The 42,737-nt window shown below is 57.3% G+C and carries 39 protein-coding genes and 1 pseudogene (1 of these 40 running past the window's edge); 15 read left to right on the forward strand and 25 right to left on the reverse strand.

Translation table 11 applies throughout. From position 1 onward, the window contains the following. The 6 genes from addB to ABJH13_RS17455 all read right to left on the reverse strand — a co-directional run. Positions 1–1,863 carry the 5' portion of a double-strand break repair protein AddB gene (gene addB, locus ABJH13_RS17430; RefSeq protein WP_348407485.1) on the reverse strand. The gene continues 1,095 nt to the left of window position 1, outside the view, so the window shows 1,863 of its 2,958 coding nt (coding positions 1–1,863); the start codon lies at positions 1,861–1,863; its stop codon lies beyond the left edge, outside the window. Next, positions 1,856–2,548, reverse strand: coding sequence for a nucleotidyltransferase family protein (locus ABJH13_RS17435; protein ID WP_348407486.1), 693 nt, complete (start codon positions 2,546–2,548; stop codon positions 1,856–1,858). Before ABJH13_RS17435 ends, addB begins: the two co-directional genes overlap by 8 nt. Continuing rightward, positions 2,524–3,543, reverse strand: a complete 1,020-nt coding sequence (locus ABJH13_RS17440) for a phosphotransferase (protein ID WP_348407487.1) — start codon at positions 3,541–3,543, stop codon at positions 2,524–2,526. The genes ABJH13_RS17435 and ABJH13_RS17440 overlap by 25 nt, the downstream gene beginning before the upstream one ends. Next, positions 3,540–4,013: a tRNA (adenosine(37)-N6)-threonylcarbamoyltransferase complex ATPase subunit type 1 TsaE gene (gene tsaE, locus ABJH13_RS17445; protein WP_348407488.1), complete on the reverse strand. Its 474-nt coding sequence runs from the start codon at positions 4,011–4,013 to the stop codon at positions 3,540–3,542. Before tsaE ends, ABJH13_RS17440 begins: the two co-directional genes overlap by 4 nt. A 48-nt stretch (positions 4,014–4,061) precedes the next feature. After that, positions 4,062–5,612 carry a PAS-domain containing protein gene (locus ABJH13_RS17450; protein ID WP_348407489.1) on the reverse strand — a complete coding sequence of 517 codons (1,551 nt, stop codon included), beginning with the start codon at positions 5,610–5,612 and terminating at the stop codon, positions 4,062–4,064. Between the two features lie 82 nt (positions 5,613–5,694). Continuing rightward, a complete protein-coding gene (locus ABJH13_RS17455; RefSeq protein WP_348407490.1) occupies positions 5,695–7,083 on the reverse strand; it encodes an ActS/PrrB/RegB family redox-sensitive histidine kinase in 1,389 nt (462 codons plus the stop codon). A 101-nt stretch (positions 7,084–7,184) separates the two neighbouring features. Here ABJH13_RS17455 and ABJH13_RS17460 point away from each other — a divergent pair, with 101 nt between their 5' ends. Further along, positions 7,185–7,796, forward strand: coding sequence for an SCO family protein (locus ABJH13_RS17460; RefSeq protein WP_348407491.1), 612 nt, complete (start codon positions 7,185–7,187; stop codon positions 7,794–7,796). 90 nt (positions 7,797–7,886) lie between these two features. Next, positions 7,887–8,441, forward strand: coding sequence for an ActR/PrrA/RegA family redox response regulator transcription factor (locus ABJH13_RS17465; protein WP_348407492.1), 555 nt, complete (start codon positions 7,887–7,889; stop codon positions 8,439–8,441). Positions 8,442–8,479: 38 nt separating this feature from the next. Here the strand turns inward: ABJH13_RS17465 and ABJH13_RS17470 are convergent, their stop codons facing one another. Together ABJH13_RS17470 and ABJH13_RS17475 are read right to left on the reverse strand one after the other, a co-directional pair. Next, on the reverse strand, positions 8,480–8,965 hold the full coding sequence (locus ABJH13_RS17470) for a GNAT family N-acetyltransferase (RefSeq protein WP_348407493.1): 486 nt from the start codon (positions 8,963–8,965) through the stop codon (positions 8,480–8,482). Beyond that, positions 8,962–9,567 carry an HD family hydrolase gene (locus tag ABJH13_RS17475; RefSeq protein WP_348407494.1) on the reverse strand — a complete coding sequence of 202 codons (606 nt, stop codon included), beginning with the start codon at positions 9,565–9,567 and terminating at the stop codon, positions 8,962–8,964. The genes ABJH13_RS17470 and ABJH13_RS17475 overlap by 4 nt, the downstream gene beginning before the upstream one ends. A gap of 234 nt (positions 9,568–9,801) precedes the next feature. Here ABJH13_RS17475 and ahcY point away from each other — a divergent pair, with 234 nt between their 5' ends. The 3 genes from ahcY (at position 9,802) to ABJH13_RS17490 (ending at position 12,406) form a co-directional block, all read left to right on the forward strand. Next, positions 9,802–11,190, forward strand: a complete 1,389-nt coding sequence (gene ahcY, locus ABJH13_RS17480; protein WP_348407495.1) for an adenosylhomocysteinase — start codon at positions 9,802–9,804, stop codon at positions 11,188–11,190. A 3-nt stretch (positions 11,191–11,193) separates the two neighbouring features. Then, positions 11,194–11,943, forward strand: a complete 750-nt coding sequence (locus ABJH13_RS17485) for an extensin family protein (protein ID WP_348407496.1) — start codon at positions 11,194–11,196, stop codon at positions 11,941–11,943. Positions 11,944–12,064: 121 nt separating this feature from the next. Beyond that, entirely contained in the window at positions 12,065–12,406 is a 342-nt protein-coding gene (locus ABJH13_RS17490) for a DUF2853 family protein (RefSeq protein ID WP_348407497.1), read from the forward strand. A 328-nt stretch (positions 12,407–12,734) separates the two neighbouring features. Here ABJH13_RS17490 and ABJH13_RS17495 read toward each other — a convergent pair whose 3' ends face one another. The 3 genes from ABJH13_RS17495 to tsaD form a co-directional block, all read right to left on the reverse strand. Then, a complete protein-coding gene (locus ABJH13_RS17495; protein WP_348407498.1) occupies positions 12,735–13,157 on the reverse strand; it encodes an EVE domain-containing protein in 423 nt (140 codons plus the stop codon). Further along, positions 13,154–13,426, reverse strand: coding sequence for a YciI family protein (locus ABJH13_RS17500; RefSeq protein WP_348407499.1), 273 nt, complete (start codon positions 13,424–13,426; stop codon positions 13,154–13,156). The genes ABJH13_RS17495 and ABJH13_RS17500 overlap by 4 nt, the downstream gene beginning before the upstream one ends. A gap of 109 nt (positions 13,427–13,535) precedes the next feature. After that, complete coding sequence (gene tsaD / locus ABJH13_RS17505; protein WP_348407500.1) at positions 13,536–14,633, reverse strand: tRNA (adenosine(37)-N6)-threonylcarbamoyltransferase complex transferase subunit TsaD; 1,098 nt, start codon at positions 14,631–14,633, stop codon at positions 13,536–13,538. A 72-nt stretch (positions 14,634–14,705) separates the two neighbouring features. Here tsaD and ABJH13_RS17510 point away from each other — a divergent pair, with 72 nt between their 5' ends. From ABJH13_RS17510 to ABJH13_RS17530, 5 genes are all read left to right on the forward strand, one after another. Then, positions 14,706–15,416 carry a uroporphyrinogen-III synthase gene (locus tag ABJH13_RS17510; protein ID WP_348407501.1) on the forward strand — a complete coding sequence of 237 codons (711 nt, stop codon included), beginning with the start codon at positions 14,706–14,708 and terminating at the stop codon, positions 15,414–15,416. A 67-nt stretch (positions 15,417–15,483) separates the two neighbouring features. After that, complete coding sequence (locus tag ABJH13_RS17515; RefSeq protein WP_348407502.1) at positions 15,484–16,713, forward strand: hypothetical protein; 1,230 nt, start codon at positions 15,484–15,486, stop codon at positions 16,711–16,713. Between the two features lie 12 nt (positions 16,714–16,725). Next, entirely contained in the window at positions 16,726–18,207 is a 1,482-nt protein-coding gene (locus tag ABJH13_RS17520) for a heme biosynthesis HemY N-terminal domain-containing protein (protein WP_348407503.1), read from the forward strand. 58 nt (positions 18,208–18,265) lie between these two features. Beyond that, positions 18,266–20,512 carry a heavy metal translocating P-type ATPase gene (locus tag ABJH13_RS17525; protein ID WP_348407504.1) on the forward strand — a complete coding sequence of 749 codons (2,247 nt, stop codon included), beginning with the start codon at positions 18,266–18,268 and terminating at the stop codon, positions 20,510–20,512. Positions 20,513–20,587: 75 nt separating this feature from the next. Then, positions 20,588–21,388, forward strand: coding sequence for an enoyl-CoA hydratase (locus ABJH13_RS17530; protein ID WP_348407532.1), 801 nt, complete (start codon positions 20,588–20,590; stop codon positions 21,386–21,388). A gap of 20 nt (positions 21,389–21,408) precedes the next feature. Here ABJH13_RS17530 and gyrB read toward each other — a convergent pair whose 3' ends face one another. The 9 genes from gyrB to mutM all read right to left on the reverse strand — a co-directional run bounded on the left by gyrB (position 21,409) and on the right by mutM (position 31,585). Continuing rightward, complete coding sequence (gene gyrB, locus ABJH13_RS17535; RefSeq protein ID WP_348407505.1) at positions 21,409–23,823, reverse strand: DNA topoisomerase (ATP-hydrolyzing) subunit B; 2,415 nt, start codon at positions 23,821–23,823, stop codon at positions 21,409–21,411. A 78-nt stretch (positions 23,824–23,901) separates the two neighbouring features. After that, positions 23,902–24,522, reverse strand: a complete 621-nt coding sequence (locus ABJH13_RS17540) for a LysE family translocator (RefSeq protein ID WP_348407506.1) — start codon at positions 24,520–24,522, stop codon at positions 23,902–23,904. Beyond that, positions 24,519–25,622: a DNA replication/repair protein RecF gene (recF, locus tag ABJH13_RS17545; protein WP_348407507.1), complete on the reverse strand. Its 1,104-nt coding sequence runs from the start codon at positions 25,620–25,622 to the stop codon at positions 24,519–24,521. Before recF ends, ABJH13_RS17540 begins: the two co-directional genes overlap by 4 nt. Before the next feature lie 50 nt (positions 25,623–25,672). Beyond that, on the reverse strand, positions 25,673–26,791 hold the full coding sequence (gene dnaN / locus ABJH13_RS17550; protein WP_348407508.1) for a DNA polymerase III subunit beta: 1,119 nt from the start codon (positions 26,789–26,791) through the stop codon (positions 25,673–25,675). Positions 26,792–26,933: 142 nt separating this feature from the next. Continuing rightward, entirely contained in the window at positions 26,934–28,310 is a 1,377-nt protein-coding gene (gene dnaA, locus ABJH13_RS17555; protein WP_348407509.1) for a chromosomal replication initiator protein DnaA, read from the reverse strand. A gap of 536 nt (positions 28,311–28,846) precedes the next feature. Continuing rightward, the gene (gene rpsT, locus ABJH13_RS17560; RefSeq protein ID WP_348407510.1) at positions 28,847–29,110 is read right to left on the reverse strand and encodes a 30S ribosomal protein S20; all 264 of its coding nucleotides are present in this window, start codon (positions 29,108–29,110) and stop codon (positions 28,847–28,849) included. A 162-nt stretch (positions 29,111–29,272) separates the two neighbouring features. Then, a complete protein-coding gene (locus ABJH13_RS17565) occupies positions 29,273–29,860 on the reverse strand; it encodes a histidine phosphatase family protein (protein WP_348407511.1) in 588 nt (195 codons plus the stop codon). Positions 29,861–29,893: 33 nt separating this feature from the next. Beyond that, positions 29,894–30,670, reverse strand: a complete 777-nt coding sequence (locus ABJH13_RS17570) for an enoyl-CoA hydratase (protein WP_348407512.1) — start codon at positions 30,668–30,670, stop codon at positions 29,894–29,896. A 63-nt stretch (positions 30,671–30,733) separates the two neighbouring features. After that, entirely contained in the window at positions 30,734–31,585 is an 852-nt protein-coding gene (gene mutM / locus ABJH13_RS17575; RefSeq protein ID WP_348407513.1) for a bifunctional DNA-formamidopyrimidine glycosylase/DNA-(apurinic or apyrimidinic site) lyase, read from the reverse strand. 87 nt (positions 31,586–31,672) lie between these two features. On the opposite strand from mutM, the gene ubiE reads away from it, so the two are divergent. Next, positions 31,673–32,425 carry a bifunctional demethylmenaquinone methyltransferase/2-methoxy-6-polyprenyl-1,4-benzoquinol methylase UbiE gene (ubiE, locus tag ABJH13_RS17580; protein WP_348407514.1) on the forward strand — a complete coding sequence of 251 codons (753 nt, stop codon included), beginning with the start codon at positions 31,673–31,675 and terminating at the stop codon, positions 32,423–32,425. A 92-nt stretch (positions 32,426–32,517) separates the two neighbouring features. Further along, positions 32,518–34,062 carry a 2-polyprenylphenol 6-hydroxylase gene (ubiB, locus tag ABJH13_RS17585; RefSeq protein ID WP_348407515.1) on the forward strand — a complete coding sequence of 515 codons (1,545 nt, stop codon included), beginning with the start codon at positions 32,518–32,520 and terminating at the stop codon, positions 34,060–34,062. Between the two features lie 33 nt (positions 34,063–34,095). Here the strand turns inward: ubiB and ABJH13_RS17590 are convergent, their stop codons facing one another. After that, entirely contained in the window at positions 34,096–35,274 is a 1,179-nt protein-coding gene (locus ABJH13_RS17590; protein ID WP_348407516.1) for an acetyl-CoA C-acyltransferase family protein, read from the reverse strand. A 121-nt stretch (positions 35,275–35,395) separates the two neighbouring features. On the opposite strand from ABJH13_RS17590, the gene ABJH13_RS17595 reads away from it, so the two are divergent. The 3 genes from ABJH13_RS17595 (at position 35,396) to tdh (ending at position 38,316) form a co-directional block, all read left to right on the forward strand. After that, positions 35,396–35,959 (forward strand): XRE family transcriptional regulator, encoded by a 564-nt coding sequence (locus ABJH13_RS17595; RefSeq protein WP_348407533.1) that lies wholly within the window; start codon positions 35,396–35,398, stop codon positions 35,957–35,959. 94 nt (positions 35,960–36,053) lie between these two features. Next, the gene (locus tag ABJH13_RS17600) at positions 36,054–37,250 is read left to right on the forward strand and encodes a glycine C-acetyltransferase (protein WP_348407517.1); all 1,197 of its coding nucleotides are present in this window, start codon (positions 36,054–36,056) and stop codon (positions 37,248–37,250) included. A 25-nt stretch (positions 37,251–37,275) separates the two neighbouring features. Further along, positions 37,276–38,316, forward strand: a complete 1,041-nt coding sequence (gene tdh, locus ABJH13_RS17605) for an L-threonine 3-dehydrogenase (protein WP_348407518.1) — start codon at positions 37,276–37,278, stop codon at positions 38,314–38,316. A gap of 3 nt (positions 38,317–38,319) precedes the next feature. On the opposite strand, the gene ABJH13_RS17610 is transcribed toward tdh, so the two are convergent. The 4 genes and pseudogenes from ABJH13_RS17610 to ABJH13_RS17625 all read right to left on the reverse strand — a co-directional run. Then, on the reverse strand, positions 38,320–39,048 hold the full coding sequence (locus ABJH13_RS17610) for a metallophosphoesterase family protein (protein WP_348407519.1): 729 nt from the start codon (positions 39,046–39,048) through the stop codon (positions 38,320–38,322). A gap of 90 nt (positions 39,049–39,138) precedes the next feature. Then, on the reverse strand, positions 39,139–40,734 hold the full coding sequence (gene serA / locus ABJH13_RS17615) for a phosphoglycerate dehydrogenase (protein WP_348407520.1): 1,596 nt from the start codon (positions 40,732–40,734) through the stop codon (positions 39,139–39,141). 90 nt (positions 40,735–40,824) lie between these two features. Then, positions 40,825–41,964, reverse strand: a complete 1,140-nt coding sequence (locus ABJH13_RS17620) for a phosphoserine transaminase (RefSeq protein ID WP_348407521.1) — start codon at positions 41,962–41,964, stop codon at positions 40,825–40,827. 613 nt (positions 41,965–42,577) lie between these two features. After that, positions 42,578–42,737 (reverse strand): annotated as a pseudogene (locus ABJH13_RS17625) (IS3 family transposase); the annotation flags it as partial.

Raw genomic sequence — 42,737 nt, forward strand, 5'->3', positions numbered from 1 at the left:
TCCAATGCGCCGTTCGGGCAGCAAAAGTCCCGCCTGATGGCGCAGCGCGCGGTTCAACCACGGGTCTGGGGTTGGCGCTTCAGGCCATGTGCCATCGTTCAGACCCGCCAAGATCACCAAGTCGGCGCCTTGCACCCGTGCTTCGAGGGTGCCCCAAATCATGATGTCGGGGTGCGGGGCATCGCGGTCGCGCACCTCTTCGTTAGATAAAAGCGCGCCGACCAGATCGCCGTAGTCAGCCGCGCTCATATCAGTGCCAAACGGCGCCTGTTCCGCAAGGGATTGCATGACCTGCAGCGCCTTTTGACCCGCTTTTTTCTGCCACAACTCACCGGGGTCATCGCAGGCCGGACCTGCGGAGATATCCTCGGCGAGGGTGGTGTGCGCACTGACCCAATCCTTAAGAGGGCGCGGTTTTGTCGTGAGGTTTTGCGTGAACAACGTGCCGACCCAGTCCGCCCATTTCAACACGTCGGCCTGATCTTTTTCATTGGAAACAGCGCCCTGAAGCAAACCTGTCAAACCGTCGGCATCAGGATACGGCAGCCCCCGTTTGCGAATCCGGAGTTCCAGACGTTGGGTGTTCAATACGTGCGGCCCGCGCGCAGCCCCGCTATGGGTCAACGGGTGTTTGAGCAGGGTCAGAAGGGTTTCGGCGTCCAGACGGCGGGCAAAAAGCTGTGCAACATGGCGCAAAAATCGGCCGGGGGGCGACAAATGCAAGGGCGTTCCGGCGGAATCATCAGGCAGCAAATCCCATTGATCCAACGCGGCTGTGACCTGCCGGGTCAACACCCGGTCGGGCGTAATCAACGCCGCAGTTTCACCTGTTTCGGCGGCTTGTCGCAGGCGCAAGGCGATCGCCAGCGCCTCGTGCCGGGGGCTGGGCGCGTCCAACATGGTGATATTTGCGGTGGCCTGATCGATGTCTTGCAGTTTAGCGCCTTCGGTCAACCATGCGTCGGTCACCGGGGCAGGACGCAACGACAACGAAACCAGCGCATTGCGCGCCGGTGACGGCGCCGATTTGGTATGCCAAGGCGCGATATCACCCGAAGCCACGTCAATCTCTGACATGAGTTTTTGAAACCGATACTGCGGATGATCTTCCGATAGCAGTGCATCGCCCAATCTGGCCCAAACATGGGTCGGCATGTCAAAATCAAAGCCGGGTAAGACAAGCGCGCCTTGTGGCAACTGCGCCACGGCCTTCATCAACAACATTGTTGTGCCGCGCGACCCGGTAGATCCTGCGAGAATAACGGGATGTTCGGGTGGGTTTATGTCCCATTTTCGCGCCAATTCAGTCACTAACATACGCTGTCTGGCTTCTTGATCTGGGGCGGTGTCGCTTTGATCAAGGTAGCCTTGCGCGATCTGAATGAACCCCAGCGCACGCTGCCAGTGGCCGGATTGGTCGGTGACATCCAGCGCCGCAATTGTGCCGGCACTGACCCCTTCGCCCTGCATTTCGTCGATCAATCCGGCCAAACTGTCCGTCAGATCATAAAGAGAAGATTTTGGAGCGAGGTCTTTTTGTTGATCGATCAGCCGCGACACCAAAGTGATAAGATCCAAGCGCCGTCGCAGGGGGGAAATGGCCTGTGGCACGAGGATCGCGGGATCAAGCGGCTCAAGATCTGTGATGAGCCCGATTTGCGGCAAAAGCATCGCGGGGTGTTGGTCAAAAAGAGCCCGCAACCGTCGTTGCATGCGCCGCGTGTTGACCAGCAATTGCACCCGCGCCAGCGCTTCTGGGGGCTGGTCGGCCATGCGCGATACAAGCCCATCAACGAGCGCTTTGGGAAAATCTACCCCCGGTGCAACGCCAAATACATTCGGTTTAGAGCCGATTTCAAACATCCGGATCTGCCAAAAGCGCTTCGGCGATGGGGATCCCACCGGGATGGCCGACATCGCACCATTGCCCCGGATACTGCACACCAAAGATCCGGTCATCGGCGAGCAGAAGATCCCACAGCCGGTTCAACGAGAACGCCTTTTCTTGGATGTCTACCAGACGGTCAGTCTTTATGATTTGCGCACCACCGTACACCAGCCCGCCGTTGCGAACCAGATGCCCATTAGGGCCAATCTCGAAATCCCCATGCCCGGCGTAGGCATGGGTTTGATCCAGCGGAATGCATATCAACAGCGCGTCCATATCATCGGGCCGCCAGGCGTCGCGCAAGATATCCAATGGGCTTGGCCCCTTCCAGACGGCATCCGTGTTCAGGGTAAAAACCGGCCCGGCCCCCAGCATGGGCAATGCGTTGCGCAACCCGCCGCCGGTGTCCAAAATATCAGGGGTTTCCAAGATCGTGCGCACGTCGCGGCCAGCCAGATGCTGGTCGAGCGTTTCAGGCAAGTAGTGCAAGTTCGCCACAATATTTTGCGGCGCAATCTGACGGGTTTGATCAAGGGCGTGATCGATCAGCGGGCGACCCGCCACCGTGACCATCGGTTTTGGTCGGTCATGCGTTAACGGCCGCATACGCGACCCAAACCCAGCCGCGAACAGCATTACGGTTTCGGGTATGTCGCGCATTTCGATCTCAATATGTCCAGGTTTTCGGCGGTAGGTGGCGGCAGCGTGTCCGTGACCAACGTGGCAATTGGCGCCAATGCGGGGTGGCTGAGATTACTTTGGATGTGCCCCCAAACCCGCGGGATCAGGTCCACATAATGCGCCTTGCCATCACGTATGCAAAGGCGGGCAAACACCCCAAGGATCCGCAAGTTTCGTTGTGCACCCAGCAGCGCGTAGGCCGTATCAAATGTCTCGGCGCTGTGGCCGGATTGATCCAGAAAATACCTGATCATGTTTGGCGCGGTATCCGGCGCCAGATCGCGGCGGGCGTCCTGCATCACCGACACAAGATCATAGGCGGGGTGCCCCAACACCGCATCTTGGAAATCTAGCAAACCAACCTGCGCGGCGCCCTGTCGTTCGGGCAACCACAATAGGTTTTCCGCATGATAATCCCGTTGGATCAGAACCTTGGCGTGTGGATCAAGCGGTGCAAGAAGATCTGTGAACGCGGATAGGAACGTGGCCTTTGCCGTGGGGTTCGGGCCGCTCAGCGCGTCAAGGTACCACTCAAACGCCAGCGCCGAAAGCGGCCCCATCGTGGCGGAATCGTATTCGGGCAACGATGGCGGGGGCGCTTGATTAAGGTGCAGCAAAACATCAACAGCCCCTGTATAGAGCCTGTTTTCTAGATCTGGTTGGGTGTTCAGTACACGGGCGAACAGGCTGTCACCCAGATCTTCGAGCAACAAAAACCCGTTTTCTTCATCTCGTGCGAGAATTTGCGGTGCGCTCAGCCCAATGTTGCATAGGTAATCTGCGATCTGAACAAAGGGCCGGACATCCTCACCTTTTTGGGGTGGGGCGTCCATCAATACGGCGTGCCGCCCGTCTGGTTGGTTCAGCCGATCATACCGCCGGTTAGACGCATCCCCCGCCAGCGATGCGCGGGTCGCAGCGCCCCAACCCGCACCCTGAATAAAACGATGCATTGCGTCAGCGCGTGATGTCATTGTGTGAAACCCTGCGTCTTGCGGGCCCATTTTTCATGGGTCCATGTGGCTGTCAGATGGCGGCTATCGTCGGATGGGCCTTGGCTCAACGTCAGCGCAAGCGCATCCTGTGGTGTTAATACGTCCAGTCTGTCCGGCCATTCGATTAAGCAAATCGCGGTTTCAAACGCGTCTGGCAACCCCAGTTCGTCGAGCTCTGTATCGGTTGTGATGCGGTAAAGGTCTGTGTGCCACAGAGCACCCAACGTGGTGTCGTAGGTTTGCACCAACGTAAAGGTGGGCGATGGAACGTCTTCGGGGGAAACCAAGATTGATTGGATGAGGTGCCGTGCAAAATGGGTTTTGCCTGCGCCAACATCACCGGTCAGCAAAACGGTATCCCCCGGCGTCAGATTGGGGCCAAGGGTTGCGGCTACCTGTGCGGTGGCGTCACTGCTGTCGAGTGTAAGAGATATGCGATTTGCCGTCATGCCCCATGCTTACCGGGCCGGGGGGCGGCTGCAAGGGTGTTTTGGCTGTTAGGCGGGGCGCTTTACCGACGTGATCTCTTTGGCGGGCAGGTCGATGATGTCTTCGTGCATGAACCGGATGACGGTCGCGCCTGACGCAATTCGCGAAACGGTGCATGCCAAAGCCACGTCACCGTTCAATGTTGCGGGCATATCCCAGCTACTATGTTCGCCATAGCCGCGCACAAAGTCGGTCAATGCGGCCCACCGCGCGCCGGGTTTGCACTGATTTTTCCATTCCTGAACGGAATCGGCGATTGTGACATCGGCAAAGGAATTATCGGGGTCCAGCCCCCACAGTTCCCGGTAGGCAAGATTACAGAACGTCAAAACACCGGTTGATGAAAAGACGACAAGCGCCTCATCGAAGGTATCCATCAGGGATTGCCCAAGTTCCAATTCGGCACGGAAATTCCGCGTCAGTGAGACCTCGGCGCTGATGTCTTCGATCAAAAAAGCAATGGCGCCGTCGGGGTGTGGACGTCCGCGCACACGGTAGGTTTGGCCGGTCTCTAACGTCCATGTTTCCTGATACCGTCCGTCGGTGGCCGCTGCGATGACCTCCGATATCTCCTGACGCCAGGAATGATAGTTCTTTGGCTCGGGCATGCGGCGGTTTTCGCGCATCCGGTCGAAAAACGATAGCAACGTTGGCCGCCCGCTCAGGAAATCTGCGGGCAGATCCGTCAGGTCAATCAAGGCGGGGTTAAACAGCGCAAGCTGGCCGTTTCGGTCAAATATCGCCAACCCGATGGAAAGCTGCGCAAAGGTTTTCGCCAGCGTCTGGACAAAATTGCGCTGGGCGACCTCTGATTTGACAACGGCGTTGATGTCGACCGCATGAAATATGGTAATGTCACCGACGGTGACGGCATTCACATCATACCAATCTTTTTTGCCATCAATCGTGGATTTGGTCGATATCCGTTGCCGCCCAGTTTTTTCGTTCAGCGTACTGGCGACCTCAAACACCGGTTTTGTGGGTTGTGGCGCGCTGTTGTGCAGACGGTTGTACAGATCTTCATAGGCGGCATTGTGCCATGTGACTTTGCCCGCAGAATCGATCTGCCATACAGCATGCGGGGTCGTATCGCTGGCACGCCGCAAGTCTGCCAATTCACGGTGAAGCGCCCTAAGTTTCTGGGACTGTGCGGCGTTGATCATCCGGTCATCAGCCATGTGGATCTGGGTGAACTTACCGCGATTGGTCAGCGTAAGGGTTGCGGTATCTTCAGCATGCCGCGCTTGTATCATAAGGTCGCCCGGCTGGTTGACCAAAGGGTGTTCTGGCACACTGGGAAACCGGTTGATCATGCGTTCGCGCCAATCGGCCCAATCATCTTGGCCAGGGATCAGCCGGTAAAGCTGCTGTGCGGTATCAGAGGCATGGTGCAGGTTTTCATTTTCAAAGAGAAACGAAATGCCGTCGGCACGGATGTCGTTGGCCTTGCTGGGGGGCAGTGGTGACGCGCCTTGATCTGACCGTGCTATCCAAAACAGCGCCGCGCCGGTGCTTAGACCGGCTGCAGCCATGACTGCCGCGATGTCCCAGAAAGGCATATGCCGAACTATCCTTGTGTGAACGGAAAACAAACCTAATATCGGGTAAGGCTGGTTAACGCCGCGTTAACGCACGGGCATCTTATGCGATGATTTTCTGATTTTCGCCCAACGGTAGCCGCGATGTGCTTGTTTCTACGCCAATAAGCGCGCGTTCCCAGGTCACTTGTACAATCGCACCCAGATGGGTTTGCGTCGGGTTCACCGTTTCTGCCGGATCATGGCCATTGGCAAATCGCAATTCGGCACCTGACCGTTCCAGCAGCGTCTTGGCGATAAACAGCCCCAAACCCATGCCTTCGTACCCCGGCCTAAGGCGCCGCGTCGCGTTGTTGGCGCGGTTGCTCATGAACGGATCCCCAATGCGGCCCAACATATGGGTCGGAAACCCGCGACCATCGTCCATAATGCGCAATGTAATTTCTGTTTCGGTCCAGCCGACTTCGATCCAAACGCTTGTTTTTGCGAAATCTACGGCGTTTTGGATGAGGTTGCGCAGGCCGTGGATGATTTCGGGCTTTCGCAAGATCGTTGGTTGCTGTTGGGGGTCGGCAAGGTGCTGGAATTCAATCGATTTGCCGCGATCCAGATGTGGATCGGCGGCTTCCTCAATCACCGTCATCAACGGGGCTTGCCGCAGGTGCAGGTCGTCTTTTCCGGCCCGGCCCATGTCACGCAGAATGTCGCGGCAGCGGTCAGCCTGTTCATTGATAAGAACTGCATCCTCTTTTAATTCTGGCCGATCAGACAGTTCTTCGATCATCTCACCACTGGCCAGCTTTATCGTCGCAAGTGGGGTCCCCAGTTCATGGGCAGCCGCAGCAACAACACCACCGAGATCTGTTAACTTTTGCTCGCGCGCGAGGGCCATTTGGGTCGCGGCCAACGCATCTGACATAGAGTGTATTTCTGATGTGACCCGCACAGAATAGGCACTAATAAAGACAATCGCGATGATCAGCGCAATCCAATTGCCAAAAACGAACAGCGGCGGAAATTCCAAGATAAACCCGGATGCGGAGCGCAGGGGCAGGTGAAATTGCGACAAGATCGTGACAATAACGATGGCGGTGCTGCCCAGCAAAACGGTGGACCGCAAGGTTAAAACCGCCGCCGATATGGTGACCGGCCCCAACAAAAGCAGGGCAAACGGGTTGTGCAACCCACCGGTCAGAAACAACAGAAAACTCAGCTGAAGCAGGTCAAACAGAACCATCAACGTGTTTTCGACCTCGCCGAGGCGCTTGTTTTCGGGAAACACAAAGATCGCGACAAGGTTGGCAATGACCGATGCGCCGATGACCAGATAGCACAGCCCCAATTCCAACTGCAGCCCGTACCAATGTTGCGCCACTGTGATGGCCGTCAACTGGCCACCGATGGCGAACCACCGCAGCAAGATCATCGTGCGCAACCTGATCCAATTGGCGCGGGTGTGGCCGCTGAGCGGTCTCACGGTGCTGTCGGTCATTGGTTTCACCACTTATTGAGTTGCATAGATGTCGCAGGACGGTAGGACTGCGATCTGTTAGGACGAGGTCAATCTACCTCAAATCAGGAGAAGCGAAACCCATGCGCTATATTGTTCCCACTGCCGCCGCCACAGTTCTGGGCCTTACAGGGGGCATTTGGTTTGCGTTGCATGGGGGTGGTGACGAATTCGCGCAATGCAGTGGCAGTCAGGTCGCAGGCGGCGAGGCAACCATTGGCGGCCCGTTTGAATTGGTCAATGGTGACGGAGTGACAGTGACCGACCAAGACGTGATCACTGAGCCTACGTTGATCTATTTCGGGTATACCTTCTGCCCGGATGTGTGTCCGATTGATACCGCCCGCAACGCCGAGGCGATCGACATATTGGCCGACCAAAACATGTCAGTGACGCCTGTGTTCATATCCATCGACCCCCAACGTGACACGCCAGAAGTCGTGGGCGATTTCGCTGAAAACCTACACGAACGTATGATCGGCCTGACGGGATCTCCCGAACAAGTCAAAGCGGCCAGCGCTGCGTATCGGACGTTTTATAAAGCGCATGAGGCAGAGGATGAATATTACCTCGTGGATCATTCCACCTTTAGCTATCTCGTTCTCCCTGAAAAAGGGTTTGTCGAATTCTTTCGCCGCGAAGCGACCGCGCAAGACGTGGCAGACACGGTTGCCTGTTTCGTAGAAAACACCTGAACGGGCGGATATTTTGCCCTTGGGTTTGACGATCGGGGTGCGCCGCCACATATTGGTACCGAAAGGACCGACCTGTAAGGAAGTCATTCGATGAAAGATGTCGCAGAACTGAACCCCGAAGACGACAATACCCTGCTTTTGCTGGACGACGACGAACCCTTTCTGCGCCGCCTTGCGAAGGCTATGGAAAAACGCGGTTTTGCGGTCGAAACAGCCGACAGTGTTGCGGCTGGCACGGCGATCGCCACGGCCCGCCCGCCTGCTTTTGCTGTGGTCGATTTGCGCTTGGGCGATGGCAATGGCCTCGATGTGGTCGAGGTGTTGCGCGAACGGCGGCCCGATGTGCGTGTTGTGGTGCTGACAGGATATGGTGCAATTGCAACGGCGGTTGCTGCGGTCAAGATTGGCGCCACCGATTATTTGTCAAAACCTGCGGATGCTGCCGATATCGTGAACGCGCTGCTGACCAGCGGTGATGATTTGCCGCCGCCGCCCGAAAACCCGATGAGCGCGGATCGCGTGCGTTGGGAACACATTCAACGGGTGTTTGAGCTGTGCGACCGGAATGTCAGTGAAACGGCGCGCCGTTTGAACATGCATCGCCGCACATTGCAGCGTATTTTGGCGAAACGATCCCCCAGATAGCTGTCGCGACATTGGGGGGGCGTTTGAACCGCTGGCGGTCAGATATCGTATCGTTTGCTAATCTTATCGACACGCTGACCACTGGCGAGCGCGACGTCTTCTTCAAAACGCCAGTCGCGGAAGCCTCTGCTTTGATAGTAGGTCAGCCCGCCTTCGTTATCCGCGCGAATTGTTGCGTTGATCCAGTGATAGCCCAGCTCTTTTGCGGCGCTTGCCGTCGCGTCGAATAACGAGGACCCGATCCCAAGCCCAGTGCGGCCCACGCGGACAAACGTGGCAATATCCACAGCGCCATCCGGTAGGTCTGCGTTTGGCGCGATCCACTGAAACCCGACAACGGCCTCTTGGTCGTCAACCGCCACATGCCACGCCGACCCGGCCGAGGCCGCATCCATTCGCGTTTTCAGATCCTGCCCCGTGACGCGCCGGGTCAGCGCCGTGGTGCCGCCGATCTTGATGATTTCGTTCAACAGATCCGCCATAGACCCGCAATCGAGCGCCATCGCGGGCCGCACATTGATCATGTCATGTCTTCCAAAAGCGCAGAATGCCGCGCGGTAAAGGCGTGGCGGGTTTCTACGGGGGGCCGCAACATGATGTGCAGGTTTTCGGTGAATTTCAGATCTGGTTTGCCGAAAAACTTGTTGGCTTCGGCTTCTGAAAACCCGGCGATCTGGGTGGCTTCCATCCACGCGCTGATCTTATCCGCGCGTTTGATCTGCCGTTTGACCTGCGCAGGCAGCGCGGCGGGCAGACCAAACCGTATATGAACTGCCGTCATTAACCGCGCATCCAACGCTTCGTACTCTGGGCCGACGGCTGATTTGACCGGCGATATCATATCCCCAATTACGTATTCTGGCGCGTCATGCAACAACGCTGCGAGGCGCCATTTCGCGGGGGCATTTGGCGCGATACGCCCAAACAACGTTTCTACCAGTATAGAGTGTTCAGCCACAGAATACGCGTGATCGCCGTGGGTTTGCCCATTCCAGCGCGCAACAAACGCCAGCCCATGCGCGATATCTTCGATTTCAATGTCGAACGGCGTCGGATCGAGCAGATCAAGCCGCCGTCCTGACAGCATCCGTTGCCACGCGCGGGGGGATTTTGGATCTTTGGTCATCGTCTTGTTTTGGAGCGATCCTGCGCAATGAGCAAGGTGGCCGGTGAAAAAACCGTGCTGTGTCCGAATAGTGGCTACAGATTTGCAGGACGATGACGGGGTTTTAGGCCTTGTTCTGTTAACGCGGTGTTTTCCATACAAGCCATAGGGATTGCTGGCGCTATGGTGGAGTGTTATGCCCACCGTCAAACCAACAGTTGAACCAACAACCCCACGGTTGAAGAGGAAATCACGATGGCCACAGATTATATCGTAAAAGACATCGCTCTGGCGGACTATGGCCGCAAAGAGCTGAATATCGCAGAAACCGAAATGCCGGGCTTGATGGCGTTGCGTGACGAATACGGCGAAAGCAAACCTCTCAAGGGTGCGCGGATCGTTGGGTCGTTGCACATGACGATCCAAACCGCCGTTTTGATCGAAACACTGGTGGTGTTGGGCGCTGATGTGCGCTGGGCGTCCTGCAACATTTTCTCAACGCAAGACCACGCAGCTGCTGCGATTGCCGCAGGCGGCACGCCGGTGTTCGCGATCAAGGGCCAGTCGTTGGAAGAACACTGGGATTACCTTGATAAATCCTTCGCCTTCGAAGAGGGTCCAAACCTGATTTTGGACGATGGCGGCGACGCCACGCTTTACATCCTGTTGGGTGCCCGCGCCGAAGCCGGTGAAGACGTGATTGCCGTGCCCACGTCCGAAGAAGAGGCCGTGATCAAAGAGCAGATCAAAAAACGCATGGCGGCAACGCCCGGCTGGTTCACCAAAATGCGCGATCAGATCGTCGGTGTTTCCGAAGAAACAACAACGGGCGTGCACCGTCTTTATGATCTGGTCAAACAGGGGCAACTGCCCTTCCCCGCGATCAACGTGAACGATTCTGTGACCAAGTCGAAATTCGACAACAAATACGGCTGCAAGGAATCATTGGTTGATGGGATCCGCCGCGCGACCGATACGATGATGGCCGGCAAGGTGGCCGTCGTCATGGGGTACGGTGACGTGGGCAAAGGGTCTGCGGCATCGCTGCGTGGTGCGGGTGCCCGCGTGAAGGTCACCGAGGTTGATCCGATCTGCGCGCTGCAGGCCGCGATGGACGGATTTGAGGTTGTGTTGCTCGAAGATGTGGTCGGCACGGCTGATATTTTCATCACCACCACCGGCAACAAAGACGTCATTCGCATCGAGCATATGCGCGAAATGAAAGACATGGCGATCGTTGGTAACATTGGCCACTTTGACAATGAGATCCAGGTTGCCGCGTTGAAAAACCACAAGTGGACCAGCATCAAAGAGCAGGTCGATATGATCGAAATGCCGTCTGGTAGCCGTCTGATCTTGCTGTCCGAAGGGCGTTTGCTGAACCTTGGCAATGCGACGGGCCACCCGTCCTTTGTGATGTCCGCGTCCTTTACCAACCAGGTTTTGGCGCAGATCGAACTGTGGACCAAAGGCGACGACTACAAGAACGACGTCTACATTCTGCCCAAACACCTGGACGAAAAAGTTGCGCGCCTGCACCTTGACCGTATCGGCGTAAAGCTGAGCAAGCTGGATGCAGAACAAGCCGCCTATATCGGCGTGGCCCCCGAAGGTCCGTTCAAGCCAGAGCACTACCGTTATTGATCTGTGCCTGACGATCCGGAGCCCGCTCTAGACCGACGCAAACGTCGCCCCGTTTTTGGCCGGGCGGCGTTTGTTGTTTTATGTGCGCTGTTGTTCATGTCCTACCGGTTGATGACGGCGCCAGATACGCCGCTGCCGTCGGGCTGGAACCCGGTCATGCCCCTGTCGGTTGCAGATCCAGTGACCCCTTTGACACGCTGGAAATTGCAGCGGGCATTGTCAGAACCGCAGACCTGTCTGGATGCGCTGCAAACGGGCGCCACAGCCCAACCCCTGCCCGACCGTGTGGATAACCCGCAATGTGGCATTGCAAATCAGGTTCGCCTGTCCATGGTTGGGGCTGCGCAGGTCGCTCCGTTCGAGACGCGCTGCCAAACGGCGCTACGGATGGCGATGTGGGTGACCCACGGTGTGATCCCGGCCGCCAATACGCACCTAAGTCTAGATGTCGCCGAAGTCAGGCATTATTCCAGCTATTCATGTCGGCAGATCCGCACGCTAGGCGGGTCGAACAACCGGATGAGCACACATGCCACCGCCGATGCCATCGATATCAGTGGTTTTGTCCTTGCCGATGGCACGGAGGTTTCTCTGTCAAAACATTGGACGGCGGGTGGCCCCAAGGCCGCGTTTCTGCGGCAGGTCCGTGATACGGCGTGCGACTGGTTTCGCCTCACATTGGGGCCTGATTTTAACCGCCTGCACGCAGATCATTTCCACCTGCAAAATACGGGCAGCGGCTTGTGTCGGTAGGCGGCTCTTTGCAACGGGGAATAACACGCGCAAAAATACCTTTTGTGACAAGAGGTATCTGACTAGTCTCGCTTGGGACGGTCGGAGACGCCGGCCGGTATTGCCAACTGGGAGACTATTTATGGGCAAACGGGATGATTTGATCGCGCAATATGCGGATGATTTAAAGACCAAATGCGGGGTGTCGCCAGACATGGACCTGCTGACCAAGGTCACAATCGGGTGTGGCCCGTCCATTTATGACGCGGATGCAGCGACCGTCGCGTCGAGCCAACCCAGCGAACTTGAGACCGTGAAAAACAACTTTCTTATCAAGAAGTTGGGGCTGGCCGATGGTCCTGAGCTTGATAAAGCGATCAGCTCCGTGGTCGAGACCTACGGCAAATCCGAGCGCAACAAATACCGCGCTGTCGTCTATTATATGCTGACCAAACATTTTGCTAAAGAAGCCGTTTACAGCTAATTTAAAATACGACTGATTGCGGGGCGCCTCCTTATATTAAGGGGGCGTTTCGTTTTTATAAGACATTTGACTCATTGAAAAATTGCATTTTTTCGTTTGTCGGCGTACACATAGACATCCGGCTAGAATAGCCAGGACCAGATTTCAAACACGTGTGGGAGTGCGTGGGGTGAAGAAGGGTTCTGGCGACGCGTCAGGACCCTTCTAATTTTTTGCACCCTTGCGTTACAAAGTCACCTAAACTGTGCTGGATACAGTGCGCCGCCTACGTTCAAGTCACCTCATAGGCCCTTTGGGCGGCCAATATGCCGACCAATTCAAGATCAAATTAGTATGGCGTCCCCGACATATCGCAAATGATACGCCATTCTTCGGGCGTAACGGGCTGCACGGAAAGCCGGGCACTGCGCACCAACGCCATATCGGACAATCGCGGGTCTTGTTTGACTTCATCCAGCGTAATGGGCGTTTTCATGGGCATGACGGCGCGAATATCGACACATTCCCACCGGGCATCTTGGGTGCTGCTGTCGGGGTGCGCCGGGGCGATGACCTCGACAATACCAACAATCGCGCGTTCCTTTTGCGAATGATAAAAGAACCCCCGGTCGCCCACTGCCATTTGCCGCATGAAATTCCGCGCCTGATAGTTGCGCACACCATCCCATTCTTCGCCCTCATCGCCTTTGGCGACCTGTTGGTCCCAGCTCCAGGTGGTGGTTTCAGATTTGAACAGCCAATACGCCGTCATCCAATCACCCGGTTCCACGGGATCAGATCGACAGATGCGAACAGGCCCGCTTTGCCGTATGGGTCGGCTGCAACCCAGGCTTCGGCTTGGGCCATGTCGTCCACATCCAGAATAATCAGCGACCCGGCCATTTCCCCGGCGGCGTCCAGCAATGGCCCGGCTTGTTGCACCGGGCCGCTTGATTTCAGGTAATCCACATGCGCGGGGCGGTTTTCTTGGCGGATCGCCAAGGCGCCAGGTTTGTCGTGCGCGATCAAAGCAACAAGCATCTATCTTCCTTCAAACTATGCGGTGGCATATTGTGCACCACCTTTGCGCCATCCAACCGTTTTTTCGCGGTTCTCGCAACCGTTGACGCGCAGGTGCGATGCCGAGCGGCTATGCCTTTGCGCCTTTTTTCCCGCTGCCAAGCATGGGTTGGCTGGACCGGTCCAACGGCCAGCGGGGGCGCGCGGACAGGGTGAAATCATCGGGTGCACGCAGCGCCATTTGTTCGAGCCCGGCAAACGCGATCATCGCGGCATTGTCTGTGCAAAGGGCCAAGGGCGGTGCAACGAATGCACAGTTGTGGTCGCTTGCGACGGTTTCAAGAGCGGCCCGAATGGCGGTATTTGCGGCAACGCCCCCGGCGACGCAGACAGTTGGTTGTGCGGGGTTCAACTGTAGGTATTGGGTCAACGCGCGGCGCGTTTTTTCGGCCAATACGTCGACAACAGCGGTCTGAAACCCGGCACACAGGTCGCGACGCAGCCCGTCTGGCAGGCCGTCGTGTTCAGAAATCACCGCATCGCGTGCGCGCAGAACGGCTGTTTTCAAGCCAGAAAACGACAGTTCGCAATTGGGCCGATCTAACAAAGGCCGCGGCAACGCGAACCGTTTTGCACAGCCTTGGCCCGCGGCGCGTTCGACGGCTGGGCCACCCGGTTGCGGCAGACCCACCAGCCGCGCGACCTTGTCAAAGGCCTCGCCGGGGGCATCGTCAATGGTGCCGCCCAGCCGCTGAAATGTCTCGGGGTCTTTAACAATCAAAAACTGGCAATGCCCGCCCGACACCAGCAACATCAGGTAGGGATAGGCGATATCATCCGTAAGCCGTGGGGTCAGCGCATGCCCCGCCAGATGGTTTATGCCGTATAGCGGGCGCCCCGTCGCGGCGGCCAGCCCTTTGGCGCACATCACTCCAGACACCACGCCGCCAATCAACCCTGGTCCGGCGGTTACGGCAAACGCGTCAATATCAGGCACCGCGCACCCGGCTTGTGCAAGCGCCTCTTCGACGCAATGATCCAGCAATTCCGCATGTGCCCGCGCCGCGATTTCTGGGACAACACCGCCAAAATCAGCGTGCAGCGAGGTTTGCCCTTTTACCACCGACGACAGGATGCGCGTGCGCCCCGTGTCATCCCGGCGCAACACGGCAGCTGCGGTATCATCGCAACTGCTTTCCAAACCTAGAATTGTGAGTGATCCTACCACGCGTGACCCCGTTGCAAGCGGCTTTATCCGCAGGTAACACCCCTGTGGGCCACTAACAATGCCGAGGACCTTATGCGCACGCCCCGCATTTCATTGATCATGACGCGTCCGGCACGGGCGAACACGCAATTCATCGACCAGCTGTCTGAAGATATGCAGGCACGGTTGGATATCGTCGAAAGCCCGCTGATCAACGTGGTCTCTGTTCGGGCGGATTATGCGGTGGGGCCGGACGAGTCCGTGATATTTAGCTCTGCGAATGGTGTCAGGCATGCGCCTGCCGGTCGCGATCGGCGCGCGTTTTGTGTTGGGCATGCCACGACGAAAACCGCCCATAACGCCGGGTGGCATGCAATTTTTGCAGGGGAAACAGCCGAAGCGTTGGTTGTTTTTCTGACGGCCTACCCGATCCGGTCGCATATTTGGCATCTTGCGGGCCGACATACCCGTGGCGAAATCGCGGAAACGTTGAACGCGCAGGGTATTTCGGCGACGCGGATCACTACCTATGATCAGACCCGCCTGCCGCTGACAGATCAGGCGATTGAGGTGCTTGGTGGATCTGATCCGGTCGTTGTGCCGCTTTTTTCCCCGCGAACGGCGGTTCAATTTGTGCAAGAGTGCCCAAAGACTGCGCGACCGCATGTGGTTGCGTTAAGTGAGGCAGTGGCCGAGCCATTGGCGCATTTTAAGTTGAAAACGCTGGATATTTCATCGCGCCCAACGGCGGCAGAGATGATATGCAGCCTTGAAAAAACTGTGGCCCGCATCAGCTTGGGTTGAGAGGAACGACCCTCCCGAGTAAGGTCCTTTGACGTGCGGTTGGGGAAGATTCGAAAAGGGTGACGTCGTGGCTAAAGCAAAGAAACCAACATCGGGTGAACCGCTGGAAAATGCTGACGATGTGTCGTTGGATCACATAACACCAGAACCATCAGATGACGCGGTAGAGGCGGATTTCTCCGATGCGGACCCTGTCGTACAAGAGGCCGCCGAGGCGACACAAGACGATGCGGATACCCCCGTGGAAGACGCCGCACCTGATGTCACAGACCACAACGATGGTGATACCGAAATTCTCGACGCGGCAGATGTCGAAGATCAGACATCCACAGACGTGACAGCCGAAACGGTTGAGGCGACACCCGACAATGACCACAGCGCGCTGGCCGCCGTGCCGCCCGAGCGGACGCATAGTTTTTGGCCCGCCGTGTTTGGCGGCGTTGTTGCGGCGGCCTTGGGGTTTATTGCAGGGCGCGGCGATATGTTGGATGCGTATTTGCCCCGCGCCGAGGCCCCGGCCCCGGTAGATTTAGCCCCGGTGACAGAAGATATCGCAGCGTTGGCGGCGCGGATCGGGCAACTAGAAAGCGTTGATCCTGTGGATATGTCCGCCGAATTTGGCGCGGTTGAAACGGCGCTTGATGATGTGACGGCACGTGTCACCGAGATCGAACAACGCCCGCAGGCCCCTGCCCCCGCAGCGCCCACAGACAACAGCGGTGAACTGGCCGCGCTGGAAACATCAATTGCCGATCTTGAAGCGCGTTTGGCCGATGAAGACGCCCGCGCCAGCGCCGAGGCTGCGCGCATTTTGGCCCGCGCGGCGCTGACCCGTGTGATCACGGCGGTCGAAAGCGGCGAAACATTTGAACCCGCATTGGGCGCGCTCGAAGAGGTCGCGCCGATTGAGGTGCCCGAGATCTTGCGTGTTGCCGCTGCGAAGGGCGTGCCCAGCATGTCTGCGTTGCGGGAAGACTTTCCCGAAGCCGCGCGTGCCGGATTGACCGCCGCGCGTGCCGAGGTGCCAGAAACTGAAGTCGCCGGGATCGGGAATTTCCTGAAACGGCAGCTAAGCGTGCGGTCGGTCACCCCTCGCGATGGGTCTGACCCCGATGCGATTTTGTCCCGTGTTGAGGCCGCGCTAAAATTGGCAGACCTAGACACGGCGCTGGCCGAGATCGAGGCCCTGCCCGATGCCGCCAAAACCGCGATGCAGGGTTGGCTGGCAGGCGCCACGTCCCGCAAGCAAGCGAGCGATGCGGCTAAATCGCTCTCTGACAGCCTGACGGTTAATTAAGAAAGACACATTATGCTTTGGTCCCTTATCAAGATTGTCCTTTTTGTTGTTGTCGTCGCGGCCCTCGCATTGGGCGCGGGGTATTTGTTGGAAAGTCAGGGCGGTGTTCAAGTCACCGTTATGGGCAGTGAATATACGTTTGGGCCGCTGCAATCGGTGATTGCGATTGTCGTTATGGTGGTGGCCGTTTGGGTTTTGCTCAAACTGATTTCGCTGGGCGTTGCGGTGCTGCATGCTCTGAGCGGCGATGAAACAGCGTTGTCGCGGTATTTCGACCGTAACCGTGAACGCAAAGGGTTTGACGCGCTGTCCGAAGGCATGATGGCGTTGGCCAGCGGCGAGGGCCGTGTTGCCATGGCCAAGGCGGCCAAGGCCGACCGGTATCTGAACAAACCCGACCTGACTAACTTGTTGACCGCCCAAGCTGCGGAAATGGCCGGGGATCAGCGCAAGGCCGAAGAGACCTACAAGAAACTGGTCACAAACGACGCCACGCGGTTTGTCGGTGTCCGTGGGATATTAAAGCAAAAGCTGGCCAGTGGTGACACCGACACGGCGCTGCAACTGGCAGAACGCGCGTTTGCCATCAAGCCCAAGCACGAAGAGGTGCAGGATATTTTGCTTGGCCTTCAGGCGCAGAGACAAGACTGGTCTGGCGCGCGGGGGACCCTAAGTGCCAAGCTGAAATACGGCAATCTACCGCGCGATGTACACAAACGCCGCGACGCTGTTTTGGCCCTGTCCGAGGCTAAGGATGTTCTGGATGAGGGTGTGTCCATCAAAAATCAGGAAAAGGCGATCGAAGCTAACAACCTGTCGCCCGACCTGATCCCCGCCGCCGTCATGGCCGCGCAAAGCTATATCGAAAAGGGCAAACCGCGGTCGGCCACGCGTTTGTTGAAAAAGGCGTGGGAAACGACGCCGCACCCTGATTTGGCCAGCGCATTCGCCGCAATAGAGCCTAACGAAACACCCGCTCAGCGGATCAAACGGTTTGTTCCATTAACACGCAGCAACTTGCAACACGCCGAAACGCGGATGTTGTTGGCCGAGCTGCATATCGCCAACGAAGATTTCCCCGAAGCGCGCCGCGCGTTGGGTGATTTGGTCGAAACGGACCCGACGGCGCGGTCTGTCACGTTAATGGCGGCTATTGAGCGGGGCGAAGGCGCGCCAGACGCGGTGGTGCGCGGCTGGCTTGCCCGCGCGTTGACTGTGTCGCGGGGGCCGCAATGGATCTGCGGCAATTGCCAGCATATCCATGCTGATTGGGCACCGACCTGCGAGAATTGCGAAGCGTTCGATACATTGGCGTGGAAAACACCGCCTTTGACAGAAGTCGCAATGCCGGGCGGCTTACAGATGTTGCCGTTGATTGTTGGCACGGCCGAAGATCAGATCCCCGAAGACGATATGATCGACGACGCAGAGCTGCTGGATGCAGACGAAGAACCGCCTGTTGTGGTCGCAATGGACCAAGAGAAACGCGCCTAGCGCTTGACCTTTCTAACGCAAGGGTCCTTATCTCTGGCTTGGCCGATAGGGGACTTTGGTGCGCGATCAGACAACGATTACATTGAGTGTCGAAAACATGTCTTGTGCGTCTTGCGTGGGGCGGGTTGATCGCGCTTTGGCGGGGGTAACTGGCGTCAGGGATGTCGCGGTTAATCTCGCGACCCAAGAGGCCACCGTGCATGTCCATACCGGTGGGCCGTCGGCGCAGGTTTTGGCCGACAGGGTGACACATGCAGGGTACCCGGCGGCGGTGCGTGGTGCGCGCGATACGGCCCAACGCGATCAACAACACCGCGATCATACAGCCGCTTTGGCCCGGCGCGCGGCGATTGCGGCGATCTTGGCGTTGCCGATTGTTGTGTTGGAAATGGGCAGCCACATGGTGCCCGCAATGCATCACTTGATCATGCGAACCATCGGGTTGCAGCAAAGTTGGTGGGTGCAGGCGGTGCTGACCACGCTGGTCCTGCTGGGTCCGGGCCGCGCGTTTTACACCACCGGGTTTGCGGCGTTGCGCAAAGCGGCCCCTGATATGAACAGCCTTGTGGCGATAGGGACATCAGCGGCCTACGGGTATTCGCTGTGCGTGTTGATTTTTCCGACCCTCCTGCCTCGGACTGCACATGCGGTGTATTTCGAAGCGGCGGCTGTCATTGTGGTGTTCATTTTGTTGGGCCGTTGGCTAGAGGCGCGGGCAAAAGGACGCACGGGCGCGGCCATCACCGCGTTGCTGAAACTGCAACCCAAGACGGCACAAGTCCTGCGCGATGGGGTCGCCGAAACAGTGCCCGTTGATCAGATCCAACCGGGTGATGTCGTTGTGTTGCGTCCCGGCGAACGCGTGCCTGTTGACGCGATAGTTGTCGAAGGCCACAGCCACCTTGACGAAAGCATGCTCACAGGTGAGCCGATGCCGGTTGAAAAATCCCCCGGTGACGTGGTGACCGGCGGCACCATCAACGGGCCCGGTGGTTTGCAACTGACAACCACACACGTCGGTGCCGATACGGTTTTGTCGGGCATTGTCCGGATGGTCCAGGATGCACAGAGTGCCAAACTGCCGATCCAAGCGATTGTGGACCGGGTGACATTTATCTTTGTGCCGGTGGTTCTGGGGTTGGCGGTGCTGACTGCGCTCATTTGGTTGGTTTTCGGCCCCGCACCTGTGGTGTCCCACGCGTTGGTAGCGGGTGTGGCGGTATTGATTATCGCGTGTCCCTGCGCGATGGGCCTTGCCACGCCGACCTCGATTATGGTGGCGACAGGACGCGCCGCGCAGTTGGGTGTGTTGTTTCGCAAGGGTGATGCGCTTCAAGGCGCATCAGAAGTGGGCATCGTGGCCTTCGATAAAACCGGCACGCTGACGACAGGCAAACCGGTGCTAAGCACCTTTGATGTGTTGGGTAACAATGACCCCGATACAGTGTTGCGGATGTTGGCGGGGGTCGAAACCCGCGTCACGCATCCGGTTGCGCATGCGATTGTTGCGGCTTGCGATGCCCGGTTGCCTGATGCGGTCGATGTCACCGCGCTTAGCGGTCTGGGTGCCTCTGGCATGGTCGACGGGCGCAGTGTTTTGATTGGCTCGGGGCGGTTGATGCACGAGAGGGGCGTTGATTTGGGTGACGCAGAAGCCCGTGCGCAGGCATTGGCCAAGTCAGGTCAAACGGTGTTCTTTGCTGCCATTGACGGAGCTTTGACTGCGGTCATTGGCGTGTCGGATCAGATCAAACCGAATGCCAAAGACGTTGTGGTCCGGTTGCACGACCGAGGGATCAAAGTTGCGATGATCACCGGCGACAAACGTGAAACAGCGCAGGCCGTGGCGCACGATCTGGGCATCGACGAAATTATCGCAGATGTCATGCCCAATGGGAAAACCCACGCGTTAGAGACACTACGCGGCGCCAAAACCCGCATCGCATTTGTGGGGGACGGCATCAATGACGCGCCTGCGCTGGCTGCGGCCGACGTGGGGGTCGCTATCGGGACAGGCACTGACATTGCCATCGGCGCGGCGGACGTGGTGCTGATGTCGGGTGATCTGCAAGGCGTTGAAACCGCGCTGGGGATCTCGCGCGCGACTATGCGAAATATCCGGCAGAATTTGTTTTGGGCGTTTGCGTATAACGCGGCGCTTATTCCGGTGGCTGCAGGCGTGCTTTACCCGTCGTTTGCGGTGCTGTTGTCACCGCAACTGGCTGCGGGCGCGATGGCGCTGTCTAGTCTGTTTGTGCTTAGCAACGCGTTGCGGCTTCGTGGATACAATCGGGTTATCGGGTAGAAAACTAATATTTACCTTGCCGCCGCAGGGCTCTTTCCGCTTTGATAGAGCCTGAAAAAACAAGGGTGTCGGATGATGCAAGCAGATCCACCGATTGTACTAACTCAAACAGACGGGATCGCGACGATCACGTTGAACAGGCCAAAGTCACTGAATGCGTTGTCCGAAGATATGCTTGGTGCGATGCAAACGGCCTTGGATCAGATCGCAGTTGACCGCGCCGTACGTGTGGTGATTTTGCGCGGCGCTGGGGCGCATTTTTGCGCCGGTCACAACCTAAAAGAAATGACCGCGCACCGCCAAGATGATGACGGCGGCGCGGCGTATTTCACCGCGCTTTTCGCGACCTGTTCCAAGATGATGATGTCGATCGTCAATTTGCCGCAACCGGTTATTGCCGAAGTGCAGGGTATCGCGACAGCTGCGGGATGTCAGTTGGTGGCCACATGCGATTTGGCCGTGGCCGCTAAAACGGCGACGTTTGCGACCTCTGGCGTGAATATCGGCCTGTTTTGTGCGACGCCCATGGTGGCGTTGTCGCGCAATGTCGCGCGGAAAAAGGCGATGGAAATGTTGCTATTGGGCGAATTCCAAACTGCTTCGCAGGCGGTTACCTTGGGGCTGATCAACACTGCGGTGCCAGAGGCAGAACTGCAGGCGACAACCCACGCAATGGCCAAGAAAATAGTCTCTAAAGCACGGATTGCCGTGAAAATCGGCAAGGCCGCATTCTACGAGCAAGCGACCATGACCCTAGAGCAGGCATATTCCTATACTGGCGCGGCCATGGCCGAAAATATGATGGCGCATGATACCGAACGAGGAATAGAGGCCTTTATTGCCAAAAAGCCTATGCCTGATTGGACAGACGACTAGGCTCTAATAAGGCGGAAATCTTAGAAATCTAGGTTTTCGACATTCAGCGCATTCTGCTGAATAAACTCCCGGCGTGGCTCGACCACATCGCCCATCAGTTTGGTAAACAGGTCATCCGCCTCGGCCATATCGTCCACTTTGACCTGCAATAAGGTGCGCGCATCCGGGTCCAATGTGGTTTCCCATAGCTGGTCGGGGTTCATCTCGCCCAGACCCTTGTAGCGTTGCAAAGACAGGCCTTTTTCGCCCTCTTGCAAGATCGCATCCAGCAGATCCATTGGGCCCAATATGCTTTGCTGGCGATCTTTGCGCACCAAGGCCGCTGGCATATTGTAAACGTCCTGCAGGCTTTTGGTAAAGCTGCCAGTGCGTTTGGCCTCGCCCCCGCGCAAAATACGGCCGTCCAGTGTACGAACCTCTTCGACACCGCGCAGGATACGCGCCAACCGGATGCCGTGATCCTGCGTGATCCGACCCTGCCAACCGCGTTCGTATTCGGCGGCAATCAGGTTCAGCCGCGTCGCAACCTTGTCTGCAGTGCCTTGTAGATCCGCATCGACGACGCCGGGTGCAAAGGCCCCCGCAATCGCAGCTTGTTCCAGAATATGGCGCGGATAATGGGTGGGAAAGGCATCAAGCACGCGGCGCATTTGGCGCGCCTGATCGACGACGCGCATCAGATCTTGCCCCGAGATTTCTTCACCGTTGCCCTGTTTTAATATCGCCCCATCGATGCCTTGCTGCACCAGATAGTCTTCCATCGCGGCCTGATCTTTCAGGTACACTTCGGATTTGCCACGCGACACTTTGTATAGCGGCGGTTGCGCGATATAGAGATGCCCGTTTTCGATCAACTGAGGCATCTGCCGGTAGAAGAACGTCAACAATAGCGTCCGAATATGTGCGCCATCCACGTCCGCATCGGTCATGATGACGATCTTGTGGTAACGCAGTTTGTCGACGTTGAATTCGTCGCGCCCGATCCCGGTGCCAAGCGCCATGACGAGGTTCCCGATCTCTTGGCTCGACAGCATCCGGTCAAACCGTGCGCGTTCCACGTTGAGGATCTTACCTTTCAACGGCAGAATAGCTTGCGTTTGGCGGTCACGGCCCGTTTGGGCGGACCCTCCGGCGCTGTCACCCTCCACCAAGAAGACTTCGGTCTTTGACGGGTCTTTTTCAGAGCAATCTTTTAGCTTCCCGGCCAAGAAATTCACATCCATCGCGGACTTGCGCCGGGTCAATTCGCGCGCCTTGCGGGCCGCTTCACGGGCCTGTGCTGCTTCGACGATTTTGCCCACGACAATGCGGGCCTCGGTGGGGTTTTCTTCAAACCACTCGGCCAGCTTTTCGTTGACCATGCCTTCAACCGCAGGGCGCACCTCGGAGGAAACGAGCTTGTCCTTGGTCTGGCTGGAAAATTTCGGGTCGGGCACTTTGACGGACAACACGCAGGTCAATCCCTCACGCGAGTCATCGCCGCTGAACGATATCTTTTCCTTTTTGGCGATCCCGCTGGATTGGGCGTAGTTGTTGATCGTGCGGGTCAACGCCCCACGAAAGCCCGCCATATGCGTGCCGCCATCGCGTTGCGGAATGTTGTTGGTGAAGGGCAGCACGTTTTCATGATAGCTGTCGTTCCACCACATGGCGATTTCCACGCCAATCTCGTCGCGCTCGCCGGAGATGAAGATCGGTTCGGGCATGACCGATGATTTCGAGCGATCAAGATATTTCACGAACTCCTTAACGCCGCCTTCGTAAAACAGCTCGGATCGCAGGCGTTCGGCAGGTCGCTCGTCCGTCAGAATAATCCGTACGCCGGAATTCAGAAAGGCCAGTTCGCGCAGACGTTTTTCCAAGACATCGAAGGAATATTCGAGATTGGAAAACGTGTCCGTCGACGCCATAAACCGCACTTCGGTGCCTGTCCGGTCGGTTTCACCCAGAATTTCGAGATGTTTGGTGGTGTATCCGCCCTCAAACCGCGCGATATGTTCTTTGCCCTCGCGCCAGATCCGCAGCTCTAGCCAATCGGACAGCGCGTTGACCACAGACACGCCCACACCGTGCAAACCGCCCGACACCTTGTAGGAATTGCTGTCAAACTTACCGCCTGCGTGCAACTGGGTCATGATGACCTCGGCCGCTGAGACGCCTTCTTCGTCGTGGATCCCCACCGGAATACCGCGGCCATTATCGCTGACGGAAATCGATGAATCATCGTGAATAGTGACGGTTACAGCGTCCGCATGCCCTGCCAATGCTTCGTCGATACCGTTGTCGACGACCTCATAGACCATGTGGTGCAGGCCCGACCCATCATCGGTGTCACCGATGTACATCCCAGGGCGCTTGCGAACAGCCTCTAACCCCTTGAGAACTTTGATCGAATTCGCGCCGTATTCTTCTGGTGTCTGTGTGTCGTCGGACATGCCGCTAAACCTTCGTATTTTTTATATTTTATAAGGTTTCTGAGGCCGATTGTCACGCGCGCGGCACAATATTTTGTGTCAGGTAAGGGGGATAACCACACCGACACATATCAATAGCACACCAGAGGTGATGTTGATCCGCGCCAGGGTTCGTGGGGCAGTGATCAACGACCGGACCCGCCCGACAAATCCGGCCAACAATAGGTTCCCCAAGAGCGGGACCAAAACCGATACCGCGATGACTATCGTAACATCTAACGCGGTGACATTGCGCAGATCAAAGAACCCCGGCAGGACGCCCATATAAAACAACACCGCCTTGGGGTTGCCTAAAATCGCCACCAGCCCCGCGACAAAACCGGGCCAGATACCCGGCCGGGTGAGCCGACTATCAGCGCTGATTTGTTGATCAGCTTGGCGGATCAACAGCACGCCCATCAAAATGAACACTGCGCAGGCAATCCAGCGGACAACCATCATGAACACATCGAATACCGACAGAACCCACGAAATACCCAGCACAGCGATCAGGGGCCACAGAACATCACCCACGGCGACACCCACCGCCAATGGCCACGCGGCCTGAAACCCACCCGATAGTGACCGCGCCATCAGGGCCAACCACACGGGCCCTGGCGTCAGAAACAAGATCACCAGCGCGCCGGCATAGAGAGCCAGATCAACCCATGCGATGGTCATGCGCGTGGGGCCACTTCGGATAGGCCATCAACATCGCGCACTTCGACGTATTGCGCGCGATCACCCAGACCTTCGAATAATTCGGCCTCGGTGCCGGTCATCCAGGCTTGCGCCCCAAGTGCGGCGATTTCGTCGTATAGGGCGGCGCGGCGGTCTGGGTCTAGATGGGCGGCGACCTCGTCTAGCAGCAACACAGGGGGCGCGCCGAAATCGCGCGCGAGGGCCCGCGCGTTGGCGAGGATCAGCGACACCAGCAGTGCCTTTTGTTCGCCGGTAGAGCAGTCTTTTGCGGGGACATCTTTGGCCCGATAAGTGCCATATAAGTCTGCTCTGTGCGGGCCGATCAGGCTGCGGCCCGCCGCCATATCCCGCATGCGATTGTCTGCCAACGCCGCGCGCAGGTCGTCTTGTGTGGTGGGCAAATCGCCCTCTGCGTGGGTCAATGTTAACGCAGCCGCCGGAAATGCAGTGGCTGCCCCGGTCTGCGCATCGGACAGCAAGGTCAGTGCGGCTCGCCGGTTGGCGTCAATCGCGATGCCCGATTGCGCCATTTGTGTTTCTAACGCGCCATACCACGCGCCATCGCGCACCCCGTCCTTGAGCAGACGGTTGCGTTCGCGCATTGCGCGTTCATAGGCCAGTGTCGCTTCGGCATGCGCGGGTTCAAAGCTCAGGGTCATCCGGTCCAAAAACCGCCGCCGCCCTTCGGCACCTTCGATCCATAGCCGGTCCATCGCGGGGATCAGCCACAGCACCCGCGCAATCCGCGCCAGTGCAACTTGTGGGGTGGCTTTGTCATCAATGCGAACCTGCCGCGCGGCCCCTGCTTCTGACCAGATCTCGATCTCGTGCATCTGGTGAAGGGATTGTAAAAGCCCGGTTACTTTCCACCCCAAGGCTTCGGGGCGGCGGGTCATATCTTCGGCGCTGGCGCGCCGCAGGCCCCGGCCCGGTGAAAACAACGATACTGCCTCTAGCACGTTGGTTTTTCCGGCACCGTTAGACCCAAACAACGCGACGGGACGGCCATCCAATGCCAGCCGTCCCAGTTTGTGAGATCTGAAATGTGACAGGGTCAGCGATGTTAAATACAACGCCATCGCTGACCTTTCATTGTTCGAAAACTACGTCTGCGCAGGGCAAACCGATATCAGACGCGCATCGGCATGACGACATAAACCGCCGAAAGATCACTGCCTTCGCGCATCAATGTTGGGTCGCCGGATGAGTTGAACAAGAACACCGCGTTTTCGCGATCGACCTGGCTGGCGATTTCCAGTAGATATTTCGCGTTGAACCCGATTTCGAGGCGTTCGTCGCCGTAGGCCACGGCAAGTTCTTCTTCGGCGGCACCGGAATCTGGCGCATTGACCGACAAAACCAACCGATCTTCGTCCAGCTGCAGTTTTACCGCGCGCGACCGTTCGGAGCTGACAGTCGCCACGCGGTCTACGGCTTTGGCAAAATCTGCGGCGTCGACCTCTAGTTTGCGCGTGTTGTTTTGCGGGATGACCCGTGTGTAATCGGGGAAGGTTCCGTCGATCACCTTGGAGGTCAGCGTGATTTCAGAGGTCGCAAACCGCACTTTGGTTTCGCTGACAGAAACGGCGATCTTCATGTCGTCGTCTTCGAGCAGCTTGCGCAATTCACCGACCGTTTTGCGAGGGACAATAACACCGGGCATGTCGGCTGCGCCTTCGGGCAGCTCTGCATCAATCCGCGCCAATCGGTGGCCGTCTGTGGCAACGCAACGTAGCACCTGACCGCCGTCTGCATCAGACACATGCATATAGACGCCGTTCAAATAATAGCGGGTTTCTTCGGTGGAAATCGCGAATTTCGATTTATCAAACAACCGTCGCAACACCGGTGCGGGTGCCGAGAAGTTCGATGCGTATTCAGAAGACGCCATCACCGGGAAGTCTTCTTTTGGCAGTGTGGCGAGCGAAAAGTTGGACCGCCCCGCCTCGACTGTTAACCGCCCCGTTGCGCCGTCTGCCGTTAACGTGACCAACGCACCGTCTGGCAGTTTGCGCACGATTTCATGCAATGTGGTTGCGGCAACTGTCGTGGCGCCTGCGCGTTCGACCATGGCGGGCGCCTTGTCGACCACCTCGATATCCAGATCGGTCGCGCGGAAGGTGACGTCGCTGCCTTCGGCTTCGATCAACACATTCGCAAGGATCGGTATCGTATTGCGCCGCTCAACTACGGACTGCGCCTGAGACACCGCCTTGAGCAGGGATGCACGTTCTATGCTGATTTTCATGAGCCTAATCCTTCCCACTCGTCGGGAATGGCAAATTACCGCGTTCTACCGACTTCACAAGAGTTTTATTGTTTTGTGGTAAGATACAAGCCGCAGGTCAAGACCCGCGACCATTTTGCAACGCCGCGGGTCTGAGATGTGATTATTCTTCTAGCGCGCGGCGCAGAAGTTCCAGATCTTCGGCGATCTGACCGTCCTGAATTTTCAGTTCTTCGATCCGCTTGACGCCATGCATAACGGTCGTGTGGTCGCGCCCCCCAAACCGACGTCCGATTTCAGGCAGTGACCGGCTGGTCATCTTTTTGCACAGATACATCGCAACCTGTCTGGGCCGCGCGTAGCTGCGCAACCGTTTGGGGCCGATCATATCCGACAGACGGATGTTGTAATGGTCCGACACTTTGCGCTGAATTTCCTCGACGGTGATCTTGCGTTCTGAGGCCCGCAATACATCCGACAGACAATCCTGCGTCAGTTCCATGTTGATCTCGCGTCCAACGAGCGACGCAAATGCAAAGAGCCGCGTCAACGCGCCTTCGAGCACTCGAACGTTGGTCGAAATCCGGTGGGCGAGAAATTCCAGAACACCCGCTTCGACCTCAAGACCGGGGTAATTGATGCGCTGCAATTCGACTTTGCTTTGCAAGATCCCCAAGCGCAGTTCGTAGTCGGTGGGGTGAAGATCTACGACCAAACCGCATTGCAGGCGGGATTTCACGCGATCTTCCAGGTCCTTGATTTCGCCGGGGGCGCGATCCGCGGAAATGATGATCTGTTTGTTTTGATCCACCAAGGCGTTGAACGTATGAAAAAACTCTTCCTGAGTGCTGTCCTTGCCGGCGATGAACTGCACGTCATCCACCATCAGCACGTCAACCGACCGAAAGATTTCCTTGAAATCCATCATTTTGCGGTCCCGAAGGGCCTGAACAAAGCGGTACATGAATTGCTCTGCAGACAGGTAAAGCACGTTCATTTCAGGGCGGCGCAACCGCAGTTCATGGGCGATCGCATGCATCAAGTGGGTCTTACCAAGGCCAACGCCACCGTAAAGAAACAGCGGGTTGAACGTGACGGGTCCACCTTCGGCGACACGGCGGGCAGCTGCGTGGGCCAGCTCGTTGGGTTTGCCGACGACAAAGGTATCAAACGTAAAACGCGCGTCCAACGGGGCGGTTGACAGGTTCCCGTTGGTGGCAGGCTTTACTGGGCTGGGCGCAGCTGCGGGTTTGGGTTGGCGGGGGGCATGTGCGCTGCTGCCAGCCGTCGCGCCCACCGGTGTGGGAACCGCGAACCGCAGGCGTCGCACCGTTGGATCTTCGGCTTTGAGTTCGTGCAGAATTAAATCTGCGTAGTTTTGATTGACGTAATTCCCAAGGAAGTTCGTCGGCACGTCAAAGGTCGCAATCCCGTCGTCTGCCGCGCGAAATTCAATTGGCTCAATCCAATTCGTATAATTATTCTGGCCTACAGTCTTCAGCAGTCGCTGCCTCAACTGCCCCCACTTTTCTTTAGTCATGTTGACCTGCGTTCCTTTTCGCGTTCCCAATTCAGATGCGGTTCGTATTTTGGTGAACCACACCGCCTCTACCGTTCGTCACGAACGTACCTCCCCCGCCCTGTTTCCCCTGAAAACAGGCCAACGTCCCACGGACATTTACAGAATAGGTCACGGCTAAAAGGACCTGACTTTAATTAAAAAAGCCATAACCTCTCGGGCCACACCGTCCGTTCTTTCTTGACAGGGCAAAACGCTGTTTCGCAGCTTTTGCAGACAAAGCACCACGCAATGCGTGTCATGCTCAGCCCCCGTGGCCTGTTTTCGCACTGCTGCGAAATGACCGATCAGAGCCCGTCCCCCCATGGCGAAATGAATCGCTGGACATAGGTAACAATTTCGTCTGCGGCACGGCAACTGATCTTCATTGTTGACTCTGAATTTTCAGAAAAGAATCTCCGAGCCTGTGAAAATCATCTAAAGAATGCAAAAAAGCGCCGATATTCGGCGCTTTTCTCATAATTTTTGAGGAGAAATAAAGCTCCCCCTGTGGTTGATTAGGCGATCGATTTTACACGCGCAGACAGACGTGAAATTTTTCGCGAAGCGGTGTTTTTATGAAACACCCCTTTTGTAACGCCGCGCATCAGCTCGGGTTGGGCCGCTTTAAGCGCTGCGGTTGCAGCTTCTTTATCACCAGAAGCAATAGCTTCTTCGACCTTACGCAGGAACGTACGGATACGCGAACGACGTGCTTTGTTGATCTGGAAGCGGGCTTCGTTTTGACGCGCGCGTTTCTTGGACTGTGGCGTATTTGCCATGTGTGCTGCACCTTCTCGGCTATGTTTGTGTCTCAAGTATGCACAATGCCCCGATCCGGTGGAAACCCACGGAAGGTGATTCTAGCCAAAGCGGGCTGCACGCGCATGTCTGGCGCGGTCTATACGCCGATCTCACGGTTTTGCAAACCGGAAATCACGATGCTAGCCTCGAAACAGGCGTTCCATTGGCTGCCACCCGTCTTGCGGCGCCAGATCATTCGCATCGCATTCGAAATAACATCCGCCGCCGGGCGCTTGGTCGTGGGTCCGGCTGATCGGCAAGCCCGCGAGATGGCAATACAGTAACGTACCCACGGCCCCATGCCCGACAAACAAAACATCGCCCGACTTATGTATCGCCAAACACGCATTGAACGCAGTCACGATCCGGGTCTGCGCGTCTTGTGCTGTTTCCCAGCCGCGGATGCTGGTGCAGGGCTGGGCAAAAAACGCATCTGCGACGGTCTCAAATTCCGCAGGCGGTAAAAAGCCCGTCGCACTGCGGTCATTCTCGTGCATCGTGTCTTGGATATCGACGGGGCAACCCAACGCAGTGGCTAACGGGCGCGCGGTCTCTAGCGCTTTGGTCTCGTTGCTGCTGATTATGGCGGTGGTGTCGGTCAACGCGCCGGATGCCGCCAGCGTGGCTACGCGATTTGCCCCCAACGAGTTCAGAGACCAGCGTTGAACATCGGTGTCAGGGTCCATCTGAACCTGCGGATGGGTCAGATACCGCAAAACGCGAGGCATGAGGCGGGTCTCCGGCGTGTTGGCGCGCGGCAATTACCGGTCGCGGAACTGCGCTTCGCGTTTCTCGACAAAGGCGTTCATACCTTCGGACTGATCTTCGGTTGCGAAAAGCGAATGGAACATGCGCCGTTCAAACAACAACCCCTCGCTGAGGGGGACTTCATAGGCGCGGTTGACCGATTCTTTGACAACCATCACCGTGATCATGGATTTTTCGGCGATTTTCTGGGCAGCACTATGCGCTTCGTCTAGAAGTTTCTTGCAGGGCACCACGCGCGACACCAGACCCGACCGTTCGGCCTCTTCGGCGTCCATGAAACGGCCCGTCAGGTTCATATCCATCGCTTTGGATTTACCCACAGCGCGTGCCAAACGTTGGGTGCCCCCGAGACCCGCGACGACGCCAAGGTTGATCTCAGGCTGGCCGAACTTGGCGGTATCGGAACAGATAATAAAGTCGCACATCATCGCCAGTTCACAGCCACCGCCCAAGGCATACCCAGAAACGGCCGCGATGATCGGCTTGCGAATGCGCATGATCTGATCTGTTTCAGGGGTGAATAAATCGCCCGAAAACACTTCGACAAAGCTTTTGTCTTTCATCATCGCAATATCGGCGCCGGCGGCAAATGCCTTTTCCGACCCAGTTATGATGATGCAGCGGACCTTGTCGTTGGCCTGCGCCTTGGCCAGCGCGGCGGCCAGTTCTGACATCAGTTCGCTGTTCAGTGCGTTCAGTGCGCCGGGCCGGTTCAGCGTAATCTGGGCAACATGGTCTTCGACATCAACGATGATCGTTTCATAGGCCATCAGGAAAGCTCTCGATTTGTGTTACGAATTACGACTCAATACCAAGCATCGGTCATGTTCAAGCTATCTTTGACATTGCGCACAGAAGAAAGTCGAGCGTCCAGATTGCACGATGCGCCCCACAACGCCCGCGCATCCCGCCGTCCGACAGGGCGCGCCTTCGCGGCCGTACACATCAAAGCTGTGCTGAAAATATCCAAGTTCTCCATCGGCTTGACGGAAATCTCGCAGGGATGAACCACCTGCCTCAATGGCATCTGACAGGACGTTTCGGATGATAGGGACGAGGCCTGAAATACGGGCCTTAGAAATCTGCCCAGCCTTGCGGGTTGGCCTTATTTTTGCGCGGTAAAGCGCCTCGCACACGTAGATATTGCCCAATCCGGCAACAATGCTCTGGTCTAAAAGCGCAGATTTGATCGGCGACATCTTGCCTTGAAACGCCGCGATCAGGTGGGCTTCGTGAAAGGCGTTGCCCAAGGGTTCAGGCCCCAAAACGCGTAGCAGCTTGTGGTCTGCGGCGTCTGCCGTGGTCATCAGATCCATCGCGCCAAAACGGCGGGGGTCATTGAAGGTGATGCGCGTGCCGTTGTCCATATGCAGCACCACATGGTCGTGTTTTTCCGGCGCGGGGTGGTCATGCACGAATTGCCCCAATGGGTCGCCCGATACCAACATCCGCCCCGACATGCCCAAATGCACCAACAGCGTTTCGCCCGAGCTGAGATCGATCAGAATATATTTGGACCGTCTGCGCAGCGCCAGCACCCGTTGCCCCGCCAGCCGCGCGGCCATATCGGGCGGGAACGGCCAGCGCAGATCGGGCCGGTTCACGTCGGCTTGCGATATAATGGCCCCAGACATGGCCGGATCTAGGCCGCGCCGAACGGTTTCAACTTCGGGCAATTCTGGCATCTTCATTCCCTGTGACGAAAGGGCCGCATTGTGCACAGCCGCAAGAGCCCTATAACAAAGTGCTGTACCCAAGGATCACAAGAGCTGATGACCGACCAAAACGATAAAACAACGCATTTTGGCTTTGAGACCGTTCCCGAAAACGAAAAAGCCGGGCGCGTGCAGGGGGTGTTTAGCTCCGTTGCCAGTAAATACGACATTATGAATGATGTGATGTCGGGCGGTATCCACCGGTTGTGGAAAGACGCGATGATGGATTGGCTGGCGCCGCGGCCCGGTCAACAGCTGCTGGATGTGGCGGGGGGGACGGGCGACATTTCGTTTCGTTTCCTCAAACGTGCCGGGGCAGGGCATGCGACCGTGCTGGACTTAACGGAATCCATGCTGGTCGAAGGCCGCCAACGCGCCGATGCCGCACAGATGCACGACAACCTCGATTGGGTGGTCGGCGATGCAATGGCGCTTCCGTTCGAGGATAATACCTTTGACGTCTATACCATTAGTTTCGGTATTCGGAATGTCACGCGCCCGCAGGATGCCCTGACCGAAGCCTACCGCGTGCTCAAACCCGGCGGGCGCCTGATGGTGTTGGAATTCAGCCAGCTGCCAAACCCCGCCATGCAAAAAGCCTACGATCTTTATAGTTTCAACGTGATCCCACGTATGGGGCAGTTGATTGCAAATGACCGCGACAGCTATCAATACCTAGTGGAATCGATCCGCAATTTCCCGGATCAACAGACGTTTTTGCAAATGGTGCGTACGGCGGGTTTTGAAAACGCGAAATATCGCAACCTTAGTCTGGGCGTCGCTTGCCTGCATTCTGGCTGGAAGATCTGATGTTTTCGCCATTCCATCAATACGTTGCGGGTTTGGGGTTTGTGCCCCGGCCCGTCAAGGCGCACCCCCACTGCGCCCCCAAAGGATAACCCATGCGCGGACCTCATAATATCTGGCGGCTTATCCGCACCGGTGCCACGCTCGAACGCACGGGCGCGATGAATGTTGTGCTTGATGCCTTTGAGGCGCCACCGGCCCTACGGTTTGTCGCGCGGGCGCTGGGGCTGCCGTTTAAATGGCTCGGTTATCAGGGTGATTTGAACATGCCTCCAGCGACACGGGCCCTGACTGCGCTGGGCCCGGCGTATATCAAGTTTGGTCAGGTGCTGTCGACCCGCCCCGACGTGGTGGGCGATGAATTGGCGATCCAACTGCGGGTGTTACAAGATAAGCTACCCCCCTTTTCCATCGAAGAAGCCAGAGCTGAGGTGGAGCGCGAATTGGGCCTGCCGGTCGATCAGATTTTCTCTGATTTCAGCGCACCGGTCGCGGCGGCGTCTATCGCGCAGGTGCACAAAGCGACGCTTGCCTCCACCGGGGAATCGGTGGCTGTCAAAGTGCTGCGCCCTAAAATCGAACGGGCCTTTCGCAAAGACGTCGATGCCTTTTATCTGGCCGCCCGTATGGTCGAGATCTTCTCACCGGGATCCCGCCGCCTGCGCCCGATAGAGGTGATCGAACATTTCGATGGTGTGGTGCGCGGCGAACTGGATCTGCGGTTAGAATCCTCTGCTGCGTCAGAATTTGCAGCGAACACCAAAAACGACGCGGGCTTTCAGTTGCCTGACATCAAATGGGAATATTCCGCGCGTCGCGTGATGACGTTGGGCTGGGCCGATGGCGTACCGATGGGCGACAATGACGCCATCGATGCGGCAGGACACGACCGGGTCGATCTGGGCGACCGGGTGCTAAAGCTGTTCCTCAACCATGCGCTGCGCGACGGGTATTTTCATGCGGATATGCACCAAGGCAACCTCAAGGTCGCGCCTAACGGTGATATCATCGCCTATGATTTCGGGATCATGGGGCATATCGACGAATACACCCGCCGGGTTTACGCCGAGATCCTGTTTGGGTTCATCCGCAAGGACTACAAACGCGTCGCCGAGGTGCATTTTGAGGCGGGTTACGTGCCTGCAGACAAAGACGTAGATGAATTTGCACGCGCCCTGCGCGCCGTGGGTGAACCGATTTTCGGGATGGATGCCAACCATATTTCTATGGCGCGGTTGCTGAGCTACCTGTTTGAGGTCACCGAACGTTTTGGCATGGAAACCCGGACAGAGCTGATCTTGTTGCAACGCACCATGGTGGTTGTCGAAGGGGTGGCGCGGTCGCTTAACCCACAGATGAACATCTGGCAGGTGGCGGCCCCGCTGGTGACTGACTACATTTCAAAATCCATCGGGCCCAAGGCCGTATTGACCGATCTGGCGAAAACGGCCCGCGTGGTGGCGCGCTTTGGCCCCCGCCTGCCGGGCATGGTCGAGAACGCGTTGCTGCGCCAAACGCAGACCACCGACCCGTCACCATCACACCGTCTCAGAGAACGCGTGTTTTTGGCGGTGGTGCTTGGGCTGTCCGTTGGATTTGGCAGCGCGGCGACCGTTATGGCCGTTATGGCGATTTTCTGAAACAGGTCTGGCCTGCTCAAAATAGGGCGGTGGTCACATGCGTTCAATCGCCAGCGCGATGCCTTGACCGCCGCCAATGCACATTGTGATCAACGCTTTTGATCCCTGGATCCGCTCAAGTTCATAGAGCGCCTTTACAGTGATGATCGCGCCGGTCGCCCCGACGGGATGCCCCAACGCGATGGCGCCCCCGTTCGGGTTGACCTTGGCGGGGTCAAACCCGAGGTTCTTATTCACAGCCAAGGCCTGCGCTGCAAAGGCTTCATTGCTTTCGATAACGTCGAAATCACTGGCGGACAAACCGGTGCGATCCAGCAGGTTTTGCACGGCAGGTACCGGCCCAATACCCATAACCTCGGGCCTGACGCCCGCGTGCGCATAGCCCAGAATACGCGCCTTTGGTGTTAGCCCAGCGGCTTGTGCCGCCTGCGCCGTGGCCAATACGATAGCACCCGCACCATCGTTAATACCGCTGGCGTTCCCGGCTGTGACGCTGCCGTCTTTTTGGAAAACCGCGCGCAAGTTCGCCAGCGCATCAGGTGTCGTGGGTTTGGGGTGCTCATCGACCTCGAACGCGATGGTGTCTCGTTTTACGCGCACGTCAACGGGCGCGATTTGGCTGGCAAAATGCCCCGCCGTGATCGCCGCTTGGGCGCGTCGCTGGCTTTCTAGGGCAAAGGCGTCTTGGTGCGCCCGGCTGATGTCGTGTTCACGGGCCACGTTTTCGGCCGTCACGCCCATATGCCCGGTTCCGAATGGGCAGTTCAGCGCGCCCAACATCATATCTAAGGTGCGGACATCGCCCATTTTGGCGCCCCACCTTTGGTCAGGCACGATGAACGGCGCACGCGACATGTTCTCGGCGCCACCTGCCAGCGCAAATTCCGCATCGCCCAACATGAGTGACTGTATCATTGACACAATCGCCTGCACCCCGGACCCACAAAGCCGGTTCACATTCATCGCGGGCACGCTGTCTGGCACGCCTGCCTGCATCGCGGCGACCCGGCTAAGGTACATGTCGCGGGGTTCGGTGTTGATCACATGGCCAAAGGCGACATGCCCAATTTGGGTCGCCGCAACACCTGACCGGTCCAGCGCCGTTTTGGCCACCACGGTGCCCAGATCAATTGGCGAAACCCCGGCAAGCGCGCCGCCAAAAGCGCCGATTGCGGTGCGTGCCCCGCCCAATATCACGATGTCCTTGGTCATGTGGATGTCCCCCTTGGTTTGCATCTTTATGGGGTTGAACGCGCGCGCTGTCAGTAAAAACGTGCCGTCATGTAGGCGCTTTCGTTTGACAATTATCCTCTATACCGGTCATTTGTCCGGCATGACGGACGCCACAGATACCATATTGACCCAACTGCCTGCGCGCCTCAAACAGGCGCGGCGGTCTCAGGGGCTATCGCTGGATGCGGTGGCCAAATTGTCTGGCGTGTCGCGGTCCATGGTTAGCCAGATAGAACGGGGCGAAAGCAGCCCAACAATTGCGACGTTGTGGAACCTGACGCGCGCCTTGCAGGTCGATTTTGCCGGGTTGTTGGACGACGGGCCCACCGCCCAGATCGAAACATTGCGCGCGCAAGACGTGCCAACCATCGATAACCTTGGGTCTGGGTGCCGTATTCGGATCTTATCCCCGCCAGAAGACGCCGGGCGTCACGAGGTCTACGAGCTAACGTTATCGGACGGCGGGATGTTGGACAGCGCGCCGCATACGCGAGGCGCGCGCGAACATCTGACGGTCATCACAGGGCAGCTGACAGTTGTCAGCGGTGGTATGTCGAGCGTACTAGATGCGGGCGATACAGCGCGATACGCCGCTGATGTCCCACACCGGATTTCTGCAAAAGACGGATCTGTGCGGGCCTTTTTGGTCGTACAAGACGCATAATTCCGGTATACCGGAAATATTCCGCTAAAGTGTAATTCCCCTATTTCGGATTTTAATCCGGTATGGTAGATATTGCGTCGAAAGGAATCATACCATGACGCAAGCCTATCTGGATCACATCACCGACACCCTGTCTCAGATCGAGGCAGATGGCATGATGAAGCGCGAACGGATGATCACCTCTGCGCAGGGTGGTCAGATCAAAGTGGGGCAACACGAGGTGATCAACCTGTGCGCCAACAACTACCTTGGTTTGGCAGATCACCCCGACCTGATCGCGGCGGCTAAACAGGCGATGGATCCGCGCGGCTATGGCATGGCCTCTGTGCGGTTCATTTGCGGGACCCAAGATCTGCACCGCACATTGGAACACAAGCTTGCCGAGTTCTTGGGAAAAGACGATTCCATCCTATTTGCGGCGTGCTTTGATGCGAATGGCGGATTGTTTGAACCCTTGCTTGGGCCCCAGGATGCGGTTGTGTCGGATGCATTAAATCATGCATCAATCATTGACGGTATTAGGCTCTGTAAAGCTAAAAGATACCGGTATGCTAATTCGGATATGGCCGATCTGGAAGGCCAATTGAAGTTGGCGCGGGAAGAAGGCGCGCGGTTTATCCTGATTGCCACGGACGGTGTCTTTAGCATGGATGGGTATCTGGCCAAGCTGCCCCAGATTAAAGCGCTAGCCCAGAAATACGACGCGATGCTGATGGTCGACGATTGCCATGCAACGGGTTTTATGGGCCCCAAAGGTGCTGGAACCCCGGCGCATTCTGGCGTCGACGTCGACATTTTGACCGGGACCTTGGGCAAAGCTTTGGGCGGGGCGATCGGTGGCTATATCGCAGGACCGCAGCCGGTGATTGATTTGTTGCGCCAGCGTGCGCGGCCTTATTTGTTCTCCAACTCTTTGCCGCCATCTATTGTCGCGGCGGGGATCAAAGCGTTGGAATTGGTTGAGCAAGGCGATGATCTGCGCGCGCAATTGTTTGAGAACACGCGATATTGGCGGGCAGGGCTGGGCAAATTGGGCTTTGACCTGCTTCCCGGTGAGCATCCGATTGTACCGGTGATGCTGGGCGAGGCGCGGTTGGCCCAAGATATGGCGGACCGGCTGTTTGATGAGGGTGTTTTTGTGTCTGGGTTCTTTTTCCCCGTTGTCCCGCGCGGGCAGGCGCGGATCCGTACGCAAATGAACGCGGCACTGACGCGGGATGATCTGGACCGGGCATTGCACGCGTTTGACGTCGCTGGTCGTGCGTGTGGGGTGATTGGCAAACATCCATAGATAGAGACTGTAAAGGACCTATTCGATGACCACTGAAATGAAAGCTCTGTCAAAGCTATATCCGCGCGAAGGACTGTGGATGACCCATGCATCGGTGCCCGAAATTGGGCCGGATGATGTGCTGATACGGGTTACAAAGACGGGCATTTGCGGCACGGATGTTCATATCTGGAATTGGGATGATTGGGCGGCGCAAACGGTTCCTGTGCCGTTGATCGTGGGTCATGAATTTGCCGGCGAAATCATTGAAATCGGCTCTAACGTGGCGGAATTGCACGTGGGGCAACGGTGCTCTGGTGAGGGGCATTTGATCGGAACGAAATCGCGGCAGTCGCGCGCAGGCAAGTTTCATCTTGATCCGGCCACCCGAGGCATCGGTGTGAACGAGCCGGGCGCCTTTGCGCAATATCTCAGGTTGCCTGCGTTCAACGTTGTCCCTTTGCCTGACGAGATTTCCGATGACATCGGGGCCATTCTTGACCCTTTAGGGAATGCGGTACACACCGCGTTGAGTTTTGATTTGGTGGGCGAGGACGTATTGATCACCGGGGCCGGGCCTATCGGGATTATGGCGGCAGCCGTGGCCCGGCACGTGGGCGCCCGGCATGTGGTGATCACCGATGTAAACCCAGACCGTCTGGCGCTGGCAACGCAGGTTGCGGATGTCGTGCCCGTCAATGTCGCCGAGACGGATTTGGCCCAAATAGTCTCTGATCTGAAGATGACGCAGGGATTTGATGTCGGGCTAGAGATGTCTGGAAATCAGCGTGCGTTGGATCAGATGGTCGAGGCCATGACGATGGGCGGACGTATCGCCATGTTAGGTATCCCACCGGGGAAAAGCCCGGTCGATTGGAGCCGCATCGTGTTCAAGGCGATCACGATTAAGGGCGTCTATGGCCGTGAAATCTTTGAGACCTGGTACAAGATGATCGCGATGTTGCAAAACGGGTTAGACGTCAGCCGTGTGATCACCCATCGCTTTGGCGTCGACGATTTCGAAGACGGGTTTGCCGCGATGCTGTCGGGCGGGTCTGGCAAGGTTGTGCTGGATTGGACGGGCTGACCTTTAAGGCGTCAGCGGAACCCGCCCCTGATCGGTCAACAGCCAACAGTCGCGACCTTCGAACACCGCAGCATGCATAGGCCGGAAATAACCTGCGCCACCATCAAGATTCACGCGATTGCCCGCGTGTTCGGGATGATCGAGCGCCGTATGGCCATGCACAATCAACGGGCCAAACGATTTTTTCTGGTCGAAAAACGGCTGTCGGATCCAGATCAGATCGTCTTCTATCTGTTTGTCCAACGCAACACCGGGCCGGATCCCGGCATGCACAAACACAAGTTCACCTTCTTGGTGCAGTGCCGGTAGTTCAGCCAAAAACGCGCGATGCGTGTCGGGAACGGCGGCGATGGCAGCGCGTTGGATAACGTCAAGTGGTGCGCCATCTTCGGCCTGCACACCGTAGGACGCCATGGTTTTATCCCCGCCTAGACGCGGGTTGAACCAGAAAAGATCGGGCCGGGTCGCGGGATCATGCACCAGTTGGTAGTCTAGAAACCGGCTAAGATATCTGTCGTGATTGCCCTTGAGTGTCACCCAATTGCGCCCGGCAGTTTGCGCATCGATCAACAGCTGCAATACACCGCGGCTGTCTGGTCCGCGATCAACATAGTCGCCTACGAAAACCACGCGCGCGTCTTTGCCGCCATCGGACTCGATCAGTGCGAGGACCCGCAGCAGATCGTCCAGTTGGCCGTGCACATCGCCGATTGCGTAGATGGGGTCTGTCATGCGTCTGCCTCGTATTTTGGGTTAACATTGGCATACGCGACGGGCGTTCTGGATGGAAGCCGCCATTTCGGGCGGCTTCCGGTGGTGTGGTTAAACGACGTCAAACGCCAATGGTTTGATTTGTGTGAACAAACCCAATTCGGCGAGTTGCGCGCGGGCCTCTGCGGGGACGGGTTCGTCCACGTACAAAAGCGCGATCGCCTCGCCACCCGCGGCGGCCCGTCCGAGCGTAAAGTTCGCGATATTCACGCCGTTTGCGCCCAACGTCTGGCCCAATGTCCCGATGATACCGGGGACGTCTTCGTTGGTCGTGTACAGCATATGCGTCCCGATTTCGGCGTCGATGTTGATGCCTTTGATCTGGATAAACCGCGGTTTTCCATCCGAAAACACCGTGCCCGCCACAGACCGTTCCCGTTTGGTGGTAACGACGGTGACCTTGATATAGCCGTCAAAAGCGCCTGATTTATCTTGGTTCGTGGTCGAAATCTTGATGCCGCGTTCCTTGGCGATCACCGGTGCCGACACCATGTTCACATCCGGGTTGGCCTTTTTCATGATGCCCGCCACAACGCTGCAGTTCAGCGCTTCGAGGTTCATATCGGCCACGACCCCGTCATACAGGATGTTGATCGCCTCGATGGGTTCGTCGGTCATTTGGCCGGTGAAGCTGCCCAAATGGTCGGCCAATTTGACCCATGGGCCCATGACTTGGGCCTCTTCGGCGGTCACGGATGGCATGTTCAGCGCGTTGGTCACCGCACCGGTCAGCAGATAGTCGGACATTTGCTCGGCCACCTGAAGGGCGACGTTTTCCTGCGCTTCGGTGGTCGCGGCACCCAAGTGCGGGGTACAGACGACGTTTGGCAGATTGAACAACGGGTTTTCGGTGGCGGGCTCTTGCGCGAAAACATCAAAGGCGGCACCAGCGACATGGCCCGATTTAAGAGCGTCGGCGAGGGCGGCTTCGTCCACCAGGCCACCACGCGCGCAGTTGATGATACGCACGCCCTTTTTGGTTTTCGCGAGCGCCTCGGCGCTGAGGATATTCGCGGTTTGATCAGTGAAGGGCACGTGCAAGGTGATGAAATCAGCGCGGGCCAAAAGCGTCTCTAAATCGGCCTTTTCGACACCCATTTTCTTGGCTTTCTCTTCGCCAAGAAAGGGATCATAGGCCACGACTTTCATCTTTAGGCCACGTGCGCGGTCACAGACGATACCGCCGATATTACCCGCGCCAATGACACCCAGTGTCTTGCCGGTCAGCTCCACACCCATGAATTTGGATTTTTCCCATTTGCCCGCGTGGGTAGAGGCCGACGCCTCGGGCACTTGGCGCGCAACGGCGAACATCATGGCAATAGCGTGTTCGGCGGTGGTGATCATGTTGCCAAAGGGTGTGTTCATCACGATCACACCTTTTTTCGACGCGGCTTCTTTGTCGATGTTGTCGGTGCCGATCCCGGCGCGACCGATCACCTTGAGATTGCTGGCCGCAGCAATGATCTTTTCGGTGACTTTGGTGGCTGACCGAATGGCCAGACCGTCATAGTTGCCGATGATCTCGGTGAGCTTTTCTTTGTCTTTGCCCACGTCGGGCTGGAAATCAACGTCGATGCCACGGTCGCGAAAAATCTGAACGGCGGCTTCCGAGAGTTTGTCGGAGATGAGAACTTTGGGGGCCATTTGTAGGTCCTTTGATATCAGAGGAAAACGGCAGCCCGCGCGCGCATGGTGCCCGTATTGGGGCAGGTCAGGGCGCGGGCCGCTTTTGCTTTATGCGGTAATTTCGGCTTCGAAGGCCCATGCAAGCCAAGGCAACATGGCGTCGATGTTCGATGTTTCGACGGTCGCACCACACCAGATCCGCAGACCCGCAGGGGCATCGCGATAAGCGCCAATGTCGAGTGCTACGTTTTCGTCGGCCAAGCGTTTTGCCACGGCTTTTGCAAAGGCCGCACCGTCTTGAATGCGGTCATCCGTGAACTTTAGGCACACCGATGTGTTTGACCGCGTCGCCGGGTCTGTCGCCAAGAAATCAACCCAATCATGTTGCTCGACAAAGGCAGATACAGAGGCGGTATTCGCATCGGCGCGTGCGATCAGACCGTTTAGGCCACCCACAGATTTGGCCCAATCCAGCGCCAGCAGATAGTCTTCGACACAGAGCATCGATGGGGTGTTGATCGTGGCACCGGTAAAGATACCTTCGATCAGTTTGCCACCTTTGGTCAGGCGAAAAATCTTGGGCAGGGGCCACGCGGGTGTGTAGCTTTCAAGCCGCTCAACCGCACGTGGCGACAGGATCAACATCCCATGCGCCGCCTCGCCGCCCAGCACTTTTTGCCAGCTGTAGGTCACGACATCCAGTTTGTCCCAAGGTAGATCCGCAGCAAACGCGGCGGATGTCGCATCGCACAATGTCAGGCCTTTGCGGTCTGCGGGGATGACATCGCCAGATGGCAACCGCACGCCGGATGTCGTGCCGTTCCAGGTAAAGCAGACGTCATTGTCATAGTTCAGCGCTGCCATATCGACGATTTCGCCGTAGTCCGCCGTGTGAACCGTGTGTTCGATTTTGAGCTGTTTGACCACGTCGGTCACCCAACCCGCGCCAAAGCTCTCCCAAGCGACCATTTCGGCAGGGCGTTCGCCAAGCAGTGACCACATCGCCATTTCAAACGCGCCAGTATCGGACGCCGGTACGATACCGATGCGGTACCCTTCTGGCACACCCAGAACGTCGCGCGTTGTCTCGATTGCCTCTAGCAATTTGGCCTTGCCGGGTGCCGCACGGTGTGACCGGCCAAGCGGCGCGCCAGCGAGTTTGTCGAGCTGAAATGTCGGGGGTTTGGCACAAGGGCCAGATGAAAAACGCGGATTCACCGGCCGCGTGACCGGTTGTTGTATAGCCATTGATGCTATCCTTCCAGATAAGCGCCCTTCGTTGGGGAAGGGTGTCCCACCGCCGGATATACGGAAAGTTGGTCAAGACAGCAACAGGTAAAGGCACTTGCTATGCTGGGAGATATAGCCGTGTGCAGAACGATTCAGGAACGCAGGCTTCCTATTGGCGCAAATCTGACACAAGCGGATCGGGCTTTGTTCCACAACACCGAGCCGCAGAATCGGGTGGCAGGCTTCACGCAATCAGCCTATTTCTGGCAGGTCAGGTGGTGTCATGAGTGGCATGGCGTTGATCTGGGCCGCGAATGTCAATGGCCTGTAACCCGCTGCCAAGATTGTGCTGATTCAACTGGCAGACTTCCACAATAAGGAAACCGGCCAATGTAACCCAAGCGCACAGCGGTTGGCGGACGAATGCGAGATGGGTCGCGCGACGTTGTTCAGGCACATGACGACATTGGAAGAATGCGGCCTTGTCACGCGCCATGCCCGTGCAGATGGCGACGGAGGGCGCGGATCTAACCAGTATGAATTGCACCTCGATATTACGCTTGATCCAAGTGCACGCTCGATGCGTAGGGGCAGCGGCCCCAATGGGGTTGAGTCTCAAAATGAGACGGGGGTAGCTGATGTCACCGGCCCATTTCTGGTTTGGCGCGTTGGCGGTGAAGTCACGATCCAGCAGGTTCGGCGCAATGTTGAACTTGTGATTGCTGTCTGTGGTGACCCTATGTTTGCGCGTTCGTACAACGGATATGCCGTTCTGACGCATCAATATGCCA

Origin of the sequence: Roseobacter sp. (assembly GCF_039970775.1) — a bacterium.
GTDB lineage: Bacteria > Pseudomonadota > Alphaproteobacteria > Rhodobacterales > Rhodobacteraceae > Roseobacter.

Excerpts from the sequence above, each read along its gene's own strand:
- ABJH13_RS17435 (WP_348407486.1), bottom strand. The coding sequence starts at position 2,548 with ATGCGCGACATACCCGAAACCGTAATGCTGTTCGCGGCTGGGTTTGGG.
- ABJH13_RS17440 (WP_348407487.1), bottom strand. The coding sequence starts at position 3,543 with ATGACATCACGCGCTGACGCAATGCATCGTTTTATTCAGGGTGCGGGT.
- tsaE (WP_348407488.1), bottom strand. The coding sequence starts at position 4,013 with ATGACGGCAAATCGCATATCTCTTACACTCGACAGCAGTGACGCCACC.
- ABJH13_RS17450 (WP_348407489.1), bottom strand. The coding sequence starts at position 5,612 with ATGCCTTTCTGGGACATCGCGGCAGTCATGGCTGCAGCCGGTCTAAGC.
- ABJH13_RS17455 (WP_348407490.1), bottom strand. The coding sequence starts at position 7,083 with ATGACCGACAGCACCGTGAGACCGCTCAGCGGCCACACCCGCGCCAAT.
- ABJH13_RS17460 (WP_348407491.1), top strand. The coding sequence starts at position 7,185 with ATGCGCTATATTGTTCCCACTGCCGCCGCCACAGTTCTGGGCCTTACA.
- ABJH13_RS17465 (WP_348407492.1), top strand. The coding sequence starts at position 7,887 with ATGAAAGATGTCGCAGAACTGAACCCCGAAGACGACAATACCCTGCTT.
- ABJH13_RS17470 (WP_348407493.1), bottom strand. The coding sequence starts at position 8,965 with ATGATCAATGTGCGGCCCGCGATGGCGCTCGATTGCGGGTCTATGGCG.
- ABJH13_RS17475 (WP_348407494.1), bottom strand. The coding sequence starts at position 9,567 with ATGACCAAAGATCCAAAATCCCCCCGCGCGTGGCAACGGATGCTGTCA.
- ahcY (WP_348407495.1), top strand. The coding sequence starts at position 9,802 with ATGGCCACAGATTATATCGTAAAAGACATCGCTCTGGCGGACTATGGC.
- ABJH13_RS17490 (WP_348407497.1), top strand. The coding sequence starts at position 12,065 with ATGGGCAAACGGGATGATTTGATCGCGCAATATGCGGATGATTTAAAG.
- ABJH13_RS17495 (WP_348407498.1), bottom strand. The coding sequence starts at position 13,157 with ATGACGGCGTATTGGCTGTTCAAATCTGAAACCACCACCTGGAGCTGG.
- ABJH13_RS17500 (WP_348407499.1), bottom strand. The coding sequence starts at position 13,426 with ATGCTTGTTGCTTTGATCGCGCACGACAAACCTGGCGCCTTGGCGATC.
- ABJH13_RS17510 (WP_348407501.1), top strand. The coding sequence starts at position 14,706 with ATGCGCACGCCCCGCATTTCATTGATCATGACGCGTCCGGCACGGGCG.
- ABJH13_RS17520 (WP_348407503.1), top strand. The coding sequence starts at position 16,726 with ATGCTTTGGTCCCTTATCAAGATTGTCCTTTTTGTTGTTGTCGTCGCG.
- ABJH13_RS17530 (WP_348407532.1), top strand. The coding sequence starts at position 20,588 with ATGCAAGCAGATCCACCGATTGTACTAACTCAAACAGACGGGATCGCG.
- gyrB (WP_348407505.1), bottom strand. The coding sequence starts at position 23,823 with ATGTCCGACGACACACAGACACCAGAAGAATACGGCGCGAATTCGATC.
- ABJH13_RS17540 (WP_348407506.1), bottom strand. The coding sequence starts at position 24,522 with ATGACCATCGCATGGGTTGATCTGGCTCTCTATGCCGGCGCGCTGGTG.
- recF (WP_348407507.1), bottom strand. The coding sequence starts at position 25,622 with ATGGCGTTGTATTTAACATCGCTGACCCTGTCACATTTCAGATCTCAC.
- dnaN (WP_348407508.1), bottom strand. The coding sequence starts at position 26,791 with ATGAAAATCAGCATAGAACGTGCATCCCTGCTCAAGGCGGTGTCTCAG.
- dnaA (WP_348407509.1), bottom strand. The coding sequence starts at position 28,310 with ATGACTAAAGAAAAGTGGGGGCAGTTGAGGCAGCGACTGCTGAAGACT.
- rpsT (WP_348407510.1), bottom strand. The coding sequence starts at position 29,110 with ATGGCAAATACGCCACAGTCCAAGAAACGCGCGCGTCAAAACGAAGCC.
- ABJH13_RS17565 (WP_348407511.1), bottom strand. The coding sequence starts at position 29,860 with ATGCCTCGCGTTTTGCGGTATCTGACCCATCCGCAGGTTCAGATGGAC.
- ABJH13_RS17570 (WP_348407512.1), bottom strand. The coding sequence starts at position 30,670 with ATGGCCTATGAAACGATCATCGTTGATGTCGAAGACCATGTTGCCCAG.
- mutM (WP_348407513.1), bottom strand. The coding sequence starts at position 31,585 with ATGCCAGAATTGCCCGAAGTTGAAACCGTTCGGCGCGGCCTAGATCCG.
- ubiE (WP_348407514.1), top strand. The coding sequence starts at position 31,673 with ATGACCGACCAAAACGATAAAACAACGCATTTTGGCTTTGAGACCGTT.
- ubiB (WP_348407515.1), top strand. The coding sequence starts at position 32,518 with ATGCGCGGACCTCATAATATCTGGCGGCTTATCCGCACCGGTGCCACG.
- ABJH13_RS17590 (WP_348407516.1), bottom strand. The coding sequence starts at position 35,274 with ATGACCAAGGACATCGTGATATTGGGCGGGGCACGCACCGCAATCGGC.
- ABJH13_RS17595 (WP_348407533.1), top strand. The coding sequence starts at position 35,396 with ATGACGGACGCCACAGATACCATATTGACCCAACTGCCTGCGCGCCTC.
- ABJH13_RS17600 (WP_348407517.1), top strand. The coding sequence starts at position 36,054 with ATGACGCAAGCCTATCTGGATCACATCACCGACACCCTGTCTCAGATC.
- tdh (WP_348407518.1), top strand. The coding sequence starts at position 37,276 with ATGACCACTGAAATGAAAGCTCTGTCAAAGCTATATCCGCGCGAAGGA.
- ABJH13_RS17610 (WP_348407519.1), bottom strand. The coding sequence starts at position 39,048 with ATGACAGACCCCATCTACGCAATCGGCGATGTGCACGGCCAACTGGAC.
- serA (WP_348407520.1), bottom strand. The coding sequence starts at position 40,734 with ATGGCCCCCAAAGTTCTCATCTCCGACAAACTCTCGGAAGCCGCCGTT.
- ABJH13_RS17620 (WP_348407521.1), bottom strand. The coding sequence starts at position 41,964 with ATGGCTATACAACAACCGGTCACGCGGCCGGTGAATCCGCGTTTTTCA.